The organism is Streptomyces sp. NPDC001220 (assembly GCF_053597895.1).
Genome location: NZ_JBSFJE010000007.1, coordinates 40,550 through 97,524, shown reverse-complemented (window position 1 = coordinate 97,524; position 56,975 = coordinate 40,550). Strand labels below are relative to the sequence as shown.

The 56,975-nt window shown below is 72.8% G+C and carries 49 protein-coding genes and 1 pseudogene (1 of these 50 cut by a window edge); 32 read left to right on the top strand and 18 right to left on the bottom strand.

All coding sequences use genetic code 11. The features are described 5' to 3' along the window. On the top strand, positions 1-85 hold the final stretch of the coding sequence (locus tag ACWDGI_RS18415; RefSeq protein ID WP_450760219.1) for an NAD-dependent epimerase/dehydratase family protein. Its footprint begins 806 nt before the window's first position; only the last 85 of its 891 coding nucleotides appear in the window; the start codon falls outside the window, past its left edge; it ends in the stop codon at positions 83-85. Positions 86-220: 135 nt separating this feature from the next. Continuing rightward, positions 221-1,186, top strand: a complete 966-nt coding sequence (locus ACWDGI_RS18410; RefSeq protein ID WP_450760217.1) for a nucleoside hydrolase — start codon at positions 221-223, stop codon at positions 1,184-1,186. 246 nt (positions 1,187-1,432) lie between these two features. On the opposite strand, the gene ACWDGI_RS18405 is transcribed toward ACWDGI_RS18410, so the two are convergent. Further along, positions 1,433-2,377: an LAETG motif-containing sortase-dependent surface protein gene (locus ACWDGI_RS18405; RefSeq protein WP_450760215.1), complete on the bottom strand. Its 945-nt coding sequence runs from the start codon at positions 2,375-2,377 to the stop codon at positions 1,433-1,435. 224 nt (positions 2,378-2,601) lie between these two features. On the opposite strand from ACWDGI_RS18405, the gene ACWDGI_RS18400 reads away from it, so the two are divergent. Further along, the gene (locus tag ACWDGI_RS18400; RefSeq protein WP_450760213.1) at positions 2,602-4,311 is read left to right on the top strand and encodes a glycoside hydrolase family 13 protein; all 1,710 of its coding nucleotides are present in this window, start codon (positions 2,602-2,604) and stop codon (positions 4,309-4,311) included. Here ACWDGI_RS18400 and ACWDGI_RS18395 read toward each other — a convergent pair. Continuing rightward, positions 4,308-5,126 carry a DUF4142 domain-containing protein gene (locus ACWDGI_RS18395; RefSeq protein ID WP_450760211.1) on the bottom strand — a complete coding sequence of 273 codons (819 nt, stop codon included), beginning with the start codon at positions 5,124-5,126 and terminating at the stop codon, positions 4,308-4,310. The two genes, ACWDGI_RS18400 and ACWDGI_RS18395, sit on opposite strands and share 4 nt — an antisense overlap. A gap of 213 nt (positions 5,127-5,339) precedes the next feature. Here ACWDGI_RS18395 and ACWDGI_RS18390 point away from each other — a divergent pair, with 213 nt between their 5' ends. The 4 genes from ACWDGI_RS18390 to ACWDGI_RS18375 all read left to right on the top strand — a co-directional run bounded on the left by ACWDGI_RS18390 (position 5,340) and on the right by ACWDGI_RS18375 (position 8,397). After that, positions 5,340-6,080 carry a DUF6445 family protein gene (locus tag ACWDGI_RS18390; protein WP_450760209.1) on the top strand — a complete coding sequence of 247 codons (741 nt, stop codon included), beginning with the start codon at positions 5,340-5,342 and terminating at the stop codon, positions 6,078-6,080. A 192-nt stretch (positions 6,081-6,272) separates the two neighbouring features. Further along, positions 6,273-7,025 (top strand): DUF4232 domain-containing protein, encoded by a 753-nt coding sequence (locus ACWDGI_RS18385; RefSeq protein WP_450760207.1) that lies wholly within the window; start codon positions 6,273-6,275, stop codon positions 7,023-7,025. An 84-nt stretch (positions 7,026-7,109) separates the two neighbouring features. After that, a complete protein-coding gene (locus ACWDGI_RS18380; RefSeq protein ID WP_450760205.1) occupies positions 7,110-7,529 on the top strand; it encodes a DUF7144 family membrane protein in 420 nt (139 codons plus the stop codon). Between the two features lie 193 nt (positions 7,530-7,722). Then, on the top strand, positions 7,723-8,397 hold the full coding sequence (locus tag ACWDGI_RS18375) for a hypothetical protein (protein ID WP_450760203.1): 675 nt from the start codon (positions 7,723-7,725) through the stop codon (positions 8,395-8,397). A gap of 25 nt (positions 8,398-8,422) precedes the next feature. Here ACWDGI_RS18375 and ACWDGI_RS18370 read toward each other — a convergent pair whose 3' ends face one another. Then, on the bottom strand, positions 8,423-9,745 hold the full coding sequence (locus ACWDGI_RS18370; protein ID WP_450760201.1) for a hypothetical protein: 1,323 nt from the start codon (positions 9,743-9,745) through the stop codon (positions 8,423-8,425). Between the two features lie 360 nt (positions 9,746-10,105). Between ACWDGI_RS18370 and ACWDGI_RS18365 the strand changes: the two genes are divergently transcribed. From ACWDGI_RS18365 to ACWDGI_RS18355, 3 genes are all read left to right on the top strand, one after another. Next, positions 10,106-10,783, top strand: a complete 678-nt coding sequence (locus ACWDGI_RS18365) for a DUF4328 domain-containing protein (protein ID WP_450760199.1) — start codon at positions 10,106-10,108, stop codon at positions 10,781-10,783. A gap of 85 nt (positions 10,784-10,868) precedes the next feature. Further along, positions 10,869-11,534: an SDR family NAD(P)-dependent oxidoreductase gene (locus ACWDGI_RS18360; RefSeq protein ID WP_450760197.1), complete on the top strand. Its 666-nt coding sequence runs from the start codon at positions 10,869-10,871 to the stop codon at positions 11,532-11,534. A gap of 137 nt (positions 11,535-11,671) precedes the next feature. Continuing rightward, positions 11,672-12,610 carry an MIP/aquaporin family protein gene (locus ACWDGI_RS18355; RefSeq protein ID WP_450760195.1) on the top strand — a complete coding sequence of 313 codons (939 nt, stop codon included), beginning with the start codon at positions 11,672-11,674 and terminating at the stop codon, positions 12,608-12,610. A 101-nt stretch (positions 12,611-12,711) separates the two neighbouring features. Here the strand turns inward: ACWDGI_RS18355 and ACWDGI_RS18350 are convergent, their stop codons facing one another. Next, positions 12,712-12,993 (bottom strand): antitoxin, encoded by a 282-nt coding sequence (locus ACWDGI_RS18350; RefSeq protein WP_450760193.1) that lies wholly within the window; start codon positions 12,991-12,993, stop codon positions 12,712-12,714. Between the two features lie 169 nt (positions 12,994-13,162). Here ACWDGI_RS18350 and ACWDGI_RS18345 point away from each other — a divergent pair, with 169 nt between their 5' ends. Further along, the gene (locus tag ACWDGI_RS18345; protein ID WP_450760191.1) at positions 13,163-14,398 is read left to right on the top strand and encodes an amidohydrolase; all 1,236 of its coding nucleotides are present in this window, start codon (positions 13,163-13,165) and stop codon (positions 14,396-14,398) included. Positions 14,399-14,417: 19 nt separating this feature from the next. Here the strand turns inward: ACWDGI_RS18345 and ACWDGI_RS18340 are convergent, their stop codons facing one another. Together ACWDGI_RS18340 and ACWDGI_RS18335 are read right to left on the bottom strand one after the other, a co-directional pair. After that, positions 14,418-14,777: a hypothetical protein gene (locus ACWDGI_RS18340; protein ID WP_450760190.1), complete on the bottom strand. Its 360-nt coding sequence runs from the start codon at positions 14,775-14,777 to the stop codon at positions 14,418-14,420. Between the two features lie 34 nt (positions 14,778-14,811). Beyond that, on the bottom strand, positions 14,812-17,544 hold the full coding sequence (locus tag ACWDGI_RS18335; RefSeq protein ID WP_450760188.1) for a LuxR C-terminal-related transcriptional regulator: 2,733 nt from the start codon (positions 17,542-17,544) through the stop codon (positions 14,812-14,814). A 440-nt stretch (positions 17,545-17,984) separates the two neighbouring features. Between ACWDGI_RS18335 and ACWDGI_RS18330 the strand changes: the two genes are divergently transcribed. The 3 genes from ACWDGI_RS18330 (at position 17,985) to ACWDGI_RS18320 (ending at position 21,372) form a co-directional block, all read left to right on the top strand. Next, a complete protein-coding gene (locus ACWDGI_RS18330) occupies positions 17,985-18,635 on the top strand; it encodes a helix-turn-helix transcriptional regulator (RefSeq protein WP_450760186.1) in 651 nt (216 codons plus the stop codon). 125 nt (positions 18,636-18,760) lie between these two features. Next, complete coding sequence (locus tag ACWDGI_RS18325) at positions 18,761-19,420, top strand: DUF4255 domain-containing protein (RefSeq protein ID WP_450760184.1); 660 nt, start codon at positions 18,761-18,763, stop codon at positions 19,418-19,420. Beyond that, positions 19,417-21,372, top strand: a complete 1,956-nt coding sequence (locus ACWDGI_RS18320) for an ATP-binding protein (protein WP_450760182.1) — start codon at positions 19,417-19,419, stop codon at positions 21,370-21,372. The genes ACWDGI_RS18325 and ACWDGI_RS18320 overlap by 4 nt, the downstream gene beginning before the upstream one ends. Positions 21,373-21,380: 8 nt before the next feature. On the opposite strand, the gene ACWDGI_RS18315 is transcribed toward ACWDGI_RS18320, so the two are convergent. The 3 genes from ACWDGI_RS18315 to ACWDGI_RS18305 all read right to left on the bottom strand — a co-directional run bounded on the left by ACWDGI_RS18315 (position 21,381) and on the right by ACWDGI_RS18305 (position 26,578). Next, positions 21,381-22,826, bottom strand: coding sequence for an RICIN domain-containing protein (locus ACWDGI_RS18315; protein ID WP_450760180.1), 1,446 nt, complete (start codon positions 22,824-22,826; stop codon positions 21,381-21,383). Further along, positions 22,823-24,277, bottom strand: a complete 1,455-nt coding sequence (locus ACWDGI_RS18310; protein ID WP_450760178.1) for a hydrolase — start codon at positions 24,275-24,277, stop codon at positions 22,823-22,825. Before ACWDGI_RS18310 ends, ACWDGI_RS18315 begins: the two co-directional genes overlap by 4 nt. Before the next feature lie 174 nt (positions 24,278-24,451). After that, positions 24,452-26,578: an eCIS core domain-containing protein gene (locus ACWDGI_RS18305; protein WP_450760176.1), complete on the bottom strand. Its 2,127-nt coding sequence runs from the start codon at positions 26,576-26,578 to the stop codon at positions 24,452-24,454. A gap of 255 nt (positions 26,579-26,833) precedes the next feature. On the opposite strand from ACWDGI_RS18305, the gene ACWDGI_RS18300 reads away from it, so the two are divergent. From ACWDGI_RS18300 to ACWDGI_RS18240, 13 genes are all read left to right on the top strand, one after another. Next, positions 26,834-28,417 carry a phage tail sheath subtilisin-like domain-containing protein gene (locus tag ACWDGI_RS18300; RefSeq protein ID WP_450760174.1) on the top strand — a complete coding sequence of 528 codons (1,584 nt, stop codon included), beginning with the start codon at positions 26,834-26,836 and terminating at the stop codon, positions 28,415-28,417. Between the two features lie 62 nt (positions 28,418-28,479). Then, entirely contained in the window at positions 28,480-28,923 is a 444-nt protein-coding gene (locus tag ACWDGI_RS18295; protein WP_189262970.1) for a phage tail protein, read from the top strand. Further along, positions 28,923-29,393, top strand: coding sequence for a hypothetical protein (locus ACWDGI_RS18290; RefSeq protein WP_450760172.1), 471 nt, complete (start codon positions 28,923-28,925; stop codon positions 29,391-29,393). The genes ACWDGI_RS18295 and ACWDGI_RS18290 overlap by 1 nt, the downstream gene beginning before the upstream one ends. Next, positions 29,390-29,557 (top strand): DUF6760 family protein, encoded by a 168-nt coding sequence (locus ACWDGI_RS18285; RefSeq protein ID WP_351316879.1) that lies wholly within the window; start codon positions 29,390-29,392, stop codon positions 29,555-29,557. Before ACWDGI_RS18290 ends, ACWDGI_RS18285 begins: the two co-directional genes overlap by 4 nt. Positions 29,558-32,764: 3,207 nt before the next feature. Continuing rightward, positions 32,765-33,256, top strand: a complete 492-nt coding sequence (locus ACWDGI_RS18280; protein WP_450760170.1) for a hypothetical protein — start codon at positions 32,765-32,767, stop codon at positions 33,254-33,256. Between the two features lie 39 nt (positions 33,257-33,295). Beyond that, positions 33,296-33,718, top strand: coding sequence for a phage tail protein (locus ACWDGI_RS18275; RefSeq protein ID WP_093500599.1), 423 nt, complete (start codon positions 33,296-33,298; stop codon positions 33,716-33,718). A 207-nt stretch (positions 33,719-33,925) separates the two neighbouring features. Continuing rightward, positions 33,926-34,648, top strand: a complete 723-nt coding sequence (locus tag ACWDGI_RS18270) for a CIS tube protein (RefSeq protein ID WP_450760168.1) — start codon at positions 33,926-33,928, stop codon at positions 34,646-34,648. Next, positions 34,648-36,558, top strand: a complete 1,911-nt coding sequence (locus ACWDGI_RS18265) for a VgrG-related protein (protein WP_450760166.1) — start codon at positions 34,648-34,650, stop codon at positions 36,556-36,558. The genes ACWDGI_RS18270 and ACWDGI_RS18265 overlap by 1 nt, the downstream gene beginning before the upstream one ends. A gap of 40 nt (positions 36,559-36,598) precedes the next feature. After that, the gene (locus ACWDGI_RS18260) at positions 36,599-37,042 is read left to right on the top strand and encodes a GPW/gp25 family protein (RefSeq protein WP_360480399.1); all 444 of its coding nucleotides are present in this window, start codon (positions 36,599-36,601) and stop codon (positions 37,040-37,042) included. A gap of 5 nt (positions 37,043-37,047) precedes the next feature. Beyond that, on the top strand, positions 37,048-39,009 hold the full coding sequence (locus ACWDGI_RS18255; protein ID WP_450760164.1) for a putative baseplate assembly protein: 1,962 nt from the start codon (positions 37,048-37,050) through the stop codon (positions 39,007-39,009). Positions 39,010-39,037: 28 nt separating this feature from the next. After that, the gene (locus tag ACWDGI_RS18250) at positions 39,038-39,607 is read left to right on the top strand and encodes a phage tail protein (protein ID WP_450760162.1); all 570 of its coding nucleotides are present in this window, start codon (positions 39,038-39,040) and stop codon (positions 39,605-39,607) included. Beyond that, positions 39,604-40,983, top strand: coding sequence for a zinc ribbon domain-containing protein (locus ACWDGI_RS18245; protein ID WP_450760160.1), 1,380 nt, complete (start codon positions 39,604-39,606; stop codon positions 40,981-40,983). The genes ACWDGI_RS18250 and ACWDGI_RS18245 overlap by 4 nt, the downstream gene beginning before the upstream one ends. Before the next feature lie 26 nt (positions 40,984-41,009). Next, entirely contained in the window at positions 41,010-41,291 is a 282-nt protein-coding gene (locus ACWDGI_RS18240; RefSeq protein WP_450760158.1) for a hypothetical protein, read from the top strand. Between the two features lie 6 nt (positions 41,292-41,297). Here ACWDGI_RS18240 and ACWDGI_RS18235 read toward each other — a convergent pair whose 3' ends face one another. Together ACWDGI_RS18235 and ACWDGI_RS18230 are read right to left on the bottom strand one after the other, a co-directional pair. Beyond that, entirely contained in the window at positions 41,298-42,248 is a 951-nt protein-coding gene (locus tag ACWDGI_RS18235) for a glycoside hydrolase family 26 protein (RefSeq protein ID WP_450760157.1), read from the bottom strand. Between the two features lie 94 nt (positions 42,249-42,342). After that, positions 42,343-42,900: a M23 family metallopeptidase gene (locus ACWDGI_RS18230; protein ID WP_450760156.1), complete on the bottom strand. Its 558-nt coding sequence runs from the start codon at positions 42,898-42,900 to the stop codon at positions 42,343-42,345. Positions 42,901-43,212: 312 nt separating this feature from the next. Between ACWDGI_RS18230 and gndA the strand changes: the two genes are divergently transcribed. Beyond that, positions 43,213-44,652 (top strand): NADP-dependent phosphogluconate dehydrogenase, encoded by a 1,440-nt coding sequence (gene gndA / locus ACWDGI_RS18225; protein WP_450760154.1) that lies wholly within the window; start codon positions 43,213-43,215, stop codon positions 44,650-44,652. Between the two features lie 137 nt (positions 44,653-44,789). Here gndA and ACWDGI_RS18220 read toward each other — a convergent pair whose 3' ends face one another. From ACWDGI_RS18220 to ACWDGI_RS18210, 3 genes are read right to left on the bottom strand one after another with little or no spacing between them, the layout of a single operon-like run. Beyond that, positions 44,790-47,411: an FtsX-like permease family protein gene (locus ACWDGI_RS18220; RefSeq protein WP_450760152.1), complete on the bottom strand. Its 2,622-nt coding sequence runs from the start codon at positions 47,409-47,411 to the stop codon at positions 44,790-44,792. 5 nt (positions 47,412-47,416) lie between these two features. Next, positions 47,417-48,169, bottom strand: a complete 753-nt coding sequence (locus tag ACWDGI_RS18215; RefSeq protein ID WP_450760150.1) for an ABC transporter ATP-binding protein — start codon at positions 48,167-48,169, stop codon at positions 47,417-47,419. After that, the gene (locus ACWDGI_RS18210; RefSeq protein ID WP_450760148.1) at positions 48,166-48,396 is read right to left on the bottom strand and encodes a hypothetical protein; all 231 of its coding nucleotides are present in this window, start codon (positions 48,394-48,396) and stop codon (positions 48,166-48,168) included. The genes ACWDGI_RS18215 and ACWDGI_RS18210 overlap by 4 nt, the downstream gene beginning before the upstream one ends. Positions 48,397-48,613: 217 nt before the next feature. On the opposite strand from ACWDGI_RS18210, the gene ACWDGI_RS18205 reads away from it, so the two are divergent. Both ACWDGI_RS18205 and ACWDGI_RS18200 read left to right on the top strand, forming a co-directional pair. Further along, positions 48,614-49,873: a sensor histidine kinase gene (locus tag ACWDGI_RS18205; RefSeq protein ID WP_450760146.1), complete on the top strand. Its 1,260-nt coding sequence runs from the start codon at positions 48,614-48,616 to the stop codon at positions 49,871-49,873. A gap of 7 nt (positions 49,874-49,880) precedes the next feature. Continuing rightward, positions 49,881-50,543, top strand: a complete 663-nt coding sequence (locus ACWDGI_RS18200) for a response regulator (RefSeq protein WP_450760719.1) — start codon at positions 49,881-49,883, stop codon at positions 50,541-50,543. Between the two features lie 7 nt (positions 50,544-50,550). Here the strand turns inward: ACWDGI_RS18200 and ACWDGI_RS18195 are convergent, their stop codons facing one another. Beyond that, positions 50,551-51,591, bottom strand: coding sequence for an NlpC/P60 family protein (locus ACWDGI_RS18195; protein ID WP_450760144.1), 1,041 nt, complete (start codon positions 51,589-51,591; stop codon positions 50,551-50,553). A gap of 248 nt (positions 51,592-51,839) precedes the next feature. On the opposite strand from ACWDGI_RS18195, the gene ACWDGI_RS18190 reads away from it, so the two are divergent. Next, positions 51,840-52,892 (top strand): chitinase, encoded by a 1,053-nt coding sequence (locus ACWDGI_RS18190; protein ID WP_450760142.1) that lies wholly within the window; start codon positions 51,840-51,842, stop codon positions 52,890-52,892. A 71-nt stretch (positions 52,893-52,963) separates the two neighbouring features. On the opposite strand, the gene ACWDGI_RS18185 is transcribed toward ACWDGI_RS18190, so the two are convergent. Further along, a complete protein-coding gene (locus ACWDGI_RS18185; protein ID WP_450760140.1) occupies positions 52,964-54,136 on the bottom strand; it encodes a right-handed parallel beta-helix repeat-containing protein in 1,173 nt (390 codons plus the stop codon). A 223-nt stretch (positions 54,137-54,359) separates the two neighbouring features. On the opposite strand from ACWDGI_RS18185, the gene ACWDGI_RS18180 reads away from it, so the two are divergent. Then, positions 54,360-55,241 carry an LLM class F420-dependent oxidoreductase gene (locus ACWDGI_RS18180; protein WP_450760139.1) on the top strand — a complete coding sequence of 294 codons (882 nt, stop codon included), beginning with the start codon at positions 54,360-54,362 and terminating at the stop codon, positions 55,239-55,241. A 96-nt stretch (positions 55,242-55,337) separates the two neighbouring features. Here ACWDGI_RS18180 and ACWDGI_RS18175 read toward each other — a convergent pair whose 3' ends face one another. Together ACWDGI_RS18175 and ACWDGI_RS18170 are read right to left on the bottom strand one after the other, a co-directional pair. Beyond that, complete coding sequence (locus ACWDGI_RS18175; protein WP_450760717.1) at positions 55,338-55,793, bottom strand: VOC family protein; 456 nt, start codon at positions 55,791-55,793, stop codon at positions 55,338-55,340. 153 nt (positions 55,794-55,946) lie between these two features. Then, positions 55,947-56,573 (bottom strand): annotated as a pseudogene (locus ACWDGI_RS18170) (TOPRIM nucleotidyl transferase/hydrolase domain-containing protein); the annotation flags it as partial. Positions 56,574-56,975 lie beyond the last annotated feature (402 nt).

Below are 56,975 nucleotides of genomic sequence, written 5' to 3'. Positions count from 1 at the left end.
GACGCGGGAGTTGCTGGCGTGGGAGCCGGTCGAGGTGGGGCTGATCGGAGATCTCGAGGAGGGGCACTACTTCAAGGGCGAATGATTTCGGGCGCCCCTTCAGGTCGGCTGTTCTCCCGCCGGTCGGGGAGTTTCCGGCGTCTCCTGGCCCGGCTGTCGTGCCGTTCGTTCGGGTGTTCTGGTCGGCGCATAGAGTCGGGCCGACGGAAGGAGCCCCCCCGTGCCCGCTCAGCCCATCCCCGTGATCATCGACTGCGACACCGGTGTCGATGACGCCCTCGCCCTGTTGTTCGCCGTGCGGCACCCGGGGATCGACCTGCGGGCGGTGACCTGCGTGGCCGGGAACACCGACGTGGACGGGGTGGTCCGGAACACGCTGACCGTGCTGGAGCGGGCCGGGGCCGGGGACGTTCCCGTGGCGCGGGGGGCCGAGCGGCCGCTCGTCGAGGCGGCCCGGTCGGCCAGGCACGTGCACGGCACGGACGGCATGGGCGACCTGGGGCTGCCCGCGCCCACCCGCCGCCCCGCCGACGTCGACGCCGTCACCCTGCTCCGCCGCGAGATCCTCGCCTCGCCCCGCCCGGTCACCCTCGTGCCGACCGCGCCGCTCACCAACATCGCGCTGCTGCTGCGCACCCACCCCGAGGTCACCCGCAACATCGAGCGGATCGTCTTCATGGGCGGCGCGGTCGCCACCGGGAACGCCACGCCGGTCGCCGAGTTCAACGTCTGGCACGACCCCGAGGCCGCCGCGATCCTGCTCACCGCCGGAGTGCCGATCACCATGTACGGCCTGGACGTCTTCCAGCGGGTCGTGGTGCCGGGCGCGGACGTGCGGAGGCTGCGCGCGAGTGCGGAACCGGGCGCCCGGCTCGCCGGTGACCTGCTCGCGCACCGGCCCGCCGCCCCGGACCCGGACGGCGACGACCCGGCCGGCGGCCTCGGCGACGCCGGCGCGGTCTGTGCCGTCGCCGACCCGGCCGGTCTGACCACCTGGCACCTCCCGGTCGAGGTCTCCCTGGCCCCGGGACCGACCCGCGGCCAGACCGTCGTCGACCGCCGCCCCCGCCCGGGCGAGGCCGAGATCCACGGCGGTGGCCGGGAACGGGCCATGGTGGACGTGGCACTCGACGTGGACGTGGCCCGGTACGTGAGGCTGTATCTGGAGACGGTCGTCACCGACTAGGCCGAAGGCAGCCGTGGACGGAAGGCAGCCGTGGACGGAAGGCAGGCGTGGGCCGAAGGCAGCCGTGGGCGGAAGGCAGCCGTGGGCGGAAGGCGGCCGTGGGCGGAAGGCGGCCGAAGGGCAAATCCAACTGCTGGGGTCCGGTCTGGCACATCAAGAACTGCTGAGCCCCGTCCGCACAGGTACGCCCCAGTCGCTCAAGGCGGCTGGGGCGTACCTGCGTCGCGGGGTGCGCGGGGCCTCGGGTCAGGCGCGGGTCGCCTTGCGGCGTCGCGTGACGACGACGATCGCGGCACCGCCGGCCAGCAGCACGGCCGCGCCGCCGGCGAGGAGCGGGGTGGTGGAGCTGGCGCCGGTGTGGGCCAGGTCGCCGCCACCGCCGGAGTCGGTGCTCGGGGCCGGTGCGGGGGCGGTCGTCGACTCGGAGGCGGAGGCCGACGGGGTGGCCGTGCCGGTCGACTCGCTCTGCGAGGGCGACGGGGTCTGTGCGGCCGGCGGCGTGCTCTCCTCGGCCGGGGTGGACTCCGAGGCGGAGGGCGACGGGGTCGGCGACGGGGAGGACGACTCGCCGGTCGCGCAGTCCTTCGTACCGCCGTTCCAGGACGCGATCAGCTTGTCCTTGATGACCGCGTGGTCCGGGCCGGCCGGCAGGTCGCCGTGCTCGAAGCCGTCGTTCGCGTCCTTCTCGCCGTCGAACTTGACCGCGCCCCGGTAGAGGTCGATCTGCGCGAAGCAGCCGGCGTCCGGGACCGCGATGTCGAGGGAGTCGGTCTGGCCCTGCTTGACCGTCACCGAGTCGAAGTCGACGAAGATCTGCTCGCCCGAGGTGGCGAAGGTGGCGCCGTGGGCCAGGTAGGAGGCGAGCGAGGCGGTGCAGCTCGCGGCGTCGGCGGCAGCGCGCACCTTGATGTGGACCTTGCCGTCGTCGGTGACCTTCAGGTTCTGGTCGTCGACCTTCACCGAGTCGAAGAAGTTCGCGCCGTCGACCGAGAACTGGCACTTGTCGGTGCCGGTCTCCGTGCCGGCTCCGGTACCGGGGCTGTAGTGGCCGCCGGACTTCCAGCCGTCACCGCCGGGGGTGCCGTGCGCGAAGGCGCCGGACGCCCCGGCGACGGAGGCGGCACACAGGGCGAACGACGCGAGGCCCGTCCCCAGCAGGCGGTGCGCGGTGACATGTCTGGTTATGGACATGGATATCCCATCGTGGAGCTCGCGAGGAGGGCAGCGGAGGCTGCGGAAAGCGAAGAAACACCAGGCTCATCGGTCGCATGCGCCACGGTGTGCGCCCATGGTCGTGTGACGTGCCGAACCCTGTCAACCTGCTTGGAAGCAAGAGGTGTTCGGGGCTCATCACAACTCCCACACACAGGGAATGATCACCTCCGTGCGGTGTGAAGGTTCGCTTTCTCGGCATTATGGACAGACTTGTTCTCGGTTCCCCCCCCGCTCGAATTCCGTCCCGCCCGAAAGGAACGCGCGTGGTCGACCTCTCCTCCCGGAACCCCGACTGGTGGCGCCAGGCCGTGATCTACCAGGTGTATCCGCGCAGCTTCGCCGACGCGGACGGCGACGGGCACGGTGACCTCCGGGGCGTCACCGAGCGGCTGTCCCATCTGGGCGCGCTCGGCGTGGACGCCCTGTGGCTCAGCCCGTTCTACCCGTCCGAACTCGCCGACGGCGGCTACGACGTCGCGGACTACCGGGACGTCGACCCGCGCCTGGGCACCCTGGACGACTTCGACGTGATGGTCGCCGAGGCGCACCGGCTGGGTCTGAAGGTGATCGTCGACATCGTCCCGAACCACACCTCGCATCTGCACCCCTGGTTCCAGGAGGCCCTGCTCGCGGGCCCCGGCTCGGCGGCCCGCGACCGCTACGTCTTCCGGCCCGGCCGCGGCGAGCACGGCGAACTCCCGCCCTCCGACTGGCAGTCGGTGTTCGGCGGCAGCGCCTGGCGCCGGGTCCCGGACGGTGAGTGGTACCTGCACCTCTTCGCCCCCGAGCAGCCCGACCTGAACTGGGCGCACGAGGAGGTCCGCGCCGACTTCCGCACCACCCTGCGCTTCTGGTCCGACCGGGGCGTCGACGGCTTCCGGATCGACGTGGCGCACGCCCTGGTGAAGGACCTCGCCGAGCCGCTGCGGGACGTGGCGGAGTTCGGCGCGACCGGCGAGCAGGCGCTGGAGCGGGTGCCGCCCGGCACGCACCCCTACTGGGACCGCGACGAGGTGCACGAGATCTTCCGGGACTGGCGCAAGATCTTCGACGCCTACACCCCGCCCCGCACGGCCGTCGCAGAGGCCTGGGTGCCCGGCGCCCGGCGCGCCCTGTACGCCCGCCCGGACGAACTCGGCCAGGCCTTCAACTTCGAGTATCTCCAGACCCCTTGGGACGCGGCCGCGCTCCGTGAGGTCATCACCGGCTCCCTCGCCACCGCCCGTGCGGCCGGCGCCTCCGCCACCTGGGTGCTCTCCAACCACGACGTCGTACGGCACGCCTCCCGGCTGATGCTGCCGGCAGGCACCGACGAGAACGCCTGGCTGCTGTCCGGCGGCCGGGCGCCGGAGATCGATGCTCCGCAGGGCCTGCGCCGGGCTCGTGCCGCCACCCTGCTGATGCTGGCGCTGCCCGGATCGTCGTACGTCTACCAGGGGGAGGAACTCGGTCTGCCCGAGGCCGCCGACCTGCCCGCGGCCGTCCTCCAGGACCCGGTGTGGGAACAGACGGGCCATGCCCGCAAGGGCCGCGACGGCTGCCGGGTGCCGCTGCCGTGGACGGCGGGCGGGCCGTCGTACGGCTTCGGGCCGGGCGGTGCCTGGCTGCCGCAGCCGGAGTGGTTCGCGTCGTACGCGGTCGAGGCGCAGGCCGGTACGGCGGGCTCCACGCTGGAGCTCTACCGCACCGCGCTGCGGCTGCGCCGCAAACTGATCGAGGGCGAGACGCTGACCTGGGCCGAGGCGCCCGGCGGGGTGCTGCACTTCGCCCGGTCGGACGGCTGGCGGTGCGTCACGAACGTGACGGACGCGCCGGTGCCGCTGCCGCCGGGCGAAGTGCTGCTGGCCAGCGTGCCGCTGCCGCTTGACGGCACGCTGCCGCCCGACACCACGGTGTGGCTGGGCGCCTAGCCGGCGGTGGGGTTGGGGGTCGGGGAGGCGCCGGCATTGCCATCGGCGTTGCCGGTGCCGACGCCGGCACCGCTGCCCGTGAAGCCGTTCTCGCCCGGCAGCGCCGGCGGGCTGGTCGTGCTGTTGACCGGCGGGGTGAGGACGACCTGCGGCTGGCCCCCGTCCGGAGGCGGCGGCGTCAGGTCGGTGGCGGGCAGCTTCGGCGGGGTCGTCTCCTGGAAGAGGACCGACGGGAAGTCGACCAGGCCGGTCTGCTCCATCACCGTGATGTGGTCGAGGACCGTGGAGTTGGCCTGGTCGGCCAGGATCCGCACCAGGGTGTTCCGGGTCGTGGAGCGGATCTTGGCGATCGTGTTGAAGATCGAACCGTGCGTGACCCGCAGGATGTTGGCGAAGTCCGTGTCGAACTTCTTGCCGCTGTCCGCGGTCAGGGTGTTGACGAACCCCTGCTGCTGCGGAGAGGGCAGGTTCGGGATGGTGATGTTGAGCATGGGCGCGATCTTGCGGCAGCTGGCGTCCAGCGCCGCGTGCCCGTCGATCAGGTGCTTGCTCGCGGTGATGACCGCCTGGCTCTGGCCCTTCTTCAGGCCGAGCTGGCCCACGGGGTACTCCCACAGCCCGGCCGCGCGCACCTTCACCACGAAGTCACGGTCGCCTTCGGTCAGGGGCCCCCACTGGGTGTTGGCGATGACGCGGGTCGTGTCGCTGGACACGGTGTTCACGCCCAGCATGCTCGGGTAGGCCAGTGCCACGAGGGTCAGGCTCAGGGCTCCGCCCACGAAGAGCGTGCCCGTCGCGTTCCGCGAAAAGCGCACCGGTGCCTCCTGCCGGTCAGTGGTCCCGCGCAGGGGCGGGTCGGTCGACGGTGAATACGGATGGCGGAAGCGCCGGAAACCTTTTGGTTTGGCAAAGAACTTGTGAGGCCTTGTTCTGCCCCGGGAGCCGTCTTCTCATGTCTTGGCCACGGGAAGGTGATGACTTCCTCTGGCGGGTGTGGCCATGACAAAGCCGCGGACTAGCTTCGCCGCATGCCCCCACACTCCCCCTTCCCGCGCCTTCCGCACGGCGCCGCTCCCGGTCGTGGTCCCGGCAGCGGACCCGGCCGGGGCCCCGCCGCGCTGCCCGTACTGCCCTACCGCAAGCCCACCAAGGGCCGTGACTACTGGGTGTTCGACGACGTCCTGCCGGACGTGGACGCCGTGCGGGAGCGCTGCCTGGCCAAGGACGACTGGGTCCAGGGATACCCGTACACCTCGGAAACCTGGCCCGGACTGCGCACCATGCCCGGCCTCGAACCCGCCGAACTCGCCGTCGTGGAAGGCCTGGTGAAGCAGGCGACCGGCGCCGGGAAACTGTGGGTGCAGCAGGCGCCGGGCGGCGGCACCCTCAACCACAACTGCGTCCAGGTCGTCGGCGAGGGCGAGAGCGAGCCGCGTCCGCACACCGACTCACGGGCGCTGTGCCGGTACGCGGCGGTGCTGTATCTCAACCCCGGTGTCGCCAAGGACTGCGGCACCGCCTTCTACCGCCAGTCGCTGCCCGGCGGCCGGCTCGGCGGCAACATCGTCCAGGCCCCGCACAACAACCTGGTCGAGGCGCTGGGGACCCGGTTCGTCCCGGGCGACCACTTCGAGGAGGACGTCCGCGTCCCGCACCGGTACAACCGACTGCTCCTCTACAACGCCAACCTCGTGCACAGCGCCACCGGTTACGCCGGCAAGACGCTGGAGGAGAAGCGGATGACGGCGGTGTTCTTCTGGATGGCCTGATGCCACAGGGGAGTTGAGCCGGCGGATCCGGTACGGGATCCGGTACCGGAGCCGGTGCCGGATTCTGTAACGGCGGGCGTGACACGACCACGACGGTCCCGTGACGGCGGGCCCCGAACTTCCCTGCCCGGGGCCGCATCGAAAGAGGTGTCCGGCAGAGAGCCGGGGAGAACACCACCGCTGGGGGACCCCATGTCGAACCGCCGCCGCAACCTCCGCAAGACCGCCGCCGCACTGACCGGCGCCGCCGCGCTGATGGCCCTGCTGACCGCGTGCAACGGCACCGCGACCGGCTCCGTCACCTCCGACGGCGGTACGGCGGCTCCGGCGGCGGGCGACGCGGCGGGCACCGGCGGCTCCACGGGCTCCGGCGGCTCGACCGGCTCGACCGGCTCGACCGGCTCCACGGGCTCCGGCGGTTCCGGGTCGGGGGCCACGCCGGCCGGGAACAGCGGTTCGGGGAGCGGCACGGGCGGGAGCACGGGCTCCGCCACCTCGGGCGGCTCGTCCGGCTCGGGCGGTTCCGCCACCGGCGGCTCGGTCGCCGCCTGCCAGGCCTCCGGGCTCGGCTACTCCTGGGCGGACACCGGCAGCGGCAGCGGCCAGAAGCACGCCGTCGTGGCGCTCACCAACAAGAGCGGCCACTCCTGCACGCTCTACGGCTTCCCGGGCGTCGACCTGGTCAACAGCGGTCAGCAGTGGTCGCTGCAGCGCACCAACGCCACGCCGCAGCGGGTCACCCTGGCGAGTGGCGGATCCGCCCACTTCACCATCACCTATCTGGTGTCGGACCAGAACGACTCCACCGCGTTCAGGCCCACCACGGTCGTCATCACCGCGCCGGACCAGCGCACCTCGTACGACCTGCCGTGGCGCGGCGGCGCCGTGGTGCTCCAGGACGGCGCGACCCACCCGGGGACGTACGTCGGCCCGGTCGGTAAGTGACGACCGGGGACCCGGGGACCCGGGTTCACCCGTTCGGAGCAACCCCCGTGGTGAGGGGCCGAGGGCGGCCGGATCGTCGTACCCATGACACAGCAGACGCATCCGGCACCGGCACCGGCGCCGAGCAGCGGCTGGACCACCGGCGGAGTCGTCTTCGCCGGGGTCCTCCTGCTGATGAACGGCATCTTCGCCATCCTGCAGGGCATCTCCGCGATCGCCACCGACGACGTGTACGCACGGGTGCACGACTACGTCTACAAGATCAGCCTCACCGGCTGGGGCTGGATCCTGGTGATCCTGGGCGCGCTCGGGGTCATCGCGGGCGCCGCCCTCCTCAAGGGCGCCCCCGGCTGGGCCCGCGTGGTCGGCATCTTCCTGGCCGCGCTGAGCATGGTCGCCCAGTTCCTCTTCCTGCCCTACGCCCCCATCTGGGCGCTCATCATGATCGGCATCGACTTCTTCGTGATCTGGGCGCTGGCCGTGTACAAGCCGGAGCCCGCCTGACCGCCGGGCCGCAGCGGAAACCGGTGTGGCCGGTGGGGCTGTCGGCGCCGGGCGATGCCGCGGCACGGCACCGCACGAGGACCCGCGACACCGTACGAGGAATCGTGGCACCCGTGTCCCGCCCCGCCAGCGATAATCCCCCCATGGCACCCCCCTCGGCCGCCCGCCCCCCGCACCACCCACCGGCCGCCACGTGAACGTCGACCTCCCCGAACTCCACCGCCGTCTGCTGCCCGACCTGTTGGCGGCCGGCGCCGCGTACCCCCTGGCCCTGACCGGTGACTACGCGGCCCTGGCCCACGGCCTGTTCGACCGCCCCGGCCGCACGCTGGAGGCCGCCACCCAGCACCCGGCGCCGATGCGGACGATCGCCGAGACGGTCGCCGCGGTCCTGCGCGACCACGGCTGGCACGTGCGCAGACGCGAGACGGACCCGCTCTCCGCACAACTCATCGTCACCGACGCGGTGTCGGAGGAGGCCGGCGAGGTCGACCTCCTCAAGGAGGCCCTCTGGCAGCCGCCCGTCCGGACGGAACTCGGTCTCACCCTCTCCCTCGAGGACACGGTCGGCATGCGGGTCTGGGCGCTGACCGACCGCGGCCTGCCCCGCGACCTCCTCGTCGTGCACGCGGCCGCGGACCGCTGGAGCCTGCCCGACCTCGAGGACCTCGGCCGCCGCCACGCCCGCGACACCTTCGACCTCACCGACCTCCAGTCCCGCCTGACCGGCACCGACTGGATGGACGACAGGGAGTTCACCGCGTACGGCCTGGACGACCAGTCCGTCACGGCCCTCCGCCAGTGGGCCCAGACCTGGGCGGACGACATCGCGGAACGCCTGATGGAGGCCCAGCCGCCGGAGGAGTAGCGCTCGCCCGCGTGCACCCGTCCGCTCATGCCGGTCGGGTGAGCCGCTCGGTGCCCGGGTTTTCTGCCGCCAGGAACTCCACCACCGCCAGGGCGAACAGGAGGCACAGGGCGATGCCGATCACCACCCAGCCGGTGGGGTGGGACCACAGCAGGTAGACCAGCAGCGCCACGGCGACCAGGAGCCAGCTGATCCAGGTGTGGTGGCGGCGTACGAACGGGCCGGCCGGGCCGGTGCGCAGGCCGGCGTGGTCGGCGGTGGCGCGCACCGCGCCGATTCCGGAGGCCCACAGCCGCCGTGCCAGCCCGGCGTACCGGCCCGGCCCGGTGAGCCAGGCGCCCAGGGCGACCACCACGGCCAGGGCGACGACCATGCGCACGGTGGTCCGCAGGAAGTGGACCAGCGCGTCGTAGACGGCGGCGGCCGCGTCCGGCGAGACACCGGCGGGCAGCCGGTCCAGATAGATCACCCGGAACACGCTCAGCCCGACGCCGAGGATCCCGGTGGCGACGGCGACGCCGAGACAGCCCGCGACCAGGGCCCGGCGGCGCCGGACCGACAGCAGCACACCGGCGGCGACCAGCAGGACGGCCAGCACCGGCAGCCAGTTGCCCGCGAGTTGGAGGATCCGTACGTAGGTCTTGTACCGGTCGATCTGGTCGGACCTCGCGAGGGTGAAGTCGGCGTGCACGGCGGGGATGTGCTCGGCGGGGGTCAGGCCCGCGTCGACCAGCCGCTGTTTGACCTGGTCCACGAGGGGACCGATGTCGAGGGTGACGGTGTCGTCCTTCAGCTGGACCGCGCCGCCGCCCTTGCCGGTGAGGGCCTTGTCGAGGGTGCTGTGGATCCGGCGGTTGGCGTCGGTCCAGACGGTCCGGAAGGCGTCCGACGCGGCGACCTTCCGGGCCTGGTCGTGGACGAAGCCGCGTACGGCCCCTTCGAGCGCGCCGCCCAGCTTGCCGCCGAGTGCCTGTTGCAGCCGGGGCCGGTCCGCGGGGGTCACGTCGGCGAGCAGGGCGGGCAGGTCGAGGCGGGACATGAGCGCGTCGGTGGCCCGGTCGGCGACGGCGTCCTGCACGGCGGGGTTCGAGGCGAGCGGGGCGACGGTGGCGACGTAGCGGTCGGTGTCGTCCACCACGTCGGCGGCCCACGCGGCCACGACGGAGAGCGGGGCGAGGAGGCAGCCGAGGACGATGAGCACGGCGCCGAGGAGTGACCTGCCGTGGTGCCGGGTCCGGGACGACCGCCGGGCCCGCTCGTTCTCCAGAGCTGCCAGCCGTCCCCGCAGCTCCTCCAACTCGGCCCGCTCGGCGCCGCTGTCCTCGGGTGCGCCGTCGTCCTCCTCCATCCGTGCCTCCTCCTCGCCGACGACCGGGCCGCGAGCCCGGCGTCGAACGGAGGGCTGAGCACGGGCGTGCCGGACATCGGCGCCGCCACGGCGGACGCGGCCACATCCACCCTCACCCGGCGCGTGCGCGCCCACGAGCGGATGAAGGCCGTAAGGGTGAGGCGGCCCCCGTCGCCCGCTCACCCGCTCCTGCTTCCCGGCCCGAGCCCTCCGGTACGAGTAGCCCCCGGCCCCGAAGCCGGCCACCACCGGCACGGCCACCACCGGCACGGCCACCACCTGCGCAGATGCCGCAACGCGTCTGTTCCAGGGTGGTAACAGGCATGGTCCCCGTTGCCGGGGGTGGGCCAGGATGACCCGGTGAGTGAAGAAACGGTCTCCCTGAGCCCCGTCCGGACCATCGGGGCCGTCGCCTCTTCCGGGCTGCTGCTCGCCGGTGCCGCCTGGGTCGTGCGGGCGGTGTGGGAGCTGCGGTTGGCCGGAGCCGGGGTGCCCGCGGGCGGGGTGCCGGACCAGGGCGGCGGCCGGCACCGGCCGCTGACCTCCTTGGAGAACGGCTACCACATCGTCAGTTCCGTCGGGGGTGTGGTGACGTTCCTCGTCGCCGTCGTCTTCCTGATGTGGCTGGGGCGGGTGCGCGACAACGCGCGGCTCCTGTCCGGGCAGGCGCCCCGGTACAGCGGGATCTGGGTGCTGGTCGGCTGGGTCATCCCCCTCGGGAATCTCTGGATTCCGCGCCGGATCGTCGCCGACGTGTTCCGGGACAGTGCACCCGGACAGCGGTTGCCCTGGGTCGTCCATGTGTGGTGGGGGTTCTGGCTGGTCGGGCTGGTGAGCGGGGTCGGGCTGATCAACCGCAACTCGACCGATGAACTCATCGCCCGTTCCTACGGCAACGTCTGGCCGCTCGTGCTCTCCGATCTCGCGCTCGTCGGAGCCGCCGTCGCGGGCGCGGTGGTCGTGCGGGCCGTCACCCGGGTGCAGGTGGCGCGCGAGGGCGGGCGGTTCGTCGAGGTGAGGGCCGGGGCGCACGTGTGAAGTCGGGGGCACACGTGTGAAGTCGGGGGCGGCGCGGTACGGAGTTGGGTACGTCCTCGCCGCCTCAGCCGTCAGGAGTCACGTCGTGAGCAGTGTCGCCATCGTGGGTGCCGGGCCGGGGCTGGGGGCCGCCGTCGCCAGGCGGTTCGGGCAGGAGGGGTACGGTGTCGCGCTGCTCGCCCGGGACGGGGAGCGGCTCGACGGAATCGCCGGGGAACTCTCCGGCCTCGGCGTCGAGGCCCGCGGGTACTCCGCCGACGTACGGGATCCGCTCGCCCTCGCCGGTGCCCTGGAACGGGCCGCCGAGGAACTCGGGACCGTCGAGGTCCTGCAGTACAGTCCCGTCCCGCAGCGGGACTTCATGCGGCCCGTGCTGGAGACCACCCACGCGGATCTGCTCGGGCCGGTCGAGTTCTCGGTGTACGGGCCGGTCGCCGCCGTGCAGCAGGTGCTGCCGGGGATGCGGGAGCTGGGCCGCGGGACCATCCTCCTCGTCAACGGCGGCACGGCCGTCATCCCGCATCCGGACCGCGCCGGGACCTCCATCGCCTTCGCCGCCGAGAGTGCCTACGGGCATCTGCTGCACGACCGGCTCGCCGGGGAGGGGATCCACGTGGCGCAACTGATCATTCCCGGGGCCATCGTCGCGGGGCACGCGCGCAAGGACCCCGCGGTGCTCGCCGAGACGCTCTGGGCGATCCACCGGGACCGGCACGGATTCCGGCACTACGCCGACGACCTCGAGGGATGACCGGCAGCGCGAGGGGCGAAGGGTAGCCCCCGTCGGGCGCGACGGGCCGATCTGCGCGAACATCATTTGTGGGTCAATATGGTGTTCGGCCCGATTGCTCCTCTCAGGGAGTCAGCGATGGCTAAAGGGGGCCAGCGATGGCTGTGGAAATTCCTCCTCTCCTCAAGCCCTCCCGGCTCAGAAGCCGTGGAGGCCTGCTCGGTGAGTGCCTGGCAGAGTTTCTGGGGACCTTCGTCATCCTCGCGTTCGGAGCGGGCGTGGTGGCGATGGCAGTGGCCGCGCTGCCAGGGTCGGGGCGTGCGGAGACCCCCACGACGATCTTCCTCGCCGCCGGTGACTGGCTTCTGATCGCCTGGGGCTGGGGCCTGGCCGTGACCTTCGCCATCTACGTGGCCGGCGGTGTCAGCGGCGCCCATCTGAACCCGGCGGTGACGCTCGCGTTCGCCGTGCGCCGTAAGTTCCCGTGGGCGAAGGTGGTGCCCTACTGGGTGTCGCAGGTGCTGGGCGCCTTCGCCGGGGCCGCGTTGGTCTTCCTCGTCTACCACGACGCGATCAACGCGTTCGACGCCGTGTCGAAGCCGCCGAAGGTGGGCGGGCACACGGAGGCCACCTTCTCCATCTTCGCCACCTTCCCGGCGCCGTACTTCCACGGCGGAATCTGGGGGCCGCTGATCGACCAGATCGTGGGAACGGCGTTCCTGGTCATGTTCGTCGTCGCGGTCGTCGACCTGCGCAACACGGCCGTGGGGTCCAACCTCGGCCCGTTCGTCATCGGCCTCGCCGTCGCCGCCATCGGGATGTCCTACGGCGCGAACGCCGGCTACGCCATCAACCCGGCCCGCGACTTCGGGCCCCGGGTGTTCACCTGGCTCGCCGGGTGGAAGAGTCTCGCGTTCCCGGGCAACGGGGCCGGGTTCAGCAGCTATTGGTGGATCCCGATCGTCGGACCGCTGGTCGGCGGTGTGATCGGGGTACTGATCTACGACCTGTTCATCGGCGACGTCCTGCACGCCCGGCTCAAGAGTGGCGAACTGCCGGAGCCGGGCCGGACCCGCCCGACGACGGACGAGTCGTAGCCGGACCGGTCGCGGGAGGCGTGGTCGGAGACCGGTCGTCAGAGCAGTAGCCGGAGCTGGAGCCGGAGCTGGAGCCGGAGCTGTCGGGGGGAGGGCGACGGTCAGGGCCCGGGCTTCTCCGAGCCCTGCTCTCCGCCCTGTTCGCCGCCCTGTCCGCCGCCCTGTTCGCCGCCCTGTTCGCCCAGCCGCCGCACCAGTCGCCGGGCCTTCGAGACGCCGGTGTCGATCTGCTCGCTGTACTTGCCGTCGGTGCGTTCGTCGGCCAGGTCGCCGGCCTTCTCCAGACCGGTCTCGATGACGTCACCGTGTTCCTCGGCGACGTCCTTCGCCTTCTCCGTCGCCTTGTCCGCCAGGTTCTTGAGTCCGTCGAGTCCATCGAACATGCGGGAATCGTCCCCGGCGGAAGCCGGCCGCGGCAAGACGGCACCCGGGGCGTTCGGCAGGGCGTGAGGCGTTCGGCAGGGTGTGAAAGGAGCGCTCGGACGTTCCCCGCGGCGGGTGACGGTGGAGACTCGGAGGGCAAGCACCCCGCCCACCCCTGGAGACGACGCCATGAGCAACAGCCCCCTGCTGACCGGCCTGACCGGAAAGCTCCCCGAACTGCGGGCGCTGTACGAGGATCTGCACGCGCATCCGGAGCTGTCCTTCGAGGAGGAGCGGACCGCGGCGCTGGTCGCGGAGCGGTTGCGGGAGCAGGGCTGGGAGGTCACCGAGCGGGTCGGCGGCACCGGGGTGGTCGGGGTGCTGACCAACGGTGACGGCCCCGTCGTCCTGCTGCGTGCCGACATGGACGCGCTGCCGGTACGGGAGGAGACCGGGCTGCCGTACGCCTCGAAGAACGACGGGGTGATGCACGCGTGCGGGCATGACATGCACGTCGCCTGGCTGCTGGGTGCCACCGGGCAGCTGGCCGCCGTGCGGGACGGCTGGCGGGGGACGGTGGTGGCGGTGTTCCAGCCGGCCGAGGAGGTGGGCGGGGCGCCGAAGATGCTCGCGGACGGGTTCGCCGAGCGGTTCCCGCGGCCGGACGTGTGCCTGGCCCAGCATGTGGCGGCCGCGCCGGCCGGGCTGGTCGGGACCCGGGCGGGGGCGCTGATGGCGGGTGCGGACAGCATGCGGGTCACGCTGTTCGGGCGGGGCGGGCACGGCTCCACGCCGGAGGCGACCGTCGACCCGGTGGTGCTGGCCGCCGCCGTGGTGATGCGGCTGCAGACCGTCGTCTCCCGGGAGGTCGGCGCGGGCCAGCAGGCCGTCGTCACGGTCGGTTCGATCCACGGCGGCACCAAGGAGAACATCATCCCGGACACCGTGGAGCTGAAGATCAACATACGCTCCACCACCGCGGCCGTACGGGAGCGGGTGCTGGCGGCGGTCGAGCGGATCGTCCGGGCCGAGGCGGCCGCCTCCGCCGCCCCGAGGGAACCGGAGATCGTCCCCATCGACTCCTTCCCGGTCACCCACAACGACCCCGCCGCCACCGAGGCCGTACAGGCCGCGCTGGCCGGTGAATTCCCCGGTCTCACCTTCGAGTTGACCTCTCCGGTCCCCAACAGCGAGGACTTCGGGGCCTTCGGTACGGCCCTGGGGGCGCCCTCGGTGTTCTGGTTCGTCGGCGGCGCCGACCACCGGCTCTTCGTGGACGTCGACCTGGAGGCCCTGGTCCGCGACGGCATACCGCCGCAGATCCCCTCCAACCACTCCCCGCACTTCGCCCCCGTCCCGGAGCCCACCATCGAGACGGGCGTACGGGCGCTGCTCGCGGCGGCCGGCCACTGGCTGGCTCCCTGACCCCGGGCGCGTTCCTGGGTCAGCGCGGGGCGCTCGTCCGCCGGTGCGCCGGGATCGCCAGCCAGCCCCCGGCCGCCGTGCGCGCGGCCGGCAGGAAGCCCGGGTCGGCGCGGATCTCCGCCAGGACGTCGTCCCGGGCCGCCATGCCCAGGGCGTAGACCAGGCTCTCCAGGGTGGCCGCGCTCACCGGGTCGCGGGTGAGCCGCCAGGCGGTGTGGTGGTGGGCGACCGCCGCGCGCAGGAACACCGAGTCGGCGTCGTCGGCCGGGACGGCAACGAGTATCTCGGGCCGCTGGTCCGCTTCCATCTGCTGACCCGGAGCTTCGAGGACCATCTGATGGACGGCGACACGCGCGCCGCGCAGGGCGTCCTCGCGCACGCCGACCGGACCGCGCCCTGGACGCCCTGGACCCCTACTGGCGCGGGGCCCCCTGATCCAGAGCCGGGCGCAGTTCGGCCCGTCGGCGGATGCCCAGTTTCCGGTACGTGTGGGTGAGATGGGTCTCCACGGTACGGCGGGCCAGATGGAGCAGGGCCGCGATCTCCACGTTGGTGCGGCCCTCGGCGGCGAGCTCGGCGATCCGGCGCTCGCTGCCGGTCAGGGAGGCGGCGCCCGTACGGCGTCTGGGGGAGCGGGCGCCGCCTTTCCGCAGCATCTCCTCCGCCAGCCCCACCAGCCGTACGGCACCGAGCCGTTCGGCGTACGCCACGGCCTCCCGCAGGCAGTCGCGGGCCCGGACGGCCTCGCCGGCGGCGGTCAGCTGGCGGCCCAGGGCGAGCAGGGCCAGGGCCGGCTCGGTACCGGCGGGCCCGCCGCCGCGCAGCAGCGCCACGGCCTCCTCGGTGAGTTCCAGGCCCCGGCGGCCGCCGGTCGCCGTACCGAGAACGCGCAGGGCCCGGCCCACCGTGCGCGGGGTGCCCCAGACCCGGGCCAGCCGCAGCTCCTCCTCGGCCAGGACGATGGCTTCGAGGGGGCGGCCGAGGGCCAGCCGGCACTCGGCGGCGGCCGTACGCCAGGGGGTGACCACCGGGCTGGTCACCTCACGGGCGGACTGGCGGCGGCCGCACTCGAGGAAGTCGTGCAGCGCCGCCGCCGGATCACCGGCGGCGGCCCGCACCACTCCCCGCGCGTAGAGGAACCGGTTCAGCTCCCAGGAGTCCGGTGCCTCCCGCAGGTCAAGCCCGGCGACCAGGCTCTCGGCCTGCGCGGTACGGCCGGTCTCCACCAGCGCGACCAGGGTGTGCGCCTCGGCGTTGCCGGGCGTGACCGACTCGGGCGCGACCGGCGGCCGGGTGTAGTCGGCGCGGGCCGCCGCGATGTCGGAGCGGCTGTTGAGCAGGGCCTGGTGCATGGGGTGCAGCAGGTCGGGGCGCTGCCCGGCCAGCCCCCGGGCCACCAGCCGGTCGGCCTCGTCGAGTTCGTCGGCCCACTGGGCGACCGTGGCCGCGGTACCGACCAGGAACGGCTCGGTGAGCGGGTCGGTGGGCTCCGCGAGCAGGGTGCGCAGCCGCCGCATGGCGTCCCTGGCCGAGGTGAGGCCCGCGGAGGCCGCGTGCCGCACCAGCAGGGCGTGCCCGGCGGAGCCGACCAGCTCCGGGGAGCGTTCGGCGGTCTCGGACAGCCGGCGGTAGACCTCCTGCCGTATCTCCTGGTCCTGGTCGGAGAGGAGGACGGTGGCGGTGTGCAGGGTGCGCACCAGGTCGGGGTGGTCGTTCAGCTCGCCGTCCACGGACCGCAGCAGTTCGACGGCCTTGCGGGTGCGGCCCCGGCCGGTCAGCGCGGTGCCGAGGGCGACGGCCGCGCGCACCCGGTCCTGCGGGGCGGCGGGCAGCCGGACCGCCTCGGCGAGCCGGGGGATCGCCGCGGAGGAGCGGGGTGCCGCGTACTCCAGCGAGCCCAGTTCGGTCAGCAGCCGCTGCCTGCGGTCGTCGGAGAGGGGTTCCTCCAGGGCCCGGCGCAGATAGCCGACCGCGTCCGCGGCCCGGCCGTCGAAGAGGGCGAGCGCGGCCGCGTCCTGGAGCAGCGGCACCGCCCAGGGTGCGGTCACCGGTCCGGTCGCGAGCAGTTGGCGGGCCACGGCCTCGGCGGGGGCGTCCTGGCGGAGCATCGCCTCGGCGATCGCCCGGTGCACGGCCCGGCGGCGGGCCGCGGGCACACCGGCGAGGACCGCGTCGCGCAGCAGGGGGTGCGGATAGTGCGGGCGGCCGTCGGTACCGGGGGTGAGCAGCCCGAGGTTGGTCATCGCGGTGAGCCAGCCGGCCACCCGCGTGGGGTCGGCGCCGGCCAGCTCGGCGAGCAGGGACGTGAAGTCGATCTCCGGCAGTGCGGCGCCGGTGTTCTCCTCCAGTACGGCCAGGGCGCGGGCGACCTCCGTGGTGGCCGCTCCTGCACTGTCCAGCCACCAGCGGACGGCGGCCGGGTACGCGCCCGGGTACAGCGCGGCGGTGGCGGTGGGCACCGCCGTGTGCCGGGCCTCGCGGAGGTCGTCCAGCAGGGCGCGCAGGAGCAGCGGACTGCCCGCGGCGGCCCGCACGCAGTCCTCCACCCAGGCCCGGTCCGCGCCCGGGAACGCGTCGCGCACCCGGCGGCCCGCGGCCTGCGGGGTGAGGGGGGCGAGGGTGTGGGTCCGGACGAGCGCCGGGGGGAGGGTGTGGGCGAAGCCGGGGGTGGGCGGGTCGAGGTCGTACTGGCTGCGTTCGCCGACGACCAGGAGGATCGGTAAGCGGTCTATGTGGCGGGCGGACTCCACGAGCCAGCGGTGCGAGGGGGCGTCGGCGAGGTGCACGTCGTCCACGGCGACGAGCAGCGGCGAGTCCTCGGCGTAGGCGCGCAGCACCCGCCACAGTCCGGCGGCGGTCGCCCGCTCGTCGCCGTCCACCGCGAGGTCGGCGAACTCAGGCACCGGCCCGAGGAGTTGCAGGACGGTGGCGAAGGAGATGCCGGTGTCGGCGGGGGAGCAGCGGGCGTGGAGCGTTTTCAGGCCGAGGGCGGCCGCCTGCTCGGCCACGGCCTCCATGACGGTGGTGCGGCCGGTTCCGGTGGCGCCCCGCAGCAGCACGAGGCGGCCGGTCCCGGACCGGGTGCGCGTCGCCTCTTCGGCCAACAGGTGCATGGCGTCGACGAGTTCAGGGGACGAATGCATCATTCCTGGCTCCTCGCGGTGCGCTGGTGGGTTCGGGGCTTGTCCGGGGGGTTAGAGGGGGCGGCAACGGGAGAGGTTGTGGGGAGCTCTGGCGACCGGCGGTTCTGTTGCGAGGTCGGCACAATTCGGGGTGCTTGGGGCCGTGGATCGCCGCGGGTGCGCTGTGGCCGGCCGCGCCCACGCGGCGGTAGCCGCATATCGGGCACAGTCCCGCGCCCCTTTCGGGTGGGACCAGTTGCCCGACCCTCTTGGGGGCGCGGGGAACCGCGCGAACAACCCCCACCGGCCCGCAGCCGCCCACGGCCCCAGGCACCCCCCACATATCGTGGTCCCTGTCGTGGTCGTCCACGATTGTCGTTGCCCCTTTGGTCCCATCAGGCTGGGTACTCCCGCCCGTCACCGTTCCCTCAGGGGTGACGAGCACGTGGACATAGGGGAAGCGGTTGGTCAGCAACAGCTCATCAGCGTCGGTCACCCGCACGCCCGTCGCCGTGTACGCACCGGATCCGATCTCCCGTGAGGGCGCGCTCAGCCAGCTGCGCCGGCACCCGGAGATCGAGTTGCGTGAGGAGTCCGAGACCGGCCCCGGCACGGTCGCGCTGCTCATCAGCGACAGCCTCGGCGAACCGGAACTGACCCGGCTGCGCCGCGTCGTACGCAGCGAGGGCGCGCGGGCCGTGCTCGTGGTCGGGGCGCTGCGCGAGACCGAGCTGCTCGATGTGATCGAGTGCGGGGTCGGCGCCATCGTCTGGCGCCAGGAGGCCACCGAACTCCGCATCGTGCAGGCCGTGCTCGCGGCCGCCCGCGGCGACGGCGACCTGCCGGCCGACCTGCTCGGCCGGCTGATCAACCAGGTCGGCACCCTGCACCGTAACGCCGCAGGCCGTCCCGGCGCCCCGGCCTCCGGGCTGTCCGCCCGCGAGGTGGACGTACTGCGGCTGGTCGCCGAGGGGCTCGACACCGGTGAGATCGCCAGCAAGCTGTCCTACTCCGAGCGCACCGTCAAGAACGTCATGCATGGGCTGACGACCCGGCTGCATCTGCGCAACCGGGCACACGCCGTGGCCCATGCCCTCCGGGAAGGCTACATCTGACCGAACGGGCAGCAGGCACCGGTTACCGGGCAACACGGTCTGCCCGGCCGTTCCTGCGGGCGCGGCGGGGCCAAAGGGCAGGATGGACATGAGTGCGGACAGGTCCATGGGGTGGTGAGTCAGGCGTGATCCACGAGGTGGACCAGGTGCTGCGGGACATGCTGTCCGGCGGTGCGCTGGAGGGCTCCGGCATCGACGTCTCCTTCGACGCCCCGACCCGCGACTGGGCGGCCCGCCGCAACGGTCCGGTGATCAACAGCTATCTGTACGACATCCGGGAGGACGTGAAACGGCGGCAGCGCGGGCACATCGACGTCCGGGACGACCGGGACGTCGTCGTCAAGCGTCGGCAGCCGCCCCGCTGGTTCCGGCTGTCGTACCTGGTGACGGCGTGGACCAAGCGTCCCGAGGACGAACACCGGCTGATCAGCGCCGTGCTGGCGACCCTGATCCCGAGAGAGCTGATCCATCCGGACGAACTGCCGCCCTCCCTGCGGGAACTGGGGCTGACCGTGCAGCTCTCGGTGGCCGGCATCCAGACCGAGGCCCGCTCCCTGGCCGAGATCTGGTCCGCGCTCGGCGGTGAGCTCAAGCCCTCCCTGGACGTCGTCATCACCGCACCCTTCCCGGCCTACCCCGAGTACGACGCCGGTCCGCCGGTCACCGAGGGCGCCGCCGTCCGTGTCCGCGAGGGACTGGAGGAGGCCGCACCGGTCCTCGAGGAGCGGGCCCACCGGCCCGGCCAGATCGCCCAGGCCAAGGCCGCCCGGAGGACCCGGGCGTGACCCTCGACGTCTCCCTGACGCCGGTCGCACCGCTTCTCGCCCGGCTGGCGGGACTGCGTGACCGGGCCGCCGCCCTCGTCGCCCACCGCTCGGCAGGCGACCCGACGGCCACCGACCCGCTGCGCGGCCTGTACCTCTCCGAGGAGGCGGTACGGCACCTGATGCGCCCGGAGACACCCGCCGAACTCCCCGAGCTGGGCGAGGACTTCACCGACCGGCTGGCCGAACTCGCCGGCCGCCTCCGTCTCACCTCCCTCGACACCGCGATCCTGCTCATCGCGCTCGCCCCGGACCTGGACCGCACCTTCGAGCCGCTGTACGGCTACCTCAACGACGACGTCGGCCGCCGCCGCGCCACCATCGCCCTCGCCCTCGACCTGTACGGCGTCCCCGCCCAGCTCGCCGAGGCCCGCGCCCGCTTCCATCCCACCGCCCCGCTCACGGCGCTCGGCCTGCTCACCGTCGAGGAGCCCGAACGCCCCTTCCTCAGCCGCTCGTTGCGCGTCCCCGACCGGGTCCTGGCCCACCTCCTCGGCGACGACACCCCGGACCCGGCCCTGGCCGGACACCTGCGCGCACCCTCGTACGCCGGCGAACCCGTCGACGAGGAGTTCGTCCGGCGGCTGGCCGGGCGGATCGCCGCCGGGCCGCTCTTCGGGTACCTGCGGGAACGCCGGGAGGGCGAGGGCCTCGGCTGCGCGACGGCCGCGCTACGGCTGGCCGGCAGGGAGGTCCTGCACTACACCGGCCCCGAGGAACACGTCCCGGAGGTGCTCCGGGAGGCCCGGCTGGGCGGCCGGGCGGTACTCGTCGACGCCGCCAGGCCCCGGGCGTTCGCCGAGAGGCTGAACGGCTACGCCGACGTCACCGTGCTGATCGCCACCTCTCACCCCTACGACCCCCAGTGGTGCGACCACCGCGACCCGCTCGTCCTGGAGGTGCCGTCCCGGCGCGCCGTGGCCGTGGACGCCTGGGCGGCCGTACTGCCCGACACCTCCGGCTTCGACCTGGCGGCCACCGTCGCCCCGTACCACCTGGGCGGCGACCGGCTCGCCCGGGCGGCGCGGGCGGCGCAGGCGCTGGCCGCCTTCGACGGCACCCCGCTGGCCGCCGGCCACCTGCGGCTGGCCGCCCGCCAGCAGTCGGCGTCGGGACTCGAGCAGCACGCCCGCCGGATCCGGCCCGCCGTCGACTGGCGGGATCTGGTGCTGCCCGAACGCCCGCTCACCGAACTGCGCGAACTGGCCCTGCGCGCCCGCCACCGCGACCGGGTGCTCGGCGACTGGCGGCTGAGCGCCGGCGGCGGCCGGGGCCGTGGGGTGCTGGGCCTGTTCGCGGGCGAGTCGGGCACCGGCAAGACCCTGTCGGCGGAGGTCGTGGCCGCCGAACTCGGCCTGGATCTCTACGTCGTCCAGCTCTCCTCCGTCGTCGACAAGTACGTCGGCGAGACCGAGAAGAACCTGGAGCGCATCTTCACCGAGGCCGACCGCACCGACGCCGTGCTGCTCTTCGACGAGGCCGACGCCGTCTTCGGCAAGCGCTCCGAGGTCAAGGACGCCCACGACCGGTACGCCAACCTGGAGTCGGCCTACCTGCTCCAGCGCCTGGAGGCCTTCAACGGCATCGCGCTGCTCACCACCAACCTGCGCGCCAACATCGACGAGGCCTTCACCCGCCGCCTGGACCTGGTGATCGACTTCCCGTTCCCGGACGAGGAGCAGCGGCTGGCCCTGTGGCGGCACGGGCTGGTGCACGTACCGAGCGAACCGGACATCGAACTCGGCCCGCTGGCCCGCGACTTCGAACTGGCCGGCGGCGCCATCCGCAGCGCGGTGGTCACCGCCGCCTACCTGGCCGCCGGAGCCGGAGAGCCGGTCACCGCCGTGAGCCTCCTGGAAGGCGCCCGGCGCGAATACCGCAAGGCGGGACGCCTGGTACCGGGCACCTGGTGACCGGTCCGCTAGTCACCCGACGGATGCACGATCCCCCACTCCTGGTCGTCCGTGTTCGAGCAGTGGTACAGGGTCAGGTCGGTGTCGTTGGCACCGGTGCTGTAGCCGGCCACGTCCAGGCAGAGGTTGTCGCTGGCGAAGTTGCGGATCCAGTAGGCGCCGCTGGGCTGCTTGTCGATCCACCAGAGCTGGTTGTCGGCCTTGGTGCCGTCACACTTGTACTCGGTGATCGGTGAGGACAGCTTGGCCGAACCGTAGTTGGGCAGGTCCATGCACAACTGGTCCTTGACGTTGCGGATCTGGAAGAGCGCGGCCGAGCCGGGGCCGCCCTTCGCGTAGCGCACCTCGAGGTTCCACAGCTGGTTGTCCGCGGTGGTCTCGTTGCAGGTGTACTCCCGCACCGGGCCGTTGCTGCTCCCCTTGTCGTAGCCGGGGACGTCCGCGCACTTCTTGGTCGTCGTGTTGCGCAGCAGGATGTTGTACGCCGGTACGACGGGCTTCGGGACCTTCTTCTTCGACGCCTTCGGAGACGGCTGGGACTGGCCGCCGCCTCCGCCCGCCTGGGTGTCGGACGAGTCGTGGTGGTCGTCGTCCGGCTGCTGCTCCACCTGGGACGGGGAGGGCGCCGGCGCGGCGGCGAGGGGTGCGCCGGTCGAGGGGCTGGGCGCGAGGGAGCTCACCCCGGCTTCCTGGGGCTGTTCCTGGGCGAGGCTTCCCACGTGGGGTCTGTAGGCGAACCAGATCAGGGCGAAGGTGATGGCGAGGGCCAGCAGCGTGCCAAAGAGGGTGGCGATCCAGCGGGGCAGGAAGCCGCGCTGGATGTAGGTGCCGTCCACAGGCTGTGGATTGACGCCCGCGCGTTGCACGGTGAGCGCGTACGGCCGCTGTTCCTTCGGTCCGAACCAGATGATGCGCCGGGGTTTGAGCGTGGCCTTGATGAAGGCGGCGCGGCCGGGTTCGATCTGGACGTTGCTGGGGTGGAGGTCGTAGACGAGCTGGTCGCCGTTGTCGTTGCCGCTGACCGAGGCGGTGAGTCTGGTGTTGCCGAGGTTGTCGATGGCCAGTTTGGGGCGGCCCCGGAAGCGGCCTTTGACCGTGGGCGGGACCAGCTCGGCGCGCAGCTCGGTGAAGGGCGTGATGGTGAGGTTGCCCTCGGGGACGGTGACGGCCTCGGGGTGCTCCGTGGGCGTGATGCGCACGGCGTAGGGGTTGGGTCCGGCCGTGGCGTCGGAGGTCCGGGGCGGGGCGAAGGTCAGCTCGACCGTGCCGGTGGTGCCCGGGTAGAGCCGGAGCGTCTGCGGTTCGACCGTCGTCCAGGGGGCGATCGGGCCGACCGGTTCGAAGCGGTACTCGTCGACGACGTCCCCCGTGTTGCGCAGCCGCAGTCGTACCCGGGTCGAGGCACCCGGGTCGACGGTCGCGGACGAGGGCTCCAGGGAGGTCCAGAGAGTCATGCGGGCACCGTCAGCTTGAAGGCTTCCAGCCAGAGCGTGTTGTCGAGGGTGCCGACGAAATCGAGTGCGTTGTTGTCGCTGCGGGAACCCTGGCACCACTGGCCGCCCCAGTCGTGGTCACGGACCTTCGCGTAGTTGCAGCCCTGCCCGCTGCCGACGTTGAAGGCGAAGCCCTCGATGTAGGGGTCCGCCGCCTTCGTGCTGCCGATGTAGTTGTCCTTGCCGTCGGGCATGATCGCCGTCCAGTTCGGGTTCCACTTGCCCTTGCCGTCCGTGGACTGGGGGTTGTAGAGGAAGGCGTTGGCGGCGGAGCCCTGGACGCCGTACACCGCGAGGTTGATGGCCTTGATCGGGGTGTTCTTGCCGACCGTGCCGGCCATGGTGCCGTCGCAGACGGGCTTCTGCCAGCCGGTGCCCTGGACGTAGGCGCGGTAGCAGATGTGCCGGCCGGCCGGGTCGGCCGCGGCGAGCCGGTTCACGGCCGTCGCCGCGGTGTCCTGCTTGGGCTTGGCGGTCACGGTGGCCGTCGCACCGCCGCCTCCCCCGCCCCCGCCGCCGCCTCCGTTTCCGTTGCCGCCGTCCCCGGCGTCCGGAGCGGCGGGCGCGGTGGAGGCCGTGACACTGGGCGCCGGCGGCGGGGTCGGGGTGGCCGAGGGACTGGGCGCGAGCGAACTCACCCCGGCCTCCTGGATCTGCTCCTCGGCGAGGCTCCTGACCTGCGGCTTGTAGTTGAACCAGATCAGGGCGAAGGTGATGGCGAGGGCCAGCAGCGTGCCGAAGAGGGTGGCCAGCCAGCGGGGCAGGAACCCACGCTGGATGTACGTCCCGTCGACGGGCTCCGGATTCAGCCCCGAGCGCTGGATGGTGAGCCGGTACGGCCGCTGTTCCTTCGGTCCGAACCAGATGATGCGCCGGGGTTTGAGCTTGGCGTCGACGAAGGCGGCGCGGCCGGGTTCGATCTGGACGTTGCTGGGGTGGAGGTCGTAGACGAGCTGGTCGCCGTTGTCGTTGCCGCTGACCGAGGCGGTGAGTCTGGTGTTGCCGAGGTTGTCGATGGCCAGTTTGGGGCGGCCCCGGAAGCGGCCCTTGACCGTGGGCGGGACCAGCTCGGCGCGCAGCTCGGTGAAGGGCGTGATGGTGAGGTTGCCCTCGGGGACGGTGACGGCCTCGGGGTGCTCCGTGGGCGTGATGCGGACCGCGTAGGGGTTGGGTCCGGCCGTGGCGTCGGAGGTCCGGGGCGGGGCGAAGGTCAGCTCGACCGTGCCGGTGGTGCCCGGGTAGAGCCGGAGCGTGGGAGGCTCGACGGTCGTCCAGGGGGCGATCGGGCCGACCGGTTCGAAGCGGTACTCGTCGACGACGTCACCCGTGTTCCGCAATCGCAGACGGACGCGGGTGGAGGACCCGGGGTCCACGGTCGCGGAGGCGGGTTCCAGGGAAGTCCACAGGCTCACGCGTCGACGCTATGCGGGGCACGAAGCCGGCGCAGCGGACAGCGGGGCAGACCGCAGTGCCGCAGGGGCCGGACTCGTTGCCCCTGCGGACGGGGCCGGGTGCGGTGCGGACGTCGCTGGTGTGCCGTGCAGTGCCGTGCAGTGCCGTGCCGTGCCGTGTGCGGTGCGGACGGCCTACGCGTCGGAGCGCTTGCCGATCAGGTCCCGGTACAGGGCCGCCTTCTCCTCATTGGTCGTGGCCTTGGCGAGTTCGGCCTTCCAGGCCGCTTCCAGATCCTTCAGCTTCTTCAGCCAGTCGCCGAACTGCCGCAGGTCGACATAGCGCTGGCCGGCACTGAGCGGCGCGTCGGCGCCGATCTTGTCGTCCTTGTGGCCGCCGAAGTTGCTGAAGGGGTTGGCGTTCTTCTCGTTGCTCCTCCAGGTGTGTTCGTAGCCCTCGGGGGTCCGGCCGCCCGGCCCGGCGGTCTCGATGCCGACCTGAAGGGCCCCGTCGCGTTTGCCGGTCGGCGGCTTGTACCCCATGAACAGGTGCCCGTGCGACTCGTCCGGGAGGATGGTCCCGCCGTGGTAGCCCTGGTTTCCCGTGCCTCCGATGCCCACCCCCATGCCGTAGAGGTGGCTGTGGGGGTCGACGAGGTTCTGGGCGGTGGCCGCCAGTCCGCCCTTCTCCACGAAGCGGCCCGGCTGCCCGGGCTTGTTGTCGCCGATGTCCATGTGGTGGGTGGCGTACGTGCGCTTGTACACCGGGGCCTCGGGCTTCGCGTTGGGCTCGTAGAACTTGGGGTTCTCCCTGGTGATGTGGAGCCAGCGGGGGAGTTCGTAGCCGTGCTGGCCGTCGGCCAGCTGCGGGATGCGGATGTTGACGCGACCGCCGTAGGCCAGGGCGTGCGCGACGTCGTCCTTGAAGTCCTCGTGGAGACCGGTCTTCGGGTTGAAGACCTGCAGACCCTCCTTCAGGATCAGGAAGATCTTGGTCAGGATCTCGGTGCCGCGCGTTACGCGCTTGCGGTGCTCGGCGGCGTTCGGTACGTCGTCGGAGACGCCGGGAGGGAGCATGGTCGCGACGAAGGTCCGGAAGATCTGTTCGTTCCGCTCCCCGATGAGCTGTTCCCGCTCCTCCTCGGGGTTCGACCTGTCGCGCATGGCGTGGTGGCGGCCGAGCTGGTAGTCCGGCCGGGGCCCGGCACCGGCCGCGCCCTTCCCCTTGCCCTCGGCGTGCTGCTGCCATCGCAGGGTCGCGATGAGCAGACGCTTGCCCTTGGGCTGCGCCAGCCAGCTGTGGAAGTCGTCCTTCTCGATGTAGTCCTCTGCCTCGAGGTGGGTGCACAGGCCGACCGTCCGCAGCCAGCCGGGATCCTCGGCCTCGGCGGTCCTGATCATCTGGAGTTCCTCGGCCGTGAACTTCGGGCCGTTGCGCTCCCGCTTGTCGAGGACGGACCGCACCTGCTTGTTCCGGATCTCGGCGGTCCCCCCGACGATGAGCCGCGCGAGGCGGGCGGTGGCCGGGAGCGCGGACACGGGGGTGGCGGCGCCGACCGCGGGCGAGGCCGGGGGCGAGGGCTCGGTCGCGGGTGCGATCTCCGGTTCGGCCGTGGCCTCCGCCGTGGATCCCTCGCCGGGTGCCCGCTGGACGGGGACGTCCTCGTCCGCGCTGCGCTGCACCGCGTCGTCCTCGTCAGGGCTGCGCTGCACCGCGTCGGCGGACGGTGCGGGGGACCCGGGCAGGGCGAGGTCGGGCGCGGCGCCCCGGGCCAGCTTGCGCCCGTTGGAGCCGGCGCTCCGCTCGAACGGGTCGTCCGGATGGGAGACCTTCTCGCCCCTGCCGTTGGCGGTGCCGGGCACGGGGCCCAGGGCCTGCTGGCGGACGTGGTCGACCTCCTCGTACATCACCTCGTCGGTGACGCGGTTCCCGCCGAGCACGATGTGCGGGCCGGTGGTGTAGGCCCGGGCCCCGAGCTCCTCGGCCGAGCGCTGGGCGACCGGATCGCTGTGCACGCGCACATGGCCGAAGTCCATGCCGTACGCGCTCTCCGCCCGCTGCAGGATGCGGGGCTCCAGCGGCACACCGGGCGTGCCGACCGCGTCGGTGACCGACGTCCGCGGCCGTACCGGCACGGCCTCGTCGGCCTGCTGCTCCTCGGCCTCGCCCTCCTGCCGGGACCGCTGGATCGCCCGGGTCACCGCGGCGTTCCCCGCGGACCGCTGGAGGGCGGCCAAGGGGGGAGCGGCGGCGACTTTCCGGGTGGTCGGGCTGGCGCCGTCACGGTCCGCGGTGGAGCGGTTCTCTGCTTGAGTGCGCATAGCCGGTTCCCGTTCGGTCGACAAAGGCCTCGACAGGGGCCTCCCTCCTCCGTACCCGGCGAGTGCCGGACACCGGGAGGTCCGCGGGGGCAGGATCGCGGGCAGAGTCACCGGCCGAAGGGTTGCGGGGCGGGCCGGACTGCCCTTGCGGGCAAGGGAACTGCCCCCGGTGAGGCACCGGAGGACGTTTCCGAATGCGCGCTTCGCGCGTGAGGGTGGGAATGTTCCTGTCTCGTACCCCGAGGAGAGCAGAGCATGCCGTCCTACCTGTCGCCCGGCGTCTACGTCGAGGAGGTGGCCAGCGGCTCGCGCCCCATCGAGGGGGTGGGCACGTCGGTGGCGGCCTTCGTGGGCCTGGCCCCGACCGGTCCGCTGAACGAGCCGACGCTGGTGACCAACTGGACGCAGTACGTCGCGTCCTTCGGTGAGTTCACCGACGGGTACTACCTCGCGCACTCCGTCTACGGCTTCTTCAACAACGGCGGCACGGCGGCCTACGTCGTCCGTGTCGGCGGCACCCGGGAAGGCGCCGACGGCGCCGTCGACGCGCCCGCCGCCGTCGGGAGTCCGGCCGCGCCGGCCGCGCTGCCGCCCGGCGAGGCCAAGCAGCTCGGCACCTTCACCGTCAGCGCGGTGGCCTCGGGTGACCTGAGCGTCGAGGTCGCCGACCCGGAGGGCGAAGGCCCCGCCGAGCGCTTCAAGCTGGTCGTCAAGGACGGCGGCAAGGCCGTCGAGACCTTCGACGTGACCGCGAAGAAGGGCGGCCGCAACTACGTCGTCACGCAGGTCAAGGAGCGCTCCAAGCTCATCACCGTGACCGAGGCCGCGCCCGCCGCGCAGCTGGCCCGTCCGGAGAACCAGACGGTGGCCCTCGTGGCCCCGACCCCTGCCCCGGCGTCCGCGTCCCCCGTCGCGGACGCCGGTTCCCACCCCGGCCCCGCCACCTATCTCGGCGACTCGGCCGACCGCACCGGCTTCGGCGGCCTGGAGGCCGTCGACGAGGTGTCCATGGTGGCCGTGCCCGACCTGATGGCCGCCTACCAGCGCGGAGCGATCGACCTGGAGGCCGTCAAGGCCGTCCAGCTCGGCCTGATCGCGCACTGCGAGCTGATGGGTGACCGGGTCGCGGTCATCGACCCGCCGCCCAGCCTCAACGCCCGCCAGATCCGGGTCTGGCGCCAGGAGACGGCCGGCTACGACTCCAAGTACGCGGCCCTGTACTACCCCTGGATCAAGACCTTCGACCCGGCCTCCGGCCAGTCCCGGCTGGTCCCGCCGTCCGGCCACGTGGCCGGCGTCTGGGCCCGCAACGACGCCGAGCGCGGTGTCCACAAGGCCCCCGCGAACGAGGTGATCCGCGGCGCGGTCGACCTGGAACTCCAGATCACCCGCGGCGAGCAGGACCTGCTGAACCCGATCGGCGTCAACTGCATCCGCGCCTTCCCGGGCCGGGGCATCCGTATCTGGGGAGCGCGCACGCTGTCCTCCGACCCGGCCTGGCGCTACCTGAACATCCGCCGGTACTTCAACTACCTGGAGGAGTCGATCCTGATCGGCACCCAGTGGGTGGTCTTCGAGCCCAACGACCACAACCTCTGGGCCCGTATCCGGCGCAACATCTCCGCGTTCCTGGTCAACGAGTGGCGCAGCGGCGCCCTGTTCGGGCAGCGGCCCGAGGAGGCGTACTACGTCAAGTGCGACGAGGAGACCAACCCGCCGGAGTCGGTCGACGTCGGCCGCGTGATCTGCGAGATCGGCATCGCGCCGGTCAAGCCCGCCGAGTTCGTGATCTTCCGCCTTGCCCAGTTCTCCAGCGGCAGCGGCGAGCTCCAGGAGTAGCGGACCACCGGGTCCCAACCCCCTTGTTTCCCAGGCATCTTGAGAAGAACGGGCAGTAACACATGAGTCTCCAGCCGGGTGACGCCCTCACATCGCACAATTTCGGCCTGCAGATCGACGGCGTGATGGTCGAGTACCTCGCCGAGGTCAGCGGCATGACGATGGAGCAGGACGTCATCACCTACCAGCAGAACACGCCGGACGGGAAGAACCACGTCCGCAACCTGCCGGGCGTGAAGAAGAACGGCACCTGCACGGTCGTACGCGGTATGACCCAGTCCTCGTCGTTCACCCAGTGGATCAACGAGTCGATCAACGGCCAGATGGCCACGGCCCGCAAGAACGCCTCCATCATCATGATGGACTTCGAGAACAACCCGGTGAAGCGCTACAACCTGCGCAACGCCTGGTGCAGCAAGATCGACACCAGCACGGTCAAGGCGGGCGAGGCGGCCGCGCTGACCGAGACGGTGACCATCACGTTCGAAGAACTGGTCATCGAGTAATGAGGCGTTCGGCTGCCAGGGCCGGAGGAGTGGGCGCGCCGCTCGCACCGGAGGAGCCGGCGCCCCAGGCCCCTCAGCAACCGGAGACACCCGTCGAGGTGCTGCGTACGGAGTTCCCGTTCCAGCTGCCCCGCGGGTACGTCGACGAGCACGGCACCGTCCACCGCGACGGCGTGATGCGCCTGTCCACGGCACGGGACGAACTGATCCCGCTCCGGGACGTGCGCGTCCAGGAGAATCCCGCGTTCCTGTCGGTGGTGCTGCTCGGCCGGGTCATCACCCGGCTCGGCACGCTCTCCTTCGTCCACGACGGGATCGTGGAGAACATGTTCGCCTCCGACCTGGCGTTCCTGCAGGACTTCTACCGCCAGATCAACGCGGAGGGCCACACCCGGGCCGCGGTCAACTGCCCGCACTGCTCGGAGCCCTTCGAGGTGGAACTCGGCGGGAGCCGCCTGGGGGAATCGTGACGTACGCGACCGACCGGCTGCACGAGGAGATCGCGTACGTCGCCTACCACTTCCACTGGAGCCTGGAGGACATCCTGGACCTGGAGCACGCCGACCGCCGCCGCTACACGGCGGAGATCGCGTCCCTGGTGACCCGGGCGGCCTCCGCAGGGGCGGAGGGCTGAGCGGTGGGGTTGTGGGATCGGATACGGGGGCGCGGGGCGGCAGCGACCGGGGCCGAGGCCGAGGCTTCTGTCGAGGCGCCGCGTTCTGATGGGGCGCCACGTTCTGATGGGGCGCCGCGTTCTGACGGGGCGCCGCGTCCCGTGGTGGCGGCGGCCTGGTCCGGGCTGCCGCCGATTCAGCGTGCGCTGGGGACGGCGGCCGGGCCGGTCGCGGACTCGGGGTTCGGCGGTCGGCTGCCGACCTGGCAGAACCCGTCGTTCATGGGCATGCGCTCGCACGCGGTTTTGGACGGCGAGTCGAGCGCGGGCCTGTCCGGCGGCGGCCGCACCGGGACAACCGGTACGGGGGCCGTGTCCGGCATGGAACGCCCGGTGCAGCGGCTGCCCTTGTCGGGTCCGGCCGACTCGGCCGGCCTGACGGGAACGCCGGGCCTGACGGGCCCGGCCGCCGGCCGGCCCCCGGCGGTGCCGGTGCGGGCGATACGAGGTGGATCTTCGGCGCCGGTGAGCGGGCCGACCGCGGGTGGTGGGCCGACCGCGGGTGGTGGGCCGACCGGGAGTGGTGGGCCGACCGGGAGTGGTGGGTCGGCTTCGGCTGCGGGGTCGGCTGGAGCTGCGGGTGCGGGTGGAACTAGGCGTTTGGCTGGGGCTGGGGCTGGGGCTGGGGCTGGGGCTGGGGCCGGGGGTGCGGGTTCGGCTGGGGCCGGGGCCGGGAGTGCGGGTTCGGCTGGGGCTGCGGGTTCCGGTGCGGGCTCGGCTGGGGTTGCGGGTGCGGCTGGTTTCGTGAGGTCGGCTGGGTCTACCGGGTCCGCTGGAGCGGTGGGTTCGGCTGGGCCGGGAGTGCAGCGCGCGCCGGCGGTGCAGAGGGTTCCGGTGGTGCAGCGCGCGTCGGTGGTGCAGCGGGTGCCTTCGGCGGGGCAGCGTGGCGGTGGTGCGGCCGCGCGGACGCCGGGGGCAGGAGCGGGAGCGGGAGCGGTAGGGAGTGCGCCGATGCCGGTGACCCCGTCGGCTTCCTCGACCCCGTCCACCCTGTCGTCCTCGACCCCTTCGACCCCTTCGACCTCGCCTACTTCGCCGGTGTCCTCGGCCCCGACGACCTCCCGGACTCCGTCGGTCCCCTCGGTCTCGCCTACTTCGCCGATGTCCTCGACCCCCGCGACCTCCCCGACTCCGTCGGTCTCCGCGACTCCGCCGGTCTCCTCGGCCTCGTCCACCTCGCGGGCTTCCTCAACCTCGTCCACCCCGTCGGCGTCCTCGAATTCGTCGGCCTCTCCAGCCGCGCCGGCCCCGTCGGTTTCGTCCACCCCCTCCGCTTCCTCGCCCCAATCCGCTCCCTCAGCTGCGTCGGCCGCCTCGGTCGTGCCCGCCCCCGCGGTCTCCTCGACCCCGTCGGTCTCCTCGGCCTCCTCCGCCGCGAGGACCGCTGGGGACGGGCGGCGGGCGGTGCCTGCTGTGCAGCGGGCGGTGGCCGTCGTGCCGGTGGCCGTGCCGGTGGCATGGGCTCCGCAGTCGGCTCCGGTCGCTCCGGCTCCGGCCACCGGTCCGCGGGTCACGGCCGCACCGCCCGTCCCGCCTCGCCGCAGCGCGCTGACGCACGCGCCGGTGGGCACGTCGGTGACGCCCGTGCAGCGGCGGACGTTGCCGTCGGCGCCCAGGACGGTGGCGAGCGAGAGTGCGGTGCCGGCGTCGGGTGAGGGTGACCGAGCCGGGGGCGAAACGGCGGCGGCCGGGGCCGGGGATCCGGTGCCGGTGAGCGGCGGCCGGCCGTCGCCTCCGCGCGAGGGTGGCCGTACCTCCCCCGATACCTCCTCGCACGCCCCTGGGGACGCTCCGTCCGGACCGGGACCCTCACCCGCCGCCGTACAGCGGTCCGCGTCCGGTGGCCGTGGTACGGCCGCGGCTCCCGCGTCTCCCAGGGCCACGGGACGTACGACACCGCCGCGTGCCCCTGCCACGCCTCCCGCGGCACCCCCGGCGCCCGCGCCGTCCGCCGGGTCCCCGGACCGGGGCGGGCCTTCCGGCATGTCCGGCGCCGGAACGCGGACCCCGGTGCAGCGGCGGGCGGTGAGCGGTACCCCGGGCGGCAGCCCCGCGACACCTCCCGTACAGCGCCGTACGACCACGGGCCCGGCCGCCCCGCACACCCCCGCCCCGGAAGGCGGTCGTACGGCGGGGAGTTCGGCACCGCGGCCCATGACCGGCCCCGCCACCGAAGCCGCTGCCTCGCCCACCGCCGGAACCGTGCCCCCCGCCGTGCCGCGGAGTGGGCGAGAGTCGGTCTCCCCGGCCGTGGGCGGTGGCCGCGAGGCGCCCGTGCAGCGGCGGGTCACGGAGAGCGCGGCCGCCACCGGTGTCGTACCGGCTGCCGTGCCGATGCCCGCGCACGAGCCCGGCGGGGTCGCTCCGGAAGGTACTTCGACAGCGTCCCGTCCCTCAGCGCCGGCTCCCGGATCCCCTCGCCCTGGCCTCGGCGCCCCCCTTACGGGTACCGCCGGAGCTTCTTCGACGGACGGCGGCAAGGCGGGCGGGACGGGCGAGGCGGCTGTGCAGCGTCGGCGGACGACGGAGGGATCCTCGGTCTCCTCCTCTCCCGACGGACAGGCACCGCCGCGTCCGCGTGAGCGGGCGGCCGCCCCGTCCACCGGCCCGGCCACGACGGCCCGGTCCGCTTCGGCACCGGCGCCGAAGTCCGCTTCCGCCTCCGCCTCCGCATCCGCATCCGCATCCGTGCAGCGCGCCACGGCGACCACCCCCGGCGCCCCCCGCCTCGGTCTCGGCGCCCCCGTGACCGGCCCGGCCCCGAGCGCGGCCCCGGCGAGGCGTGCCGGGCACGGCGCGGCGGTGCCGTCCGTGCAGCGGCGGCAGGCGCCGAGCGGCCCGGCGGTCCGGCCCGCCGCCGGCTCCGGCCCGGTGCCCGAAGCGCCCCGGCAGGCACCGCCGGCCGCCGCGTCAGCCCTGCCGACGCCGACGGTCGAACACGCCCGGTCCACCCCCGCCGCCCCGGCGACGCCGCCTCCACCGGCTCTGCCCGTCCCCGCACCGACGGGTCCTTCGCCGTCTCCCCCCTTCGTCCAGCGTGCCGCCGCCCCCGCCGCTCCCGGTCTCGGCGGCCCTCCGGCATCCGGCCGGAGCCGGTCGCGGTCACCCCTGCCCGCGAGCGCCACCCCGTCCCCCACCGGACCGGCGTCGGCGCCCCGGCCCCCCTTCGTGCAGCGAGCGGCAAGCCCCGCCGCCGCCCTGCCCGTCAGGCCGAACACCACCGCCGCGCCCGCTCACCCCGTACCCCTGCGCGCCACCACCCCGATCTCCGCCACCGCCCCCCTCCCCGTGGCGCCCCTGAACCGTCCCACCGTCCAGCGCGACGCCCTCCCCACGACCACCGTGAACGAGACGACGGTCACCGGCGCCCGGGCCGAGCGGCAGCCACCGCCTCCCACCGACCCGCCACCCTCGTACTCCGCCACATCCTCCGGCTCCGGCTCCAGCTCCGGTTCCGGATCCGGCTCCGGTTCGTCCTCCGACAGTTCGCCCCCCGGGTACTCGGCGGTCGAGGAGGGCGGTTTCGACCCGCGCGCCCTCACCGAGTTCCAGGTGGACGCCCTCGTCCACCGGATCATCGACCGGGTCACCCGCCACGTCCGCACCGAACTCCGCCGCGACCGCGAACGCGTGGGAAAGCTCCGCGACTTCCGCTCCTGACCACGACGACCGCGCACCCACCCCACAGAAAGGCCCCCGATGGATCGCCAGGACCCGGGAACCACAGTCTGGTTCAGCCTCTCCATCGACGGCGAGGACCTCGGTTACTTCAACGGGTGCGAGGGGCTGTCGTCGCAGGTGGAGATCGAGCAGCGGCAGGAGGGCGGCAACAACGGGTTCGTGTGGCAGCTGCCGACCCGTGTCACCTTCTCCCACATCCGGCTGACCCGTCCGCTCACCCCGGACACCTCGAAGGTCGCGAAGTGGATCTCGTCCGTGCAGACGGGGATCGAGCGGCCCACCGGGCAGATCACGGCGCTGCGCGCGGACGGTTCGGAGGTGGCCCGGTGGGGGCTCCTTGACGTGCTGCCGGTGAGCTGGCAGGGGCCCTCCCTGGACGCGGGCAATCCGTCCGTGGCCACGGAGGTGCTGGAGATCGCCCATCACGGCTTCACCGACTGAGCGAACCAGCGAACCGAGCGAACAGCGCGACCGAGTGATCAGCGCGAACCGAGCGAACAGCGCGACCGAGTGATCAACGCGACCGAGTGATCAGCGCGAACCGAGCGAACAGCGCGACCGAGTGACCAGCGCGACCGAGTGACCAGCGCGAACCGAGCGAACTGCGCGGGCAGATCGAGCAGAGCGGACTGAGAGGCAGATCAGATCATGGCCAGGAGCAGCCGGGGCGCCGGCAAGAGCCTCGTGCGGGCCACCCTCGCGATACATGAGCCGCCCGTGGGCACCAGCACCAGCCCGGGCGGCATCATCAAGACGTTCGGCTTCGAGTTCAACCCGGCGGAGCTGTCGATCGCCCGCCGGGCGGACTGGAAGTCGTCGGCTGCGCCGATCGAACGGGACGGCGCGCTGCCGGAGTTCCTCGGCACCCACCCGCGCGAGATGAGCGTGGAGATCTTCCTGGACCGGTCCGACGATCCGGACAGCAACGACGTGATGAAGAAGGTGGAGTCGTTGCTGGCCTGCTGCGAGGTCACCAGCAAGAGCATCGCGGCCAAGCAGCCGTCGCCGCCCTGGGTGGTGTTCCAGTGGGGCTCGTTCTCGACCGCCCACTTCACGGCGTACGTCGCCTCCGTCGACGTCTCCTACTCCCTGTTCGGGACCAGCGGGATGCCGATCCGGGCCAGCTGCCGGCTTCAGCTGAACGAGATCCCGAGCAAGACCGCGGGACAGAACCCGACGTCCGGCGCGCTCACCGCGCAGCGCGTGCACCGGGTCGTGGCCGGGGACTCGCTGCAGTCGCTGGCCTGGCGGGAGTACGGCAACGCGGCCGCCTGGCGGGCGATCGCGGACGCCAACGGGATCGACGACCCGGGGTGGCTGCCCACGGGGACGGAACTGGTGTTGCCGGCCGCCGAGGAGGTGCGGTCCTGATGGTGAAGCACGCTTTCTCGAACGTCGTCAAGGTCGTCATCGGCGGCAAGGAGCTGACCGCCACCTCGGAGTACGGGCGGTATCTCGTCGACGCCCACGTCGACCAGGGCGTCGGGGTGCCGGCCGCCTTCCAGCTGACCTTCCGCGACCCGTCCCGCAAGCTGCTGGGCAAGCTGGACGTCCAGTTCGGCACCCCGGTGGTGATCACACCGGTCTCCGACGGGCAGGGCACCGGCGACCCGCTGCTCACCGGTGAGGTCACGGGGCTGGAGGCCGAGTACGACGGCACCGGCAGCTACGCGGTGGTCCGCGGCTACGACTACGGGTTCCGGCTGATGCGGCAGCGCCGCGTCGTCGCCTACCGCAACCAGACCGCCTCCGACATCGCCCGCAAGCTGGCCGCGCAGGACGGCGTGCCGGTCGGGCGGATCCAGGCCACCAAGACCGTCTACGAGTTCATCTCCCAGTCGAACGTCACCGACTGGGACTTCCTGGCCCGGCTCGCCGACGAGAACGAGATGGTCATGTCGGTGGACGCGGACGGCAAGTTCCAGTTCGTGAAGCAGAAGAGCGCCTCGGGGGCGCCGTCGCCGCAGACCGACGGCGACAAGAGCCCGTTCGTGCTGGAGGCCGGGCACGACATCCTGCGGCTGCGCACCGCGGTCACGGCCTCCGACCAGGTGAACAAGGTCGAGTCACGCGGCTGGGACGTGCGCACGAAGAAGACGCTCACGGCGACCGTGACCCCCGCCTCGAACACCGGCTACAGCATCGGCACCACCCCGGGCGCGGCGGCCGGCGAGTTCAAGACGTCGAAGCTGGTCGAGACGCGGACGCCGTACGACAAGCAGTCCGAGGTGAAGTTCGCGGCCGACGCCCTCTCCGACGACGTCACCTCGACGTTCGCCGAGGTCGAGGTGGTCGTGCGGGGCAACCCGAAGCTGCGGCCGGGGGTTCCGGTGGCGCTCGCGGACGTCGGGGACCCCTTCGAGGGGAAGTACACGGTCACCTCGGTACGGCACGTCTTCGGCGACGCCAAGCACTACGAGACCTGGGTGACGGTCAGCGGCCGCCAGTGGCGGTCCCTGTACGGCGTGGCCTCCGGCGGCGCCTCGGACGCCGGCGCCGACCGGCAGCTCAGCGTGGCGCAGGCCCTGGTCACCGACGTACAGGATCCGCTGCAGCAGGGGCGGGTGAAGCTCAAGTTCCCGTGGCTGGACGACACCTACGTCAGCGACTGGACCCGGACCGTGCAGTGGGGCGGGGTGCGTGGCGGCGGGGTCTTCCCGATGGACGTCGGTGACGAGGTGCTCGTCGCCTTCGACCGGGGCGCCCTCGACCACGCGTACGTCGTCGGCGGCCTCTACAACGGCAAGGACAAGCCGACCAGGGTCAAGGACGTGCCGCTGCACGACGGCATGCGCGGCCGGGCCACCCGGCACACCGTCTCCGACCGGGTCGGCAACCGCATGGACCTGCTCGACCAGCGGGGCCGCAAACAGGGCGTCCGGCTGGCCAGCGGCGACGACAAACTCACCGTCTTCCTGGACCGGCAGCAGACCGAGATCACCGTGGACAGCAAGGGCAGCGTCTCCATCAAGGGCAGCAGGTCGGTGTCGGTCGAGGCCGGCGCCAACCTGTCCTTGAAGGCGGGCGGCGCGCTCAGCATCAGGAGCGGGGGACCGCTGTCCCTGCAGAGCGCGGAACTCGTCGACATCAAGGCGCCCGCGGGCGCGGTCTCCGTGAACGCCTCCGCCGTGAGCCTGATGGCGAACGCCGCGCTGTCGCTGCGCGGCAACGCCGCCGTCGCGCTCACCTCCCTCGCCACCGTGGCGATCCAGGCCCCGGAGGTGCCGGTCCTGGGCAACCTGATGATGGGCGGCCTGACGGTGATGGTGATTCCGGCATGAGCGCGCGCGAGGTCTTCCCGGAGGGGCGGGTGCGGGGCTGATGGCAGAGCAGTTCGTCGGCTCCGGCTGGTCGTTCCCGTTGCGGATCGGACCCACCGGCGGCATCGCCCTGGTCAGCGGCGAGAAGGAGGTGGAGGAGGCCATCCGGCTCATCCTCTCCACCGCCCCCGGGGAGCGCCCGATGCGGCCGGAGTTCGGCTGCGCCATCCACGACCTCGTCTTCGCCCCCGTCAACGAGCAGACCGCCGGCCGTATCCAGCACGAGGTGCACGCCAGCCTCGACCGTTGGGAGCCCCGGATCGAGGTCGAGGACGTCGAGGTGACCACCGGGGCCGACCCGAGCGTGCTGATGATCGACGTCCGTTACTCGATCCGCGGCACCAACAACCCGCGCAGCCTGGTGTTCCCCTTCTACGTCATCCCCTCCCACGACGAGCCGGACCTGCCTCCCGCCTCCTCGGACTCCTCCGAAAGCGACCGCTGATCCCGATGGCCCTGCCCTCCCCGAACCTCGACGACCGCCGCTTCCAGCAGTTCGTCGACGACGCCAAGCGTTACATCCAGCAGCGCGCCCCGGAGTGGACCGACCACAACGTCTCCGACCCCGGCATCACGCTGGTGGAGACGGTCGCGCACATGGCCGACCAGATCGTGTACCGCCTCAACCGGGTCCCGGAGAAGAACCATCTCGCCTTCCTGGACCTGGTCGGCATCACACTGTTCCCGCCGTCCGCCGCCCGTACCGACGTGACGTTCTGGCTGTCGGCGGCCCAGGAGGAACCGGTTCCGGTGCCGGTCGGCACGGAGGTGGCGACCCGCCGTACCGAGACGCAGGAGGCGGTGGTCTTCGCGACCGAGCGCGAACTGACCATCGTGCCCAGCGAGTTGCGACACCTGCTGCGGCAGCAGCAGGGTTCGGCCGTCGTCGACCTCACCCACGAACTCGCCGAGGGCAAGGACCTGTTGTGCTTCACGGAGTCCCCGAACCCCGGTGACTGCATGCTGCTCGGCCTGTCCGCCGCCGTCCCGCACTGCGCGGTCGCCCTCGACCTGGACAGCCGGGTCGACGGTGTCGGCGTGGACCCGCGCCAGCCCCCGCTGGTGTGGGAGGCGTGGACGGAGGACGGCTGGCGGGAGTGCGAGGTCGACCGGGACGGCACGGGTGGCCTCAACCGTCCGGGCGAGGTCGTGCTGCACGTCCCCGGCGGTCACGTCCTGTCCCGCAACGGCGGCCTGGAGGCGAGCTGGCTGCGCTGCCGGGTCACCGAGCCGCGTGCCGACCAGCCCTTCTACACCACCTCCCCGACGGTCCGGTTCGTCGAGGCCTGCACGGTGGGCGGCACGACCGGCGCCGTGCACGCGGAGACCGTGGAGGACGAGGCGCTCGGCGAGTCGACGGGACTGCCCGGCCAGCGCCTGCGGCTCGCCCACGCCCCCGTCGTCGGGGACACCCCGCCGCTGCTCCTTCAGACCGCCGAGCACGACGGTGAGGGCGGCTGGGTGGACTGGCAGGTCGTCCCGCACTTCGCGGCCTCGGGACCGTACGACCGGCACCTCACCCTCGACGCGACGACCGGCGAGATCGCCTTCGGCCCCGCGGTCCGCGAACCGGACGGCTCGCTGCGCCAGTACGGCACGGTGGCGGCGAAGGGTGCGGTCATCCGGGCCCGCCGCTACCGCACGGGCGGCGGCCGGGACGGCAACGTGGCCCGGGGGGCCGTGCAGATCCTGCGCTCCTCCATCCCGTACGTCGCGGAGGTCGTCAACCGGGAGGCCGCGCGCGGCGGAGTGGACGGTGAGACGGTCGCCGAGGCGAAGGTCCGCGCGCCGATCACGCTCCGCGCCCAGGAGCGGGCGGTGACCCTGCGCGACTACGAGGAGCTGGCCCGCCGCGCCGCTCCGGAGACGGCCCGGATCACCTGCCTGGAGGGCGAGGAGGGCGAGCACGGGTCGTACGCGGTACGGGTGCTGGTGGTGCCGCAGGCCGTTCCGGACCCCGGCGGCCGCCTGCGCTTCGAGCAACTCGTCCCCGGCGACGCCCTGCTGGACCGCATCACCCGCTACCTGGACGAACGCCGGCTGATCGGCACCCGGCTGGCGGTCGGGCCGCCCTTCTACCAGGGCGTCACGGTCGTCGCCACGGTCCACGCCTTCCGTGGCGTGGACGTCGACCGGGTCCGCCGCCAGGCCCACGACGCCCTCTACCGGCACCTGGACCCGCTGACCGGCGGCGCGGACGGCAAGGGCTGGCCGTTCGGGCGCCCGGTGCAGTCGGGCGAGGTCTTCGCAGTGCTGCAGCGGGTCCCCGGCGTCGAGCTCGTCGACGAGGTCGTGCTGCACCCCGCCGACCCGCTCACCGGAAAGCGCGGCGACCCGACGGACCGCATCGACCTGGACGCCCCGTCCCTGGTCTTCTCCTACGACCACCGGGTCCGGGTGATCGGCGAATGACCGTCAACGACTCGACAGGGGGCGTCCGTTGAGAGGGTCCATCGACGGCCTCGGCTCCTCCGTGCCCATCGGCGCGATGCTCCCGGCGGTCTTCGCCGACGACGACCTGGCGCTGCGCTTCGTCGCCGGCCTGGACGACATGATCGCCCCGATCCCGAACGTCCTCGACTGCCTGCCCAGTTACTTCGACCCGGCCCTGGCTCCACTGGACTTCGCGGAATGGCTCGGCACCTGGGTCGGCGCGGAGACCGACGGCACGGAAGCGGAACCCCTGCTCCGTGCGGCCGTGGCGGCGGCCGCCTACCTGCACCGCATCCGGGGCACCCGTCTCGGCCTGTCCGAGGCGGTCCGGCTGGCCTTCGGCGTGACACCGGAGATCACGGAGAGCGGCGGCGCCGACTGGAACGCCCGCCCGCTGGGCCCCTTCCCCGGCGAAGCCCGCCCCCGCCTGCACGTCCACCTCGTGCTGCCCTCCCCCACCCCGGCCGACGAGGTCCGCCTGGAACACCTCGTGGCGGCCGCCCGCCCCGCTCACATGCCCTACACGGTCCAGGTGACCGCTTCTTCTTCGTCCGCCGAAAGGACCCCGCAGCGATGACGACCAACCGGAACTGCACGGAGTGCGGCACGGTCGCCGAACCGGGCCAGTCCTTCTGCGACGCCTGCGGCTCGGTACTGAGCTGGGCGGCCAACGGCGCCGAGCCCCGACAACAGCAGACGCCCGCCCCCGACCCGACACCGGCTCCGGCCGCCCCCGAGCCGACACCGGCCGCCGCGTCGAACTCCGGCGCAGCCGCTCCCGGCTGGGACGCCTTCACCCGCGGAGACGGCGGCGCGGGCTTGGCCTCCCCCCAGTGGGACTCACGGGTAACGGCCACGACAGCGCCCCTTCAGGGGCGCGGGGCCGAATCGGATGTGCGGCTACCGCCGCGTGAGCGCGACCAGCCCCCACCGCCGGCCACCACACCCACGGCCGAAACCACCCCCCTTCCTGCCCCCACCCCCGCTCCACAAGCTGCTGCCGCCGCCGACACCCCCGCCCCGCCCCCGCAGGGACCCGCCGAAGGCGACCACGACCGAGCCCGGCGTCTGCTCATCCCCGTGACGGACCCCAACCCCCCCGCCCCGGCCCCCGCTTCCGTCACGCCCGTCCTCCCCGGCCGCCCCACCCCCCAGCGCCCCCAGTCCGTCCGCGCCCCCGGCGAGGACCTCGGCGCCCACGGCGGCACCCCCTGCCCCTGGTGCGCCACCCCCAACCGTCCCGACCGCCACTTCTGCACCCGCTGCGCCATGCCCATGGCCGGCCACGGCCACGCCGCGCCCTCGGCCCCCCGCCCCTGGTGGCGCCGTATCTTCGACTTCCGCAACCGGGAGACCCCGTGGGCCGGCGACCGGCCCCGCCTGCGCCGTACCTTCGACCGCGTGCTGACCTGGATCGGCGCGGCCGTCGTCATCGCGCTCGTCACGGTCCTGGCGTTCAACATCCCGAACGCGGTGAGCGCCACCCGCGACCACTTCGCCAAGCGCGCCCAGGTCTCCCCGGACCGGGTCAGCGCGTCCCGCTCGTACGCCGGTCACAAGCCGGACCTCGTCTTCGACAAGCTGAACAACACCTGGTGGGGCCCCGGCGTGGTCCAGGGCGGCGTGGGCGAGTGGATCGAGGCGCGCTTCGACGAACCGACGCGACTGCTGAACGTCGTCATCTCCTCCGGCGAGTCGAAACGCTTCGACCAGCTGAAGAAGTCGGCCCTGCCGCACCGGATGAAGGCGACCATCAAGACGTCGGACGGCAGGACGGAGACCCGGGAGATCACCCTCGACCAGACGGCCGGCGGTCAGACCCGGGACTTCCGCGCGAAGAACGTCATCTCGGTCCGCTTCACGATCGAGTCGTCGTACCAGGCCTCGGGGTCCACCCAGGTGGCCATCGCCGAAATAGAGTTCTTCGGCCCGTCGAGCGCGAACTCCTCCTGACAAAATGGTGATGTCATAATCCGGCCATGGCCGAAAAGGACGCAGGGGAGCGGCGCGGCGCGCGCAGGAGCCGGCGGGATGTCTCGCTGAGTCACATGGCGTGCACGCTCCTGGGCAGCGCGCTGTCCAAGTTCCTCTTTGCCCTGCTCGGCCTGGCCTTCGCTCTCGTCACCGGTTCCGGGTTCTCCGCCGGGAAGCTGCTGGACGCCGTGCTCGACCTGGCCTGGGGCCTGGTCTTCGCCTGCCTGTTCCTCTGGCTCTTCGCCCGCCTCCGGTCGTGGTGGGGCCGGCCGAGCCCGGAGAGCTGAGCACCCCTACTTCCGCATCAGGGACCGGTAGACCGCCGTGGACCTGGGGTTGCCCCGGCACCTCCACACCCCGTGCGGGCAGTAGTCCGTGATGGTCTGGTACAGCGGGCGGTTGTCCGCGAACCACCGCACCATGCCCCTCATGTACGCCGGGTCGTCGCCGTTCTCGTACAGCCCCCACTCGGGATACGAGACCGGCTTGCCGTGGGCGCGGGCGAAGGCGACCTGCGCCCGCAGCCCGTACGGCTCGGTGACCTGTTCCGCGAAGGACATCCCGCGTGGGGAGTCGTAGGCGTCCATGCCGACGACGTCCACGAACCGGTCCCCCGGATAGCACCGGGTCCAGGGGACCGCGTCCCGACCCCGGTTGGGCGTGAAGTCGAACCGGAAGCGCTGGCCGGGCACCGACCGCATCGCCGTGACGATCCGCACCCAGTACGCCTTCCAGGCGCCCGGGTCCGGTCCGCAGCGGTGGGTGTACGTCACCCCGTTCATCTCCCAGCCGAGCACCACGACGGTGTCCGGCGCACCGACCGACACCAGTCGCCGGGCCAGTGTCCGGAAGTGTCCGTCGTACCGCCCCTGCGCCCCGAACCGGAGCTGCCGGCGCACCTCGGCGTCCGGCAGATGGGCCTCCGTCCCCTCCAGCATCGGCACGTTGAGCACGAGGAGCCGGTCCGGCCCGGCCCGTCGCCAGTTCGCCCACAGCCGTACGAAGTCGGGGGCGCCCTCGATGTTCCGCCACACGTCACCGGGGAGGTAGGTGTGCCCGACCCGGGGTTCCTCGTGCCCCAGCCAGCTGCCGAGCGCGCTCACCCGGCGCACGCCGTCGGCGCCGTAGCCGACGTACGCCCCGAAGGGGCCGGGGGCGGCGGGCCGTGCGGTCTCCGGGCGGGAGACGGGGAGGAGGAACAGGGCGACCATGGTGGCGACCAGGAGGAACCTCAGACGTGCCATGGGGTGAGTCTGGCCGCTCCGGAAGGGCGAGTTGCCCGTTGTGGGCATCTTGGACTGCTGTGCGAGGCCCCCGGCCGTCGGCGCCCCGGCGCGGTTACGGCGGTACGGGCACCCCGTGCTGCCGCAGCCACGGCAGCGGTGCCACGGTGGAGCCCATGGCGGGGCCGGTGCGGACCTCGAAGTGCAGGTGGGGGCCGTCCGCGTTGCCGGTCGAGCCTGCGGAGCCGATGCGCTGGCCGGCCGAGACGGGCTGTCCGGGGCGGACGTTGACGACGGACAGGTGGGCGTACTGGGTGTAGTAGCCGTCCGGGTGGCGTAAGACGACCTGGTTGCCGTAGCCGTCGCCGCAGGACACGGTCACGACCCGGCCCGGGCCGACGGCGTACACGGGGGTGCCGGCCTCGACCGCGAAGTCCTGCCCGGTGTGCCGGTGTCTCCAGTGGTGGCCCTCGGCGGAGTAGCCGGCGGAGAGCCGGTAGCGGACCGTCGGGGCGCTCCAGTGGTCGGTGGGGCCCTCGGGCGGCGGGGTGCTGGGCGTGCCGAAGGCGCAGTGCCCGGTGCGGGGGTCGGCCTTGGCGGGCGGGATGAGGAACGCGCCCGTCAGCAGGAGGACCATCGCGGCCGTCACGAGTCGTAGATCATCCGTTCGCATTGTCGGATCCTCGGACGGCCGGCCCGGCCCGGGGCGGCCTCACACGCCGGGTGCCGTGACTTTCGCCCGTTCGGATCCCGCGGTCGGATGGGGGCGCGGGGCCGGCCGGGGCGCTCGCGAGCAGGGCGAGCCGGCCGCGCCGGGCGCCGGTGAGGTGCGCGATGAGGTCCCGGATCCCGCTCGGCCTCGGGCGCACGGCGCCGGACCAGGTTCTGCCGGCGGATCGTCTTCACCATGGCCGCGGACTGAACACCCGGCCCTCGGCCGCCCGTACTTGCGGGGACAGCGTTCGTCCGCAGATCGGAGTCCCCCGTGCACGCATCCGCAGCCATCGGCGTGACCGGCCTCGGAGTGATGGGCCGCAACCTGGCCCGGAACTTCGCCCGGCACGGCTACCCGGTCGCCGTCCACAACCGCACCCCCGCCCGCACCCGCGCCCTGGTCGAGGAGTACGGCCACGAGGGCACGTTCGTCGGCGCCGAGACCGCCGCGGACTTCGTCGCCGCCCTCGAACGGCCCCGGCGGCTCATGATCATGGTGCAGGCCGGTGCCGCCACCGACGCCGTCATCGACGAGTTCGTACCGCTCCTCGAACCCGGTGACATCGTCATCGACGGCGGCAACGCCCACTTCGCCGACACCCGCCGCCGTGAGGCCGCCCTGCGGCAGAAGGGCCTGCACTTCGTCGGCGTCGGGGTCTCCGGCGGGGAGGAGGGCGCGCTCAACGGGCCGTCGATCATGCCGGGCGGTTCCGCGGAGTCGTACGCCGTCCTCGGCCCGATGTTCGAGGACATCAGCGCGAAGGTCGGCGGTGAGCCGTGCGCCACCCACGTCGGCGCGGACGGCGCCGGCCACTTCGTGAAGATGGTCCACAACGGCATCGAGTACGCCGACATGCAGCTCATCGCCGAGGCGTACGACCTGCTCCGCCAGGTCGGCGGGTACCCGCCGGCCGAGATCGCTGACATCTTCCGCCAGTGGAACGGCGGCCGGCTCGGCTCCTACCTCGTCGAGATCACCGCGGAGGTGCTCGCGCACGTCGACGCCGCCACCGGTGCGCCGTTCGTCGACATCGTCGCCGACGCGGCCGGGCAGAAGGGCACCGGGCGCTGGACCGTCCAGACCGCGCTGGACCTCGCCTCACCGGTCACCGCGATCGCCCAGGCGACCTTCGCCCGTGCCGCGTCCGGCCGCGGCGAACTGCGGTCCGCGTACGCCGGATCGCCCGGCGGTACGACGCCCCCGCTCAGCGCCACCGAGGCCGACCGTTTCGCCTCCCGCGTCGAACACGCCCTGTACGCCTCGAAGATCATCGCCTACGACCAGGGCTGGACGATGATCCAGGACGCGGCCGCCGAGTACGGCTGGAAGATCGACCTCGGCGCGGTGGCCCGGATCTGGCGGGGCGGCTGCATCATCCGCGCGTCCTTCCTGGACCGGATCCGCGCGGCGTACCGGGCCGACCCGGACCTCGTCAGCCTGCTGGCCGAGCGGGAGTTCGCGAAGGAGATCGCCGACGCGCAGGTGCCGTGGCGGGAGACGGTGGCCTCGGCGGCCCGCCGGGGCATCCCCGTCCCGGCGTTCTCGGCGGCCCTGTCCCACTACGACACGCTGCGGTCCCCGCGTCTTCCGGCGGCACTTCTGCAGGGGCAGCGGGACTACTTCGGCGCGCACACGTACGGCAGGGTCGACCGCGAGGGGGCGTTCCACACCCACTGGGCAACGGAGGGCCGCCCCGAAACGCAGGGCTGAGCGGCGCCCCGTCTTTCAGGGGCGCGGGGCTGTATTCGATCTGCGGCTGCCGCCGCGCGGGAGCGACCAGCCACGACGGACCGGCAGACGACAACGTGCGGCGTCGTCGTGGCCGAGCGCGCAGTTCCCCGCGCCCCTCACGGGGCTCGGACAGCCTCCGCCGGCGGCACCCGCAGGGCGCGTCGCGTCGGCAGTTCGATCGTGACGTACGACGTGAGGATCACCGTCACCGCCGCCGCCGGGAGCAGCCACACCGGGCCCGCCGGCCACGGGCGGTGCAGGAAGCCCTGGCCCAGCAGCGCCAGCGGCACCGCGGACAGGGCGAGGCCGGCCGCCAGCGCCGCCACCGCGATCACGCCGGCCTCCCTGCGCATCATCGCCAGGATCTGCCTCGGCGTCGTACCGGCCAGCCGCAGCGCGGCGATCTCCGTGCGGCGCTGGGCGGTCGCCGCGACCAGCCGGTTGGCGATGCTGAGCAACAGATAGCCGAGCAGGACGACGACGACCGCCAGGTTCACCCATACCTCGGGCGGGGTGTCCGCACCCGCCCGCGGGTCGGTGTCCGACACGGTCAGGCCGGGGGTCGCGGCGGCCAGGGCGGTCAGCGCACGGTAGGCCCCGGCGGAGCCGTCCGTGCGGACCAGCGCGCTCTGGTCGAGGCCGGACGTGGTGTGCCCGGCGGCCAGGTCGTGGGAGAGGACGATCGGGCCGAAGCCGAGTCCGCGGTCGTAGACGGCCACGACCTTCGCCTCGACGGGCGCGCCGTCGCCGAGGAACAGCTTGATACGGGCGCCGGGTTGGGCGTCGCGCGGGCCCGCCACCTCGCTGCTGACGGCCACCGTCGCACCGGTCAGACCGGACAGGCCGCCCCGCGTCACCCCCAGGTCGAGGACGTCCTTCGCGGCCGGCGTGAGGATCAGCGCGGAGGCGGACTCGGTCTGGGGGTCGCCGAACTGACGGTACGGCCAGACCACGGTGGTCGTGCCGACGGGCGCCACTGCCTCGACACCCGGCAGCCGTCGTACCGCGGGCAGCGTGTCGGCCGGCAGCCCGCCCAGGGCCGGTGCGCCGACACGGTACTGGCCCAGCGTCCCGGCGCGGGTGTCGTCCTTGGTCGCGGCCAGCACCGTGGTCTGCGCGAGCGTGTAGGTCAGCACGAACACCACCGCCATCGCGAGCGGACTGATCACCCCGGTGACCCGCTGCGCGTACGCCCGTACGTTGGACAGGGCCAGCCAGGTCGGCGCGGACACCCCCGGCCGCAGCCGTCGTACGACCGCCTCGCCCGCGGTCCGGACCAGCGCGGGGCCGGCCAGTGCCAGGCCGATCGCGGCGACGATGCCCGCGATGGAGGTGGCGGAGGCACCGATCAGGGTGCGTTGCAGCAGCGGGGTGACGGACAGGGCGCAGGACGCGGCCATCAGCGACAGGCCGATGAACGTGCGGGACCTGGACGGGGTGCGGGGTTCGCTGCGGGACTCGGCGACCGCCTCGGTGGCCGGCATCTTCGAGGTGCGCCAGGCCGCGCAGCGGGCCGCGACGCGGACGACCGCGACCAGCAGGACGACCGTGGCCAGCGCCGGGAACGGACTGAAGGTGAGAGGGAGTTCGGGCGGGAGCACCGCACGGTGGACCAGCAGGGTGCGGAACCGGGCGGCCAGCAGATGGCCGAGGGCGATGCCGGGGACCAGGGCCACGGCCGTCACCGTCGTCGACTGGGCGGCGGCCAGCCGGCGGATCTGCCGCGGCGTCGCCCCGACGGCCCGCATCAGCGCCAGGTCCCGCCGCTGGCCGGCGATCGCCACGCCCAGCGCGCCCGCGGTGACGAACCCGGTGATCAGCAGGACGATCCCGCCGAGGGACCCGGAGAGCAGGATCAGGAGGGAGCGCGCGGAGCCGATGCCCGGGGCCGCGGCCGTCCCGCGGTCGGCTCCGGTGAGGACCTTCAGCCCGGTGCCGGCGACCGCCTCGCGCGCCTCGGACGCGACCTGCCGCTCGGCGCCGGGGACGGTGCGCAGGCCCACGAGGTCTACGGTGCCTTCGCTGGTGCTGGTGCTGTAGGTGGTGCTGTGGGTGGTGCTGTTGGTGGTGCTGGCGGTGGCGGCGGCGATGTGGGAGCCGGCGGTGATGTCGGCGCCGGCGGAAGCGTGGGCGCGGGCGCTGAGCCGGGCGGCCGTCCGGTCCGTGAAGTAGATCCCCGCATCGGGGGCGTGGACCAGCGCCGTCACGCGGTAGGACTCGGCCGTGCGGCCGTTCGCGGTGACGCGGACCCGGTCGCCGACCGCGAGGCCGGTCGTCGCGTCCACCGCCACCTCCGCCGGGGCGGCCGGGGCGCGGCCCTCGATGCGAGGGGCGGCGAGCAGCTTCGTCGAGGACCAGCCGTGGCCCGCCGTCGCCGGGTCCGCGCCGCCGACCGGGACGAGGTGTCCGCCCGGGTCCGTCACCGCGGCCGGGAAGCCGAGGTCGCCGACCGCGGCCGTGACGCCGGGCAGCTTCGCCAGGCGGTCGGTGAGGGCGGCCGGGACGGTGGCACGCTCGGGCAGGGCGATCGGCAGGTCGCCGGGGACGTGGAACTCCTGGTCGGCGGCGACCAGGACAGCCGCGCCGCCGAGCCGGCCGGGCGGCAGCTGGGAGCGCAGGCCGGACTCCGCCAGCACCCCCGTGGCGGTGATCAGGGCCGCGCCGCCCAGGACCGCGCAGGCCACGGCGAGCAGCGAGGCGATCCGGTGGGCGGCCATCCGCAGGGCGAAGTGCAGCACGGCGCTCACCTCTCGCCCAACGCGGCGAGCCTGGCGGCCAGTCGGGAGGCGGTCGGGCGATCCAGCTCCTCGACCACCCGGCCGTCGGCCATCACCAGCGCCGTGTGCGCGCGGGCCGCGGCGGCGGGGTCGTGGGTGACCATGACGACGGTCTGGCCGAGGTCGTCGACGAGCGTCCGGAGCAGGCCGAGCACCTGGTGGGCGCTGCGCAGATCGAGCGCGCCGGTCGGCTCGTCGGCGAACACCACCGCCGGACGGGCTGCCAACGCCCTTACCAGCGCGGCCCGTTGCTGCTGACCGCCGGAGAGCTCGGCGGGGCGGTGGTGGAGCCGGTCGGCGAGCCCGACCCGCTCGGTCAGGGTGCGGATCCAGTCCCGGTCGGGACGGCGGCCGGCCAGCCGCAGCGGCAGCGTGATGTTGTCCTCGACGGAGAGCGAGGGGATCAGGTTGTAGGCCTGGAAGACGAATCCGACGCGCTCTCTGCGCAGTTCGGTGCGCTTGGTCTCGTTCAGCCCGGCGATCTCCCGGCCGTCGATGCGGACGCTGCCCGAGGTCGGCGAGTCCAGCCCGGCCGCGCAGTGCATCAGCGTGCTCTTGCCGGAGCCGGAGGGGCCCATCACGGCCAGGAAGGTGCCGGGTTCCACGGTGAGCGACACGTCGTCCAGGGCCCGTATCCCGCCCGGGTACGTCTTGCCGACGCCCGTCAGCGCGATGGCCGGAGCCCGCCGGGCGGTCTCCACGGCGGCCGTCGTGTTCACCGACGCCCCCGCAGCCACCGCGCCACCAGGGTGCCCGCGCTGAACAGGGTCACCCCGCCGCAGGCCGCGTTCGTCCAGGCGGGCACCCCGCCGTACGAGGTGGCCAGGTTGGCGCCCGCGCTGAGGACCAGCAGGGACCACAGCAGGACGCGGACGAGGTCCACGCCGCCGCCCGGCTCCTCCGCGGCGGGTGGGCTGGACAGACCATAGGGATCTGTACTGGTCACGGGTACCTCCGGCTGGGCAGCTGACGTCCTGGGTCACGGGCACCGACGCTACGGACCGTGTCCCCCCTCGGCCGATCCCGTGGGCCGCCGGGTTCGAGGTAGCGCAGGCTGTACTTTCCCGGCCCGACGGGCGCGCCGAACTGCCGTACGCCCTAGGGTCGTCGGCGGGTCATCGGCGACGAGGGAAAGTCGTCGGCGACGACGGAAAGGAGGGCGCATGGCCGCCACCGGTGTGCGGGACGAGCGCGTCCGGGTCCTCGTCGCACGGATCCTGCGGACCGCGGGCCGCGCGCTCGGCGAACTCGTCGGCGGTCTCGGTACGGCCGCCCCGGCGCTCGCCCTGCTGCTCCTGCTCGCGGTGACGGCGGTGACCGCACCGCTCGGCGTGGGCCTGCTCCTCGCCCCGCTCACCCTGCGTGGCCTGCACGTCCTGGCCGGACGCGAGCGCCACCGGCTGGGCCGGCACGGGCCCGAGGTCGTGGCCCCGGAGCCGCCGCCCACCCGGCTGCGGCTCGCCCTGACCGACCCCACCACCCGGCGCGAGGCGCGCTGGCTGCTGCGGCACGGCACGCTCGGCCTGCTCCTGGGCCTGGTCGGGCTCTTCCTGCCGATGTCCGCCCTACGGGACACGCTGTTCCCGCTGTACTGGCGGTTCTCGCCCACCGACACGACCGCGACCTCCTTCGGCTACGGCGTGGCGCACTCCTGGGCGGACGCCTTCGCTGTCTGCGCGTTCGGCGTCGGGTCGATCGCCGTCATCCTGGGCCTGACCCCCGGCACGGCCCGGCTCCAGGCGGACCCCGGACGGCGCCTGCTGGCCGCCGGACCCGACCAGGACCTCTCCCTGCGGGTCGCCGAACTCACCGCCACCCGTGCCGCCGCCCTCGACGCCCACGCCACCGAACTGCGCCGGATAGAGCGGGCGTTGCACGACGGCACCCAGAACCGGCTGGTCTCGGTCACCGTGCTGCTCGGCGCCGCGCGCCGCCAGGTCGCCCGCGATCCGTCCCGCGCCGACGAGATCCTGGAGCGCGCCCAGTCCGCCGCCGAACAGGCGCTGGCCGAGCTGCGTACCGTCTCGCGCAGCATCCTGCCGCCGGTCCTGGACGACCGCGGCCTGGCGGGCGCCCTGTCCGGCTTGGCCGCCGAGTCGCCGGTGCCGTGCCGGCTCGACGTGGACGCGCCCGAGCGCTGTGCCGCCTCCGTGGAGGCGACCGCCTACTTCGTCGCCGCCGAAGCCCTCACCAACGTCGCCAAGCACAGCGGCGCCGACCGGGTCGTGGTCACCGTCCGGGCCCGCGGCGGCCGGCTCGCTCTGACCGTCACCGACGACGGCCGGGGCGGCGCCGACTCCGCCGGCGGCTCCGGACTGACCGGCATCCGCCGCCGGGTCGCGGCGCACGACGGCACCCTCCGCCTGACCAGCCCGGCAGGCGGCCCGACCACCCTGGAAGTGGAACTGCCCTGTGGAACATGAGCCGTCGTTGCGGATCGTGATGGCCGAGGACGACCCGCTGCTCCGTGAGGGCCTCGCCCTGCTGCTGCGCGCCGAGGGCCTGGACGTGGCGGCCACCGCCACCACCGCCGACGACGCCCTGGCCGCCATCGACACGCACCGTCCGGACGTCGCCATCCTGGACGTCCGGATGCCGCCCACCCACACCGACGAGGGGATCCGTGCGGCCGTCGAGGCCCGGCGCCGGCACCCCGGGCTCGCCGTGCTGGTGCTGTCGGCGTACGTCGAGCAGAGCTTCGCCACCCAGCTGCTGACCGGCGGGGTCGGCGGCCTCGGCTATCTGCTCAAGGAACGGGTGGGCCGGGTCGAGGAGTTCCTGGACGCCCTGCACCGGGTGGCGGGCGGCGGCACCGCGATCGACCCCGAGGTCGTCGCCCAGCTGTTCACCCGCTCCCGGCAGGACACCCGCCTGGAGCGGCTGAGCCCACGCGAACGCGATGTCCTCGCCCTGATGGCGGAGGGCCTCGGCAACTCCGCGATCGCCGAACGCCTGGTCGTCACCGACGGTGCCGTGCACAAGCACATCCGGTCCATCTTCGCCAAGCTCGACCTGTCACCGGCCGACCGGGTGGACCGCCGGGTCGCGGCGGTCCTGCACTACCTGGAGGGCGCGCGGGCGCGTACCCGCTGACCCGGGTTCAGACGCGGACGCCGAACATGAACGGCCCGCCGATGGTGCTCATCGACTCGTAGCGGACCACCGTGCCGGTGCGCGGGGCGTGCAGGATCTGCCCGTTGCCCGCGTACAGACCCACGTGGTGCAGGTCGTTGAAGAAGAAGACCAGGTCGCCGACCTGGAGGTCGGACGTCGAGTAGATCCTGGTGCCGATCCCCGTCTGGGACTCGGAGGTGCGCGGGATGGAGACCCCGGCCTGCGCGTACGCCCAGGAGGTCAGGCCCGAGCAGTCGAAGGAGGACGGGCCGGTGGCGCCGTAGACGTACGGCGTGCCGAGCTTGGTCTTGGCGGCGGCGAAGGCGGCCGCGGCCCGGCCGGTGGCGGAGGTGTCGTTGCCGAGGTCCACCCGCTCGCTGGCGGAGCGGCTGGCGCGGTCCTGTTCGGCGGCGAGCGCGGCCTTCTCGGCGGCGCTGAGGCTGTTGAGCAGCTTCTGCGCCTCGGCCAGCTTGGCCTGGACCTCCTTCTTCTTCGTGCCGAGTTCGGTGCGGGTGGCGGCCAGGTCCTTGAGCTTGCCGGTGGCCTCCGCCCGCTCCTGGGCCAGTTCGCGCTGCTTGGCCTGGATCTTCTTCAGCGTCTCGACCTGCTGGCCGCTCAGCTGGTCAAGGGTGGAGGCCTTGTCCAGGTAGTCGTCCGGGTCGGCGGAGAGGAACAGCTGGAGGGACGGGTCGAGGCCGCCGCTGCGGTACTGGGCGGTGGCCATGGAGCCGATGCCGTCCCGCAGTTCGTTCAGCTCGTCCTGGCCGCGCGCGACCGAGTCCTGCAGCGCGGAGATCTGCTTCTGGAGCTTCTCCTGCTTCTCCTTGGCCCCGTTGAACTTCTCGGTGGCCTGCTCGGCCTCCTCGTACAGCTTGTCGACCCGGGACCTGACCTCGTCCTTGCTGGGCTTCTCGCTGGGCGCGGCGTTCGCGGCCTGCGAGGAGAGGACCACGGCGGCAGCGGCGGCGGTGGTGAGCACGGTGACCCGAGCACGGCTCGGCTGCTTGGGACGACGGTGGAACGCCACGGAGGCGATCTCCTTCCGAGCGAAGAGTCGAGCGGTGGATCAGGCGACGGATCAAGCGGTGGATCGTTCAACTGGTAGTACGAGTCCCAGACATTAATGACTCTCTTATGTTCAGTTCAAATCTCCGCATGGAAGAAATCCGGCCACCTGTCGCCAACTGGCCTTCTCCGCCGGTCGGTCGCGGGGTGCCGGGCGCCGACTGTAAGGAACCTTGACAGTCAATTGGTCTAAACCAAATATGGGCGTCCATGAGACGCACTCGTGCCCTGCAGGCCGCCCTGACCGCAACCGCCCTGTCCACCGCGCTCGTTGCCGTCGGATCAGGCGCCGCGCACGCCTCCCCGCAGCACGCCGCGAAGCCGATGCCCGCACGGGTCGCGGCACCCTACTTCGAGGCCTGGACCGGTCAGAGCCCCGCCGCGCTCGCCGCAGAGTCCGGCAACAAGTACCTCACCCTGGCCTTCCTCCAGACGCCCGCCGCCGGCTCCTGCACCGCCGACTGGAACGGTGACGCCACCCAGCCGGTCTCCCGGTCGACCTTCGGCGCCGACATCGCCACCCTCCAGGCCCGCGGCGGCAACGCCATCCCCTCCTTCGGCGGCTACGGCGCCGACACCACCGGCACCGAACTCGCCGACAGCTGCACCGACGTGGACGCCATCGCCGGGGTGTACGAGAAGCTCGTCACGACGTACGGCATCTCCCGCATCGACCTCGACATCGAGGCCGACTCCCTCGCCGACACCGCGGGGGTCGACCGCCGTAACCAGGCGATCGCCAAGGCGGAGCGCTGGGCCGACCGCACGGGCCACCCGCTCCAGTTCTCCTACACCCTGCCGACCACCACCAAGGGCCTGGCGGCCAACGGCCTGGCCGTCCTGCAGAACGCCGTCGCCCACCACGCGCGCGTGGACGTCGTCAACATCATGACCTTCGACTACTACGACGGCGCCACTCACGACATGGCGACCGACACCCGGACCGCGGCCGACGGCCTGCACGCCCAACTCGCCGCCCTCTACCCGCACAAGAGCTCCAAGGAGCTGTGGGGCATGGTCGGGGTCACCGAGATGCCCGGCATCGACGACTACGGCCCGGAGGAGACCTTCACCACCCAGAACGCCGTGGAGGTCGAGCACTGGGCCGCCGCCCGGGGCATCGACACCCTCTCCTTCTGGGCGCTCCAGCGCGACAACGGCGGCTGCGTCGGCACCGGCGGCTCCAACTCCTGCTCCGGAACGGCCCAGGACACGTGGCAGTTCAGTCACACCTTCAGCCGCTTCGCCGGCCACCGGCGGTAGGAGCCGCCTCCGCGCGGCCGGGGTTCGGCCCGGGCGTCCACAGCCTGTGGACGCCCGGGCGGCGACCGCTCTCAGGGTGATACGACCTTCCCGCCGAAGGTGACGTTCAGCTTGCCGTTCGACGCGAAGGACCAGCCGAGGGCGCCCGAGTAGGAGGAGCACCGGGAGCCGTTGGTGCCCGTCCAGAACTGGTTGGAGCTGTCGGCGTCGCCGACGGTCTTGTCGTTGGAGCCGTCGACCGCGAACCGGCACGAGGTGTCGGTCCGGAACACCGAAGTGCCCTTGTCGAAGGAGAAGTTGCGCTCGGCGTTGTCGATGCCGACGTTGTTCGAGACGGTCATGGTGCCGGGGTTGCTGTTGTAGGTGAACCCGTGGTGCCCGTTGCCGTAGGCGATGTCGTGCTGGACCACGTGGTTGACGGCGATGTCGTCGCCGCCGAGCTTGTAGCCGTTGCGGTCGCCGTCCCCGCTCTGGCTGCCGTCGCTGAGCGTGCCGTTGCCGTAGGAGAGCGAGTACTCGATGGTGACCGGCCCGATCGCCCCGGTGTCGGTCTTGGTGTAGAGGTCCCAGCCATCGTCGATGTTGTGGTGCGAGACGTCGTACCGGAAGACGTTCCCGGTCCCGGTGGTGAGCTTGCTGGCGAACCCGTCCGCGTCCTCCCCGTCGCTGTCGGCGTTGTCGTGCGACTCGGAGCTGACGACGAGGTTGCCGACGGGCCACTGGCTGCTGGGCGTGCTGGAGGAGATCCGCCCGAGCTGCAGCCCGGTGTCGCGGTTGTAAGCGGTCACGGCACGCTGGATGACGTTGTGGCTGCCGCCGACGTAGATGCCGTTGTCACCGGCGTGCTGGACGGTGAGCCCGTACAGGTGCCAGTAGTCGGCGTACAGCTGGATGCCCCGGTTGGAGGAACTCTCGCTCTGCGAGGAGAAGTTGAGCACCGGCGTCTCGCCCGGGTAGGCGGAGAGGGTGGTGAGGGCGCCGGAACTGCCGTTGGAACCGGCCGGGATGGTCACGGTGGAGGCGTAGTTGTACGTCCCGCCGCGCAGGTAGATCGTGCCGCCGGAGGCGATACGGCCGATCGCCGAGGTGAGCGTGGTCGGCGCCGACTGGGTGCCGGCCGCGCTGTCGGTGCCGGTCGGCGATACGTACAGGACGGTGGACGCGGCCTGCGCGGAGGGGCCGGACAGTGCGACGAGAGCGCCGGCGAGCAGGCCGACGGACGCGATGACTGGTCTCACATGCATCGTTCGTCTCCGTTCGGGTTCGGAGGTGTGACCGGACGTGCGGGACGGATGGCGACGGAAAGCGCTTTCTCCGTGAAGTTAGGGAGGGTGTCACGGCCGCGTCAATAGTCATGTATGTAAAGAGAGTTCAGGTGTGTGATCACTGAGGGTGGGTGACCGTTATTTCGATGGCAATCGGAATAGCTGTCGTCGGACCCCGGTTGTGCCGCACATGGATGAGACCGTGGATGAGACCGTGGATGAGACGGACAAGATCGACCTGGGCGCCGTCGGCGCATGGCGCCACGCGGACACCGAGCCGGAGCTCGCCGTCGAACTGGAACGCCTGGGCTACGGCACGCTGTGGCTCGGGAACGTGACCGACCCCGACCTGACCGTGGTCGAGCGGCTGCTGGACGCCACCGAGACGCTGGTCGTCGCCACCGGCATCGTGAACATCTGGTCCAACCCGGCCGACCGGGTGGCCCGTTCGTACCGCCGGATCGCCGAGCGCCACGCGGACCGCTTCCTGCTGGGCGTCGGCGCGGGCCACCCGGAGGCGACCAAGGAGTTCGTACGGCCGTACCAAGCCCTGAACGACTACCTGGACGTCCTCGACGAGGGCGGTGTCCCGGTGGCGCGCCGCGCCCTGGCGGCCCTCGGTCCCCGGGTACTGCGCCTGGCCGGCGACCGTACGGCGGCGGCACACCCGTACCTCGTCACCCCGGACCACACCCGTCAGGCACGCGAGATCCTCGGCGCCGGACCGATCCTGGCCCCCGAGCAGAAGGTGGTCCTGGAGACGGACCCCGCCCGGGCCCGCGTCATCGGCGACGCCACCCTGGGCGTCTACCTGCACCTGACCAACTACCTCGGCAGCCTCCGCCGACTCGGCTTCGACGACACCGACTTCGCGGACGGCGGCAGCGACCGCCTCTTCGACGCGCTGATCCTGCACGGCGAGGCGGCCCGGGTGGCGGAGGGTGTCCGCGCCCACCAGAAGGCGGGCGCCGACCATGTGGCGCTCCAGCTGCTGCACCCCGCGGACACCGATCCGCTGCCGGGATACCGGGCACTGGCGGCAGCGCTGGGGCTGGGCGGGGCGGGTGAGGGCTTCAGCTCCTGACGGCGAGAACTCTCGGCTGGCCAGAGACCGTAGACGGCCGGAACTCCTCTCCGGCAGGAGCTCCTGGGTGAACGGCGAACCAAAGCTCCTGGACGACTAGACGACGCAGAACTCGTTGCCCTCCGGATCCTGCAGCACGACGGCGTAGTGCCCGTTGTCGGGCTCGTCCGTGGTCCGGAGGACGCGGGCGCCGGCTTCGACCAGCCGTTCCACGGTGGCGGCGACCCGCCGTGTGCGGACGGCCAAGGGGACCCCGCGGCCGCCGCCGACCTTCAGGTCGAGGTGTATCCGGTTCTTGGTGACCTTGGGTTCGGGAACCTGCTGGAACCACACCCGTGGCCCCTGCCCGGCGGGATCGACGATCGACTCCGGGGTGTCGCCCGCACCTACGGGCAGCTCCTCCTCGGGCACCCCCATGGCCGCCCAGTACTCCCGCCACGTGGCATGGCCGCCCGGTGGCGGTTCGGGCACGTATCCCAGCGCCTCGCTCCAGAACGCCACCAGCCTCTGCGGGTCGGCGCAGTCGATCGTCAGTTGCAGCGTCGTCTCCATGACCGGAGCGTGGCAGACGGGTCTGACACTCACGCCGGACCAGCGCGCCGGCTGCCTGGGCGCACTTTCGCAACCGTCCTCAGGGGGTGCGCGCACCTCCGCCGGCAGACCGTCGGGCAGACCGTCGGGCAGGCCGTCAGGCAGGCCGTCGAGCAACGCGTCGAGCAGCCCGGCGAGCGGCGCGGGCACCCGGTCGGGCTCCAGAGCTTCGACGAGGACCCGGCCGTAATGGATCTTCCGCCCCTTCTTCGTGCCGAGGAAGCGGCGGAGTTGCTGCTGTGGGGTGCGGCCCTGCTGGGCGGGCTGGTTCAGGAAGGTGCGCAGGGCTCGCCCGTCACCCTCGGCCCGGACGAGCTCCGTGACCCGGGACGGACCGAGGGCGCGGATCAGTTCGTCCTCCAGGTCGGCGGCGCAGACGAAGAAGCCGTGCCGCGTGGCACCGGCCCGCTCCAGGCCACGGGCGTAGTAGGGCCACTCCCGCTCGTCGCACAGCCCGGTCAGCCGCAGCCCCAGGCCGGGTGGTCCGAGCAGGCGGGCGTAGCGCCCGACGTTCATCGCACCGCCCATCGACAGCACGCACGCTCCCTCGGCCGCCGGGTCCCGCCCGCGCCGGGCGGCCAGTGCGTCGACGGCGGCGACATCACTCGGCCCTTCGAGCAGCACGGCGACCCGCACCCCCAGCCGTTCGCCCAGCCGCCGGGCCGACTCCGGGACGCGGCCCCCGCCCGCACTCCCGGCCCAGTCGGCAACCGCGTCCCGGAACGCCCTCATGTCGGCCATGGCACGAGTCTCCGCCCGGGGCGGGCACCGATGCCAGGCAATATCCGCGGCCCGGACGGCATGGGCGGCGGGTGGAACGGACGCCCTGACCTGGGCCACGCCCACAGCTGGCGTCCGGCCGGTGACCTGGTCTACAGCCGGCGTCCGGACCGGTGACCCGGGTCCACACCGGCGCCCGGGTCGGCGACCTGGAGCCGCACCCGGCGCCTGGGTCGGTGACCCCCCGTTTCCACCCGGCGTCCGGACCGGTGACCGGGGTCCGCACCCGGCGTCCGGGACGGTGACCCCCCGTTCCCACCCGGCGCCCGGACCGGTGACCGGGGTCCGCACCCGGCGCCTGGGTCGGTGACCCCCCGTTCCACCCGGCGTCCGGACCGGTGACCGGGGTCCGCACCCGGCGCC

Coding starts and splice junctions, on each gene's coding strand:
- ACWDGI_RS18205 (WP_450760146.1), top strand. CDS start 48,614: ATGGCCGCCACCGGTGTGCGGGACGAGCGCGTCCGGGTCCTCGTCGCA.
- ACWDGI_RS18390 (WP_450760209.1), top strand. CDS start 5,340: ATGCCCCCACACTCCCCCTTCCCGCGCCTTCCGCACGGCGCCGCTCCC.
- ACWDGI_RS18355 (WP_450760195.1), top strand. CDS start 11,672: ATGGCTGTGGAAATTCCTCCTCTCCTCAAGCCCTCCCGGCTCAGAAGC.
- ACWDGI_RS18305 (WP_450760176.1), bottom strand. CDS start 26,578: ATGCGCACTCAAGCAGAGAACCGCTCCACCGCGGACCGTGACGGCGCC.
- ACWDGI_RS18300 (WP_450760174.1), top strand. CDS start 26,834: ATGCCGTCCTACCTGTCGCCCGGCGTCTACGTCGAGGAGGTGGCCAGC.
- ACWDGI_RS18370 (WP_450760201.1), bottom strand. CDS start 9,745: ATGGAGGAGGACGACGGCGCACCCGAGGACAGCGGCGCCGAGCGGGCC.
- ACWDGI_RS18175 (WP_450760717.1), bottom strand. CDS start 55,793: ATGGAGACGACGCTGCAACTGACGATCGACTGCGCCGACCCGCAGAGG.
- ACWDGI_RS18350 (WP_450760193.1), bottom strand. CDS start 12,993: ATGTTCGATGGACTCGACGGACTCAAGAACCTGGCGGACAAGGCGACG.
- ACWDGI_RS18245 (WP_450760160.1), top strand. CDS start 39,604: ATGACGACCAACCGGAACTGCACGGAGTGCGGCACGGTCGCCGAACCG.
- ACWDGI_RS18315 (WP_450760180.1), bottom strand. CDS start 22,826: ATGACTCTCTGGACCTCCCTGGAGCCCTCGTCCGCGACCGTCGACCCG.
- ACWDGI_RS18230 (WP_450760156.1), bottom strand. CDS start 42,900: ATGCGAACGGATGATCTACGACTCGTGACGGCCGCGATGGTCCTCCTG.
- ACWDGI_RS18235 (WP_450760157.1), bottom strand. CDS start 42,248: ATGGCACGTCTGAGGTTCCTCCTGGTCGCCACCATGGTCGCCCTGTTC.
- ACWDGI_RS18400 (WP_450760213.1), top strand. CDS start 2,602: ATGGACAGACTTGTTCTCGGTTCCCCCCCCGCTCGAATTCCGTCCCGC.
- ACWDGI_RS18265 (WP_450760166.1), top strand. CDS start 34,648: ATGGTGAAGCACGCTTTCTCGAACGTCGTCAAGGTCGTCATCGGCGGC.
- ACWDGI_RS18255 (WP_450760164.1), top strand. CDS start 37,048: ATGGCCCTGCCCTCCCCGAACCTCGACGACCGCCGCTTCCAGCAGTTC.
- ACWDGI_RS18405 (WP_450760215.1), bottom strand. CDS start 2,377: ATGTCCATAACCAGACATGTCACCGCGCACCGCCTGCTGGGGACGGGC.
- ACWDGI_RS18290 (WP_450760172.1), top strand. CDS start 28,923: ATGAGGCGTTCGGCTGCCAGGGCCGGAGGAGTGGGCGCGCCGCTCGCA.
- ACWDGI_RS18185 (WP_450760140.1), bottom strand. CDS start 54,136: ATGCATGTGAGACCAGTCATCGCGTCCGTCGGCCTGCTCGCCGGCGCT.
- ACWDGI_RS18345 (WP_450760191.1), top strand. CDS start 13,163: ATGAGCAACAGCCCCCTGCTGACCGGCCTGACCGGAAAGCTCCCCGAA.
- ACWDGI_RS18385 (WP_450760207.1), top strand. CDS start 6,273: ATGTCGAACCGCCGCCGCAACCTCCGCAAGACCGCCGCCGCACTGACC.
- ACWDGI_RS18275 (WP_093500599.1), top strand. CDS start 33,296: ATGGATCGCCAGGACCCGGGAACCACAGTCTGGTTCAGCCTCTCCATC.
- ACWDGI_RS18380 (WP_450760205.1), top strand. CDS start 7,110: ATGACACAGCAGACGCATCCGGCACCGGCACCGGCGCCGAGCAGCGGC.
- ACWDGI_RS18240 (WP_450760158.1), top strand. CDS start 41,010: ATGGCCGAAAAGGACGCAGGGGAGCGGCGCGGCGCGCGCAGGAGCCGG.
- ACWDGI_RS18295 (WP_189262970.1), top strand. CDS start 28,480: ATGAGTCTCCAGCCGGGTGACGCCCTCACATCGCACAATTTCGGCCTG.
- ACWDGI_RS18260 (WP_360480399.1), top strand. CDS start 36,599: ATGGCAGAGCAGTTCGTCGGCTCCGGCTGGTCGTTCCCGTTGCGGATC.
- ACWDGI_RS18190 (WP_450760142.1), top strand. CDS start 51,840: ATGAGACGCACTCGTGCCCTGCAGGCCGCCCTGACCGCAACCGCCCTG.
- ACWDGI_RS18270 (WP_450760168.1), top strand. CDS start 33,926: ATGGCCAGGAGCAGCCGGGGCGCCGGCAAGAGCCTCGTGCGGGCCACC.
- ACWDGI_RS18335 (WP_450760188.1), bottom strand. CDS start 17,544: ATGATGCATTCGTCCCCTGAACTCGTCGACGCCATGCACCTGTTGGCC.